The following is a 57,671-nucleotide window of genomic DNA, read 5'->3' as shown; positions in this document are numbered from 1 at the left end:
ACCCTCCGCGATCTCCCCGATGGACTTCAATGTCCGCTGATCGGCATACTCGGCCTCATCGAAATAGCGCTTGAACACCGACCGCATCAGCTCGATGACCTCGATATGTTGCATCAGCACGACGTGCAGCGATCGATCACCACTGAAGGCAATCCTCTCGAACTTCTCGCCGAGCTGCCTGGCCGAATCCAAGGTACCGAATGCCTCTACGTCGACCAAGTTTTGCGTTTTCACCACCATATCCTTCAAGTGTCTGATGTAGGCAGCGCACACCTCGTCACACCGGAACGCCACGCCTTCGGGAATCTCGAGCTGCCCGGACTCTGCCTGCATCGACAGTGACTGCCACTGCTGCATCGTTGATGCAAGCTCGTTCGTTTTTAAACCCATCGGTTGCCTTCACCTACCTTCAGACGGCAAGGACGGCCGGATTGAACGCGCCAACCGTTCGACCTCGACACACGGATCGTCAAGAGGTGGTGTCATCACCAACCCGTCGAGATTCAGGTACACGACGCCACCCGGGTGGCCGAAAGCGACACCGCAGTTGACCTCGTCGTACTTGATGGCCCGCTGGAAGCGCATGCCGTCGAGTCCCTCGATGGGCTCGAAATTCTCGAACGGTCCCCGTTCACGCAGGTAGTCGAGACTTTCAGTAGACGAGAAGATACCGACGCGATACCACGGCGTCGGCAGTGGATTCGTCCAAAAACAAGTCATCCAGTCTTCCGAAATCGGTAGATCCCCTACCAAGTTCGGGGACTTCGTCTCGACCGCCAAGCCCGCATCTTCGATGGCAGCGTCTGGGATGGTGCACGGATCCCACGCACCATTGGCCGGCGCGGTTGCCGTCGCCGATGTCGTCGACGGGCCCGCAAGGGGAATGTCTTCGGTCGCCCCTCCGCATCCGGTTGCCACCAGCATCAGTCCGACCGCACTCCCGATCAGCAATCGCATCTTGCTCACAGCACTCCGTCCCTGGAACCCGTCCTTGATGTTGGACGCAGCTACCGGCGCATCGGTTCCATTGGATCGGACGCAGGTGAGCTGGTGCTTCGTTGACCTCAGGCGAGCAGCGTAAATGTGTTCCCCACACATCCAGCATGTACGCAGTCGACGCACTCTCATCGCACCAGGTCGTTCCTCGCCCGGAAAAGAATCGAGGAGACGAATCAGATCATCGCGACGAGCCGGATCTGCCGCGGCATCGCGTGGCGTCCAACCGTCGAGAGCGGGGATGGAGTTGCCGTCCATCGCGACCATCGCAAACGTGTCCAGAAGACGACCTGCGGTTCGGCTCGTTCCGTCGTCGGTCCCACATTTTTCCTATGCTGTGCTCGTGCCCTCCGACCGAACAGACAGCAACCTCGCTCGCGTGATTCCACTGTTCGGTCGCCGGGGATCCCGTACCACCGACACGGAATTCGCCGACGACATCGAGCCGACAGTCGAGTCCCCGGTCGAAGGACTAACGCCCCACGATATCGAGCTCACACCACCGACCGCCGAGGACGAATTTGCAGCGCTGACCGCATCGAAGCCGATAGCGCAGCTTCGTTCGCTCCTCGACTGGCTCGGTACGTCACGACCGATCACCGGCACGGGTGTTCCCCGGCCCGGGTCGGTCAGCGAGCTGGCGGAGGCCGTCGGGGTGGATCTGGACGCGCGAGCGCGGAATTCACGATCCATGCGCGACATCCGCGACTTGATGACATTGTGGGATGCGGCGACGGCGGCCGGATTGATCGAGTTGACATCCACTACGGCGATACGCGGCCCCTGGGCCGACGAGTTCGCCCACTCACTTCCCGGCTCGCTGGCCGCCCACCGGACGGCTCTCTCGCACGTCGTCCGCCGGTACTTCCACAGCGAGGACCCGCGCCGCCAGTCGCAAGCCCCCGATGTCGTTGCCGGACAGATAGTTCTCGCCGCGATGACGGGCACTCCACGGAAGCGGCTCCCGGAGGTCGGTTCGGCCCACTCCGGGGATCTGTACGAACACATCATTGCGTTGATGCTCCGCGGCCTACTGGACCAATTCATCGCCGACGGGTGGCTAATCTGCGACGGGATATACGAGGTGCCGGCACCCTTGCGACCGACCGTCCTGGACGCCATGAAGTCACTTCGATACTACGAAACGGATGGCCTCAACCGATGATCATCACCGGATTGTTCTTCGCCGAGTATGCGCGAGCCTCAAACGACATGCTCGACATCCTCGGCGGCGTCTGGGATACCTGCACGGTTCCCCGCCAGTCCCGCATGCTCGAATGCCGACTGGTCGCACTGCTGCAGACGGGACCCGATGACATCGGTAAGGACTTTCCCGCGACTCTCGAAGTGCTCGACGCACACGGCGAACACATCGTGAATCAGCGTGGCCTGCAGATCCCCGGTGCCGGCTTCACCGGCGAGAATCGATTCTGGTTCCTGCCGATGCAGATGGTGTTCCGCGACGAAGGTCGGCACAACTTCATCCTCAGCGCCGGTGGGGCCACAGCGAGCGTCGGGCTTCGCATTGCCTTCGGCTGACGTCAGGTGCTGATCGACTCCCGCGCAGCAGCTCTGGCGACCACTCGACGAGCGGTTCGGGCCACAGCTTCGTCGATCAGGAATCCCTTGCTGTCGACGGCCACGCCCGAGGTTGCACGTTCCAAGTCGGCCAACAGTTCTTTGGCCTCGCGGACTTCCGTCTCCGACGGCACGAACACCGTTCGCACCGGCGCGAGTTGAGCCGGATGAATACATGCGCGGCCGACAAAACCTAGACCGGCCAGAGTGCGCGTATCGGCCTCGAACGCGTCGGCATCTCGGAAGTTCCGTGACACTGCCGCAGGCGGTGGATCGATACCCGCCGCCACGCTGGCTGCCACCACCTGCGCCCGAGCGAACGACAGCGCTTCCGCAGAGCCGTCGACGCCCAGATCGGCGGCGAGATCCACCTCACCGATCTGAAGAAACTTGACCCGAGGCGCACGGGCGATCTCGAGAGCAGCGAACACCCCTGCGGCCGTCTCGATGAGGGGCGAGACCACCGCGCTGCTGCCACCCAGAAGGATGCCAGCCTGCTCGATCTCGCCGGCAGACGAGACCTTCGGCAGCCAGATACCGGTCAGGTTCGGATGCAGCACCGCACGAATATCGTCCTCCTGCAACGGCCCTGGGTTCACGCGCACCCAGATCTGCACGTCACCCGGATCGCAGGACGCGACCCACTCGGCCACCGTTGCACGGGCATGATCCTTGTTGGCCGCAGTGACGGCGTCTTCGAGATCCAACACCACCGCGTCAGTGCCCGATGCCAGTGCTTTGTCGAAGCGCTCCGGCACGTCCCCTGGAACGTAGAGGTACGTCAGAGCGGACCTCATCCAATGACTCCCGTACCCGCGACGAGGGATTTGGCGATGACGGTACGCATGATGTCGTTGGTGCCCTCGCCGATGGCCATCAGCGGGGCGTCGCGGTAGAGGCGCTCGACGACGAATTCTGTTGAGTAGCCGTAGCCACCGTGGATACGCATGGCTTCGAGGCTGGCGGTGATGGCGGCCTCGGAGGCGAAGTACTTCGCCATGCCCGCTTCCATGTCGACGCGCTTGCCCGAATCTGCCTGCGATGCAGCCCAGTACGTCATCAGCCGTGCTGCCTGCAGCTGGGTCGCGATGTCGGCGATCTTGAGCTGAATCGCCTGGAACTCGGCGATGGGCTGACCGAAGGCGGTGCGCTGCTTCGCGTATTCGAGCGCAGCGTCGTACGCAGCCTGTGCGATGCCGACACTGCGTCCGGCGATATTGAGACGGCCGATCTCGAGCCCCGACAGCGCCTGCTGCAGACCACGGCCCTCGACACCACCGAGCAGTGCGTCGACGGGAACGCGCACATCGGTGAACGTGATCTCACACGACTCGGTGCCCTTGTAGCCGAGCTTGCCCATGTCGCGCTGGACCTCGAACCCGTCGGTCGTGGTGTCGATCAACAGCAGCGACATGCCCTTGTGTGCCGGCGTCGTCGTGCTATCGGTCTTGACCAGTACCGGTAGCACATTCGCGTGTCGGGCGTTGGTGATCCATGTCTTCGCACCGTTGACGACGTAGTGGTCGCCGTCGCGATTGGCGGTGGTCTTGATGCCCTGCAGGTCGGTTCCGGCACCGGGCTCGGTCAGGCCGACTCCCGTACGCCATTCACCGGACGCGAGCTTGGGCAGCAGTGTCTTCTTCTGCTCCTCGGTGCCGTGCTTGCCGATCATCCAGCACGAGAGGTTGTGGCTGCCGAGAATTCCGGCAACGCCCATCCATCCGCGGGCGAGCTCCTCGTACACCAGGGTGAACGAGACCTTGTCGAGGTCGAGTCCGCCGTACTCCTCCGGCGTCGTGATCCCGAACAGGCCCATGGCCTTCATGTGTTCGACGATCTCGGTGGGGTACCGGCCCGTCTTCTCCCACTCGTTCGCGACCGGGATGATTTCCTTGTCGACGAAGGTGCGCAGTGCTTTCCGGAAGGCCATCTGCTGTTCGTCGTACGTGAAGTCCATGATGAAGTCCTGTCGATTGGGGTGTCGTCGATCGAAGTGTCAGGGTGCCGGCGCGATGGCTGCGGCGAGATCGAGAATGGGGGCCAGGTCGGGTTCGTCGACCAGTCCGAGGATGCGGTCGGCGAGCTCGGCGGCACGAGAATCGTTGCCGCAGTTGGCGACAAACTTCTCCAGCAGACGGTCGTCGCTCAACGGGAACCCGGCCGAGCCTTGGCTGCCGCCGACGGAGGCGTCGAGTACTCGTCCGTCGGTGAGCGTGAGAACCGCCCTGCCCGACGCGGCCGCCGCGGGAACCTCCGACGGGAGGTTGGTCACACGCACTTTGCGGGCGGTGACGAGAACATCCTCCCTCGCGATGGATTCGTCGGTGTAGGTCGAGACGGTGATCGCTCCGTCGTGCAGTAGTGCGGCGACGCTCCAGGGCAGATCGAACTTGCCGTCGTAGGTGCTGCGCGGTGACGCAACCCCGGTGTTCGGGCCACACACGAACGGGCTCGAATCGGGGTGAACGAACACCTCGATGTCGGCCACGTCGCTCGCCTGGACCGCACTGTCCCCGAGCGCCTTCGACACTGCGTCGAGCGTGACGTGCATCAGCTGGCAACTGGGGTACGGCTTGATGCCGATTCGGGTGGCTTCCCACCGCATGCCGAGTCCTTCTGTCAATGCCGCGAAGTTCGTCGGCCGATCGGTCAGCGCCGCGTAGATGCCGCGTCGACCTTCGAGAACCGAGGACGGTCCGGTGGCACCGGCGGCCGCGAGCCGGGCAGCCAGCACACCGTTCATGCTGGCCGATCCGGGATGCAGTGCCTTGGTGTCCGCGTCCGTGTCGAGGAACTCGAGCAGTCCCGAACTAGACGATCCGGCGATACCCAGAGCGTTGACCATCGTCTCGGTGTCGAACTTCGAGAGGTGTCCGGTGACGAGTGCGGCTGTCAACGGTCCTACCGCTGCGGTTGCGTGTACACCCCGGGCATGGAACCCATGGGGACTCACTTCGCCGAGACGGCAGGCGGTTTCGAGGCCCAGAGCGGCGGCGGTCAGCACATCGGCACCCGAGGCCGACACCTGCTGCCCGACGGCGAATGCCGCAGGCAACGACACCGCTGTCGCGTGGACCAGCGCACCGGCATGCGTGTCGTCGAAGTCCAGAGAGTGGAGCATCACCCCGGTCGCGAAGGCGGCGGCCGGCGCGGACAGGCCTCGGGTGCCGGTGAGCGGCCGCGCTTCGGGTGGCCCACCCAATGTGTCGGCCACCGTCCAGCCCGGTCGGCCGTAGCCGAGGCGTTGGGCCGCAACGGTATTGCCGACGCCATCGAGTAGGTGACGCGCGGCCGCGTGCCGGACGTCCTCGGACAGATCGGCGACGGTGACACTCGATGCCCACTGCGCCAAGATCGTCGAGGTCACGCCCGCACCTCGTCCTTCGCCGTGCCGAAGGCGCCCTCCGCCTTCAGTTTCGCGACGCGTTCGTCGTCGTAGCCCAGTTGGTCGCGCACGATGTCGTCGAAGTGCTCGTTGCGCTGCGGCGCACGGCGGTACTGCTTGGCCTCAGAACCGAAGTTCACCGGGGACGCGACTTGACGCACCGTGTTGTAGACCGGATGCTCGGTCTCGACCACCAGATTGCGGGCGATCGTGTGCGGCTCGGTCAGGGCGTGCTCGACGTCGTTGATCGGGCCGGTCGGGACCCCGGCAGGGCCGAGCTTCGAGAGCCAGTGCTCGACCGTGTTGGTGGCGAACACCTCTTCCAGGATCGGCAACAGTACGTCCTGGTGCTTGCCGCGCAGCGAGAAGTTGCTGAACCGTGGATCGGCACCGAGGTCCGGTCGGTCGATGGCGACGACGAGCCGGTCCCAGAACTTCTCCTTCGCGCAGCCGACGATGAGCCAGCCGTCCGTTGCCTCGAACGCCTGGAACGGAACCAGGGACGGGTGAGCGGAGTTCTTCGTGCGGATCGGCTCGAAGCCTGCGTTGAGATGCCACGTCGCGGGATACGTGAGCAGAGACATCGCCGTGTCGTACAGCGAGACGTCGCAGTCACCGCCGATGCCGTCGCGTCGCGCAGCGTGCAATCCCGACAACAACGAAATGGCGGCGACGAAGCCACCGGAGTAATCGACCAGCGACAGACCGGATTTCGTAGGCGGACCGTCGGGATCGCCGGTGACGCTCATCCAGCCGGCGAGGCCTTGCAGGATGTAGTCGTAGCCGGGCTCTTTCGAGCGCGGGCCGGTCATACCGAACCCGGTGAGGCTGCAGCATACGATCGCGGGATTGAGGTGCTTGAGCTGGCCGTAGGTGATGCCGATCTTCTCCGGCACGTCGCCGCGGAGGTTGGAGTAGACGGCGTCGCTGGTGCGGACGAGGTCCTCGAACACCGCTCGCCCACTGGGCGTCGAAAGATCCAGCGAGAGAGAGCGTTTGTTGCGGTTGAAGCTCTCGAAGAACAGCGAGTCCTCGCCCTCGTTGTAGGGCGGGACGTAGCGTCCGACGTCGCCGCCGACACTGGGGTCCTCGATCTTGATGACATCCGCGCCGAGGTCGGCCAGATGCAGGCTGCCGAACGGGCCCGCTCCGTACTGCTCGAGCGAGATGATGCGGACGTCTTCGAGTGGCCTCATGCGTCGGAATCCTTAATCTGGGGAAGTTCGAGCGGGCCGTTCTGCGCTTCGGGGAAGTAGTTCTGCCCGATGCCACTGTCTCGGGTGGCGACCATGACCGACCGCTTCCACGAAATGACCTCAACGCCATCCTGATTGAGGCCGCGGGTGATCATCGAGACGATGCCGGCGTAGGGGCGCGACTCTGACTTACGCAGTCCGGTGCAGATGCTTTCCGCGTACAGGGTGTCGCCCGCGTACACCGGATGGGACATCTTGATGTCGGTGAAGGCCAGGTTCGAGATTGCGTTCTGACTCATGTCGATCACCGAAAGTCCCAGTACCACAGAGACTGTGAAGCCGGAGTTGACGATGACCTTCCCATCGGTGATGGGGTTCTGCGACGCCAGGTGCGCATTGAAGTGGTTCTGGTTGGTGTTGAGCGACAGCAGCGTGATCCACGTGTTGTCGGTCTCCGAGATCGTCCGCCCGAAGGGATGTTGGTAGACGTCCCCCACGGCGTAGTCGTCGAAGAAGCGCCCCAGAACGGCCGGATGGATTGCCACCGTGTCTCCTCGTGTCGGTTTGGCGAGTGCCTTACCTAGACCATAAACATCAGATGTTTACGGCGTCAAGGGTTCAGCGAAACCGATAATCGACGGACTTCAGGCAGACCGACTCGGTAAAGAGCAGATGTTTACGGGTTGCGGAGGCGATCCATCTGACGGTAGGAGTCCCCGAGGTGGTCGAGGTGCTTGCGCATCAGGTCCATCGCAGCCATCGAATCACCGGCGGCCACCACGTCGCGCAGACCCCGGTGGTCACTGTCGACGCATTGCCAAAAGCCCTCGGGTGCGTGATCACGCCCGAATCGTCCGGACAGAACACGGAACACGGGCGCGGTGATGAGCTCGAGCAAAGGGTTGTGCGCGGCGCGGAGCAAGACCAGATGAAATTCCTGGTTCTTGGCGAAGGTTTCGGGCCCCTGCACTTCGTTGGGGTCGAAGATCGACGCGTTGAGCTGTTCGAGATGCTCGTCGGTGCGGCGGAACGCAGCGATGCCGGCGGCCGGCACCTCCATCAGGTTGCGGACTTCCATCAGCTGGTCGACAGTGACGGTCTCCGCGGCAGCCATCAGTGCGACACCGGTTTCCAGATGCTCGCTGATGTGCCCGACGCTGGGGACGGCGACGAAGCTTCCCCCGGTGACGCCACGTGTCGTCTCGATCAGGTTCTGGCTGGCCAGGGATCGGAGAGCTTCACGAATGGTGCTACGCCCGACGCCGAATTCTGCGGTCAGCTCCGCTTCGCCAGGGAGGCGCTCACCAGGCTGCAGTTCGCCGGACAGGATGCGGGTGCGCAGATGTCCCGCAAGGACCGCATATGCGGGGACGCTCTTGACTGTGCCCTTGAGCGATGCCGATTCGGCCACTTCTCCCCCTGTATCTCGACGACGGCTGACGATCGGCTCGAGCCTAGCGTGGCCGAACTTTCGACATGCACCGATCGCATGCATGGTGCCCATTGCGTCAATGCCACCGTCATACATCTGATGTTTTCGACCAAAACTGTCCGAATCTGCGCATCGAGACGCACATACACGCCCCTTGACGGTCTATATATCTTATGTTTAGGTAGATCGCAGCTGTTACTTAGGTCTCACCACACCTGAGGTTGTGGCAGCCGACATTCCAGACCTCGGCAATGCGCGGACTACTTCGATCCGTGCGACGCCGATCATCCAGCGAGGACGCAGATGCATTTACGCCGAGCCACGTCCATCATGGCAGTTCTGACACTGTCCGCCGCATTGGTGGCCTGCGGATCAGATCCCGGTCCCGACGCGGACCCCGCCAACCCGGTCACGATCGACGTCACCGTCTCGGCAGCAGCCGAAATCTACAGCATCCCTTGGCTTGTCGCTCAGCAGCAGGGACTGTTCGAGAAGCACGGTGTGATCGTGGAGAACATCGTTCCGGGCAAGGGCGGCAGCGCGACCATGCGCACACTGCTCGACGGCAACATCCCCATCGGTGAAGTCAGCTACCCGTCGATCGTGCAGGCGGACGCGGCCGGCTCCGAGCTGCGCATCGTCGGCGGTGGGACGCAGGGGCCGTACCCGATGAACTTCTACGCGCTCGCCTCGAACCCGAACATCAATTCCATCGAGGACGTCCGCCGGTGGGCCTACACCCGGCCCAACTCGGCGTCCGACGCCCTGACCCGCCTCATTCCCTCTCTCGCGGGCGTCGACGCCGGCCAGATCGAGCGGGTTGCCTCCGGCGGAATCGGCGAGGGCTTCGCACTTCTCGAAGCCGGCAACGTCGATATCGCCCTCGTCCCCTCGATCGTCGCCGAACAGCGACCCGAGGACTTCAAGCTGATCGTCAGTAGTCCCGACTACATGTCACGGTTCCTGCAGTCGACGATCACCACGACGAAGGACTACGCCGCGAGCAACCCCGGGGTCGTGCGCGCCATCAACGCCGGCTACACCGAGGCGGTCGCGTCGATCGAGGCCGATCCTGTTGCCGCTGCCCAGATCTACGCGAACTACACGGGATTCGACGTCGAGTCGGCCACCGCAGTGGTCGAACGCGCGTCCTCGGTCGGCACGTGGGGCGGCGGCTTCGATACAGCGTCCGTCGAATCCGCCCAGGACGGCGTGGAAGCGTCGGGGAGCGATCGCGTACCCAATTTCTGCACTCTGTTCGACCCGGAGTTCCTCGCCGAAGGAGTCGAGAACGATGTTCCCGGCGACTGCGACTCCTGACAGCATTTCCCACCACCAGAAGGTAGCGACGTGACCCAAGCAGCGACTCGACCCCGCCCCGACACCACCTCCGCCATCGCCGTCGCATCGTCGGTGTCGCGACGCTTCGGTGATGTGACTGCCCTGCACGAGATCGACTTGTCCATCGGCCGAGGCGAATTCGTCTCAGTCGTCGGCCCCAGTGGCTGCGGCAAGTCCACTCTGCTCGAGGTGTTCGCCGGTCTACAGGATCACGACGGCGGCACCGTGCACGTCGACGGCCAACCGCTGACCGGCCCTCGGTCCAAGACGGCAGTGATCTTCCAGGAATCGGCGACGCTGCCCTGGCGGACCGTCCGCGACAACGTCGCGTTCGCTCTCGAAGTCCGGGGTGTCGGGAAGAAAGAACGTCGGTCCCGCGCCGACGAGTTGCTGAACACCGTGGGGCTGAGCAAGTTCGGCGACCACTACCCCACCCAGTTGTCCGGCGGTATGCGCCAGCGTGTGGCCATCGCGCGCTGCCTGTCCATGGAACCCGACCTCATTCTCGCGGACGAACCGTTCGGTGCACTCGACGAGCAGACGCGGTTGGTCATGTCTTACGAGCTACTCAAGATCGTCGAAAAGCTCACGTGTGGAGTCCTGTTCATCACCCACAGCATCCAGGAAGCGGTACTGCTGTCCGATCGGGTGCTGGTGATGAGTGCGCGGCCCGGTCGATTCATCGACGAGGTGGACATCGACCTCCCGCATCCACGGTCCGAAGACGTACTGGCCAGTCCCGAGGCTATCGCTCTGCACGAACGTATTTGGTCGCGGCTGCGGGACGAGGCCAAGAAGACGATGAGCATCGAACCATGAGTGCCCCCACGCGCGAGAGCACACGCGCCTCCGTGGTCCCCGGATACATCCGGCCGGCCCCCTCCAGACAACTCGGTCTCCCCGCATGGGGATGGACCGTGCTCATCCTCGTCGCGGCACTGGTGGCCATCGACATCTCCGCACGGTTCTTCGCCTCACCGCTGGACATCGTTCCGGTGACCGACATGATCTCGACGTCGCTGAGTCTGCTGACCGATCCTGACTTCCTGATCGACGAGCTGGGACGGACGCTCGGGATCATCGTTCTGGCGTTTGTGCTCAGTTCCGTACTCGGCGTCGCCGCCGCCTACGTTCTGTGGCGGTACGAATTGTGGGACAGGGCGTTTCAGCCTTATCTGAACGTCTACTACGCCGTCCCGACGTTTGCGCTCTACCCCATCATGGTGGTGCTGTTCGGTGCCGGTGTGGCTCCGATCGCCATTCTGTCCACCATCTTCGCCTTCGGTGTGGTGGCGTTGAACGCACGTACCGGCTTCAATGCGGTGTCGCCGATCGTCACCAAGCTCGGCAAGACACTGATGCTCACACGGTGGCAGTACTTCCGATCGGTTCTGCTTCCGTATGCGTTGCCGAGCATCGTGACCGGACTCAAGCTGGGGCTCTCGTACGCCGTCATCTCCGTGTTGGCCAGTGAGTTCATCCTGTCGACGCAGGGGCTCGGACACTTCATCTCCATTGCCTACGACGGGTTCGACATCGCCGACATGTATGCCGGGATCCTCATCGTGGCGCTGATCGCTCTGCTCTCGACCTCGCTGATCTCGCTCGCGCTCAACCGATTCGATTGGAGGCGCCGCTGATGAGCAGCACCTTGGACAGAGTAGCCACCGCCCCCACCGCTCCCCCGAAAGCCGTCTCGTCCGCGGGCCGAACCAACGCTCGACGGTTCCTCCCTCCGGTGGTCGTGGCGGTCCTCGCAGTCTTGATCTGGTGGATCGCGGCCGTTCTGGTCGACAGTCTCATCTTCCCGACGCCTGCCGAGGCCATGGCTTCGCTCGTCGAGGACCTGGGCAAGGCAGACTTCCGCGCCAATGTCGGCGACTCGCTGCGCATCCTCGTGCTCGCGTTTCTGGCCAGCACGGTCGTGGGTTCCCTGCTGGGTCTGACGCTGGGACTGAGTCCGTTCTGGACCCGAACCATCGCCCCAATCGTTTACTCGATCAACAGCATCCCGAAGATCGTCCTGTACCCGATCTTCCTGTCGTTCCTGGGCATCGGCGCACTGAGCCGGTTCGGATTCTCTTTCTACGCCGCCTTCATCCCGATGTTCCTCGTCGCCGTCGAGGCCACGGCATCGGTCCAGAGAATCCACCTCAAGATGGCAGCGTCACTGCAGGTGAGCTGGCCCAGGTTGATACGTCAGATCGTCATCCCCGCGGTCTTGCCCGCACTGGCGACGGGTATGCGCATGACCTTCGGTTTGGCGTTCCTGGGACTGCTTCTCGCCGAGATGTTCTCGTCGTCCAGTGGCATCGGCTACGAACTCCTCCGCAACGTCAGCCTGGTGCGGATGGAGAACATCATGGGCACGGTTGTCTTGATTCTCGTGATGGCACTGCCACCCACCATCGCCCTGCAGTGGTTGGAAACCCGCATCACCTCAAAGTACGGCGGTCGGTGATCCGATCAAGTCCAGGTAGGTTCGTCATCCGCGTGGCAGGCCGGCCGGCTATGGCTTCCAGACTGTCCTTGCCGGTCCCGCTCCCTTCAGTCCCAGACTGTGAGCCCGCCGCCGGCCACACTGACCGCCTTGAAGCCTTGGGGTGCCGCAACGGTCCATGCTTCGAAATCGGGGTCGAAAGGAACTACCAGACTTGTGTGGTCGGCAAACTCGATCCGCAGGTCGCCGTCGTCGGAGGCGTGCGCGCGTACGACCTGTCTGCCCTCGAGACGCCTGACAGCGGTGTTTTCGGAGAGCGATGCGTCGGGCGCACCTTGGAACCCGTCGGACTCAGGCTCATCGAGCCGAAAAGTCGATTCGATACGTAGTTCGTAGTCATGATTCGTACGCAGCGCGAGGGAGAACCCGAACTCCAGAGACGCGATCACTTGACCTACCAGAGGAATGTCCACGTGCTACCACCCTCTCGGGACTGAAAATGAGCCGTCCGGCTCGATGGGAAAATGAGTTTCAGGGTTGGGCCCCGGTTTACCGTCCAGGTTGACGGGCTGACCGTGTTCGTTGTAGCAGCGAACATACCCGTTCGGGTACCGCGCGGTCGGATCCATGATCCGCATTGAATCGGAATTTCCGGAGGATCCCGGCTTCTGCCACATCTCGCCCTTTCCATTCCTCACGGGGGAACGTACCCACCCGGTAGGAACATGCGGCGGCGGTCCCACCGGAGCAGGCTTCGTCCGCCTTCCCAGATCCTTGATACGTCCTAGAGTTGCACGCAGCCGCTTGAGGTCCTTAGCGAATTCAAGCCTGGTACGCAGACCTTTGGCTGATTTCCAGAGGACGATGGCCTCTCGGACGATCTTGCCGTATTTCATCATGGCTCTGGTCGACGCACCGGCACCAGCAATAGCCCCGGCCCCAAAGGTGATGAACGAGGCCGCGACTGCCACGGCTACGGTTACCGCAAGTTCTCTAGCAAGCTCAGTGAGGATCGACTCGAGATCCTCACGCAGTTCTACTAACGACGCCTTGTATTCGGCGCACGCGTCGCGCAGTTCAGCTGCTGCCGCGATCAAGTCGGATGCCGCTGTGCCCAACTCACGCAAGTCGTCATCGATGAATTCGACGTCGGGGCCAGTTGTATCGGCGAACAACGCTGCCGCGGCAACGAGATCATCTGGCAGATTAGTCGATCCGCTGCCCGTAGCGAGGACGTTCCACGCCCCCAAGGCGAGCTCCAGTTTGGCTGTGTCACCGTCTGGAATCGGTATTCCTATCTCCCCGACCAGCCCGAGACCGTCATCGAGCAGCCCTTCACCGGTTCCCCCTGCCGCCGGCGCTGGTGTGAGAACGGCCGTTTCGATGTAGTTCGGTAGCTCAGGCATAGTCGGCAGGCCACTTGACTGGCTGGCTGCCCACTCCGCGACGGCGTAGTTGTAGCCCGCCTGGGTCAACACGTCGCCGTAGTTTTCGAGCGCTTCCACCAAATCGTTCGCACCGAAATAGAAGTCGTTGACATGCTCGTCGTATCTTCCGGCCCAGGTGGCACCTTCGGGATAGGCGCCTGCCATCGAGCCACACCGATCCAACACACTCCCCGCGGAGCGCACTGCGTCGCACAGGCCCGATGCCACCCTGAAACACACGTTGGCGGCAGCGTAGTAGGTGTTGGGATCCACATGAATTTTATTCGGAGCCACAGAAGCTCATTCCCGCGCAAGCATTTTCAAGTTGGTTGCTACGGCATCCGAATACTGGTGGTGCGCGTTTCTGAGGCGCGCCTGAACATCGGAAATTGCGTCGGTCAACTCACTCACTGCGGTATGCCAAGCATGGTGTCGTTCGGTGTAGGCGTCAGCTGACTCACCGGTCCAACACGACCTCACACTCGCTGCCTGCGCGGACAGCTCAGCCACGTTTCGATCAACAGACTCGATCAGCCCGTCGAGCCGCAAGACCAAAATTTCAAGATCGCCCAGCTGGACGGCGAACTCAGCTTCGGGTTCAGTCAAGGTCGAGAACCGATACGCGCAGTTCGATCACATCATCTGCATCGACATACTCCCGAGCTGCTTGCTCGAGATCGACTGCGATCGATGCGAGCTCCTGTGTCACAACCCGGGCACGACTACACAGCTCCTCCCAATGAGCATCGAACGCACTACCGGAAGCACCGACCCAACCATCGGCCACACGTTCGACATCAGGTTGTACCGAACTGAGTGCGCGAGCAAGCTCATCGGCAACACGGTAAGTCGACCGACACAAACCACGTAATTCCCCCAACACCACCGACAACGGTTCAGATCCCATCAAAACCTCCCCCAGCAAACGTCCAGAATCTGTTGACCTATCGAGCCGCTGCCTGTTAGACGCAGCAGCGCCGTGCGCGGTTCCACTCGGATGGCAGTCGAGAGTCTGCAGCGAGTGGCCACGCACCTGTCCGTCGCCGACCGCTCCTACTCCCCTCGCGCTCGTCTCCGGTCCGCTGGAGTGAAAGCCGACACCGAACACGCATCGACACCAGCCGATCGCTTCCGGTGCTGATAGTCCGCCACCGAATCGAAGGCTGCAGTCACACCAACGGACGTCGAGACGTACGTCATCGACTTGTCCCGCTGAAAACCAAGATCGGCACCCACCTCGACGGCATCGATGTTCGATCCCAGAAACACGAAGTCCCAGTTGAAGACGGCTTCCTGCCGCTGAATAAGCTCCCGCACAGCAGACTTCGTCCACTCCCGGCTCGCGTTCTCGTGACCGTCCGTCATCACGAGCACCGTCACCGAACCTGGACGCTCGTCCTCCGGCATCGCGGCCAGACCTGCGCCGACCTCGCTGACGAACCGGCCGATCGCGTCGTACAACGCGGTGCTGCCCCGCGGCTCGAGCACGAGCGGAGCGACGTCCTCGATGTGCGCGTTGTCGTAGACCAGCTCGTACCGGTCGTCGAACTGCGCGAGCGTGACCACGGTCCGACCGGCGGCCTCACGCTCCTTGGCGACGAACGAGTCGAACCCGCCGCGGGTGTCGTCAGCGATGGAATGCATCGAGCCGGACCGGTCGAGCAGAGCAGCAACAAGAGAGAGTTTCGGGTTGGTCATTGTTTCCTTCCGTAGGACGCAGCCTGAGCCGCGTCGGATGAATTAGATTGAGAGAGAACGGAGAGCGATCGGTGGCGGCTACCGCAGCGCGACCGTCGTGCCGCCCGAGAACGCCGAATCGTGCAGCTCGATTTCCGCAGGCACGGTTCCCACGGGGACGTCGAACACGACGGTTGTATCCAGCGCATTGCCTGGGTTGATCTGCTCGTAGCCGATGCCCTCGTCGAGGTAGGCAGTCGCGAGGCTGTCGACCGAGTACTGCTTGCCGTCGGCGTCGAGCAACTTCTGCGAGGAAGCGTCCAAGCTCTGCGCACGATCGCCGATGTTGCGCACGGTCATCGTCACCTGAACGAACTCGCCCTGTGCGGTCTGCGTCAGGTATTCCGAACCGACCGTCGCGACGGGTGGTGCGACCGCGGTGACGACGAACTCGAACTTTCCGTCGCGCACTGGGACGCCGATGCCCGGCTGAGTCGGCTCGGCCGGGGCCGCAGGAGCCGCTTCTTCCGACGACGGGGAACCGGCCGGCGCGGGAGCTGTCGGGCTCTCCGACGAGCCACCACCGATGAGCCGAATGAGGACACCCAGCACGACGATAGCCAGGATGACGGTCAGGATCTTGTGTCGGGCAAACCAACTCTTCTTCTGCTCGGGAGCGGGCGGGGCGTACTGCTGCTGGGGGTTCGGGTTGTGGTTGGGCATGTCGAAATTCCTCTCGTTCGGCGATGCATCAACCACACCGCAGTCGGCCCTGTCCGCGCCTCGGCTGACCGGTCGGTATGCCTCCTCCTTTCGGTCGCATCCGATGGGCCATGCGGGCCGTTCGGACGATTCGCCGTGTCGGTGCTCGGCCGTACGCTTCTCCTCGTGAGCACCCATCGGACAGGCACCCTGCGCCGCAAAGCCTGGACGACGGCGGCGGTGGCCTTCAGCCTGTTCTGCTCGATGATGACCGCCGGGTTGGCGGGTGCGTCCGGGACGCCGGGGTGGAACCTGGGCCTCGGCGTCGCGCTCAACCTGATCGCAGGCGTCGCCTTGATCTGGCGACACGAACGGCCATGGGTCGTTCTGGGACTGGCGTTGGCCGGGCCGCTGTTCTTCGCCACCGATGCGACGGCAGCGTTGATTGCTCTGTTTGCTGTCGGTGCGTTCGCGCGAACCAAGCCGCTCGTGATTGCCGCAGTCGCTGTGTACGTCGCGTGCGGGGTGTCGTTGACGTACGACGCCCATCGCAGTCGGTACTACTCCGTCCTGACCATCGGTTCGACGAAGGCCGAGGATGGGTCCATACCGGTGGAATGGGACGTCCCGGCGTGGATTCCGTGGGTCGTCGCGGCAGTGCTCGTCGGGTTGGTCGTGGGCGGAGCAATACTGCGCCGCACGCGATCCGACCTGACGGAGGCTGTGGTCGCGCGAGACAAAGTGACGGTGGAGTCCAACGCGCTCCGTGAGGAGATGCTGCTCAATGCGGAACGTGCCCGCATCGCCCGCGACATGCACGACACCCTCGCGGCCAGCCTCAGTCGCATCTCGCTGTTCGCAGGCGGAATGCAGGTCAACAGCGCCGATGGGCCCGAGAAGGTAGCCCAAACTGCGTCGCTGATTCGGCAGACCGCCCACGATGCACTCGATGAACTCAAGCGCATCATCGGCGTACTGCGCGGATCGGCGGATGCCTCGAGCGGTGGCCGGCAGAGCGTCGAGGGCATCTCCGACCTGGTGCACTCGGCGCTGGACGCGGGCTTGCACACGTCACTGATGCTCGACGTGACGCCAGGTGAAATTGGCGCTGCGAGCAGTCATGTGGCGTATCGGGTAGTGCAGGAATCGCTCACCAACGCGCAGAAGCACGCTGGCGGTTCGACGATTCGGGTGGCGGTGCACGGGTCCGATCAGGCGGGTGTTCGTGTGGACGTGCGCAATCAGCTGATGGGGCAACCGGCGTTCGAGCATGGGTCGGGCACGGGGTTGGCCGGTCTGGCCGAACAGGTCCGCGGAGTGGGCGGTACATTCGCGGCCGGTGCGCAGCCGGGCGAATTCGTGGTGGCGTGCTGGTTGCCGTGGTACTCCTGACGGGCAGTGTCTGAGTCGCGTTCTAAGCTCAGCGAACCATGACAGCGCCAGCCGCAATCACCGTTCTGATCGTCGACGACGACCCCTTTGTTCGACGTGGTGTGTCGGACATCTTCGCGAAGACCCCGGACATTTCGGTGGTGGCCGACGTGGAGGACGGCGATCAGGTGCCTGCTGCAGTGGCGGCGTACCGGCCGCACGTGGTGCTGATGGATCTTCAGATGCGCCGGGTCTGCGGACTGGACTCCACCCGAGAGTTGATGACGCTGGCCCACCCACCGAAGGTCATTGCGATGACGGCGATGGATGTGGACAATCTGGTGGTACTGGCCATCGAGGCAGGGGCGCACAGCTTCCTGAGCAAAAGCGAGGCACCCGAGACGTTCCATCAGTCGGTTCGAGCAGTGGCATCCGGCAACACGTTGTTCAGTGAGGATTCGCTCCGGAAAATTGTGGCGACGTCGGTGTTGCCTGCGGCATCGACATCGGCGTCGATGGACGTGCTGAGCCCGCGGGAACGAGATGTGCTGCGCATCTTGGCTACTGGCTCGACCAATGCGGATATTTCGTCGGAGCTGTACCTCAGCGAGACGACGGTGAAGACCCATATCTCCGGGATATTTGTGAAACTCGGTGTGCGCAATCGAGTCGAGGCGGCATTGGCTGCCTTCCGGGCGGGGATGGTCACGTGAGTGAGCCGAGCCACGGTCGCTGACCGCAATCGAATTCGCTTCGCACAATTTCTGCTTCAGACGTACGAATTGCCGCGAGGGAGCCGTGAATGCATTTCTACCGTCAGAGAGCCACAGTGCTACTTCCGGATCCGGGGTCCGGTGAGGTCAAAAATCCACCCCAGAATCCACAGCACCGGGATGGCTACCGCCACCGCGATGACAACGAGAAACACCGTTCCGACAGTCTCCAGGTGCGTGAGAGCCCACCCCAACGCTATGAGCCCGAGCAACACCCCGACCGCATAGACGCCGATACGGTCGAGCGTGCGACCCGCGATCACCGGGGCACGGCCGAGGCGCCGCAACTCGCCCTTCGAGGTGAGTGTGTAGAGGCGAATATTGTTCTCACGCGCGAACCGTCGCGCCTCGGTGCTGTACCCGCCGTGCGCAGTGTGGAGTCTGACCTTGTTCTTCATCCGATCGAGTAGATAGACGTCACGATGTATGGCGTGCAGTGTGTCGACCTCGACGGGTCTCGAAGAGACTGTTCCTCGTCCGATCACTCTCTTACCGTCGATGTGAAAGGTCTGATCCGCAGTGCCTTTGCGAGTGCTGGCGTCGGCGAATCCCAACTTCTGTGCACTGCGTCGGACGGGCTCTCGGACATCGCGGCGGGTTAGCGGCACATTCATGACGGGAAGCACTTCCTGGACGACGATCATTGCTTGATCTCGAGATCGTAGCGAAGCCGACCGACGCGCGAACGCAGCGCGGAGATGTTCGCAGGGTCAGTCGTACGTGACGAGTTCGCAATGTTCCTTCTCGAACTCGCGCGCTCGCAGCCGGCGCTTGACGGTCGGTGCACTGGTGCGGTGCGTCAGATCCCACCAACCGTCCGGCTGCAGCGTCCAGGTGTATCGGTGCCCGTTCCAAGTGGTCTGTACCTCAATGGTCACCCGGTCCATGGTGTACCAACCGCGTCGGCTCGTCGAGGTTGTCGTGCTCCCCTGCTGGCTGGTGGCTCTTCTACTGGGTTTCTCGCCACCGGTGCAGCGAGAACCAAGGTCGGCCCTTTTGATGCTCGGTACCTACCGCGGACGATTGTCAAAGCGTGCAGCTCAGCTAAATTAGCTGGCTGTCGAGCAATGCTCGCTCGTCCAGAATCTCGGCCCGAATCGGGTGGTTAGCGTCGACGCGCATAGTCGCGGCAAACACATTCCCCACACCGTCAGGATGGGACTCCAAGTCCAGTCGACTCGACAAGCATCTGCGACAAACCTGTCGGTGCCCTCGTGTACCCATGGAGTTGCAGCCAGTCCGGTAGTCCGGACTCCGCTCTCGCCGACTTTCTCGGCAACACCTTCGCTCCACATAGAGGAGAACTATGGAACAAACACGCCTCGGGCCCAACGACATACCCGTTGGAGATCCCGGATTCGTGGTTGTTGTCGAGGTCGACCATCCATTTTCGGACCTCACGCCCCAACGGCGTACCGAACTGCTTCGCAGCGTCGACATGCAGTCAGCACAATTGGAGGAGTCCGCGTTCGGGAATGCCCGGGTTGTCTTCCACACCGCCCACTGTGGATGGTGGGACGCAGGACGCCTCGCCCTCCGAACAGAAGAAAACGTCCGCCTGACGTGGCCTACCGTCGGGATCGAAATCTGCCGCGCCGACGTGTGGTCCGACGAACCGTTCTTCGATCACGAGCCCCACGGTCTCGGCGAATTACCCGAGTGGTGCCATCGGAGCGATCCACGACGCCATTCGACGGTGATCGTCGAGGTCGAACCCGAAGGCAAAATACCTCCCCGCCTCCGAGACTCCGATCTGGTGACTGTCATGTACACGCCGCGGGACGCACGGACGAGTCGCTCCTGCGCCGGCCGACCACAGATGATCGTCGAGCAGCATTTCCATGCTGCCAGCGCCGCAATGTCGACGGCCAAACCTGCGATTACGATCAGCATGCATCGATCGATCACCCGCATTCGATCCGTGCGATCCGACATCTATCGCGCCGAGGTTTCACATCGGGTACCAACCGGCAGCCGCGGTCTAGTAGCGATACCGCAGATTCCGGACTGGCACTACAACATCGACGACGAGGGCTACCTATATGTCGTGGTGACCGACCTTCGAGTCCGGCTGCAGGGGTGGAGTGTCGAAAGTGTGGATGCCGACGAGACCGTTACGCGAAGTGACTTCACCTTCGGTGCTATCTGGGCCGATCAAAGTGGACGCGCGAACAGCACCGACGACGGCTGGGCGAAGGCTGCATGGGAAGCGCCGGTCGAACCCGGTTCACTTGTCCGTGCGTTCATCGTCGGTGGCCGACGGTTGGAGGTCGATCAATGGGACTCGTTGGCCGCGTGGATGATCGAGTCGCTTTACGACAAGCCGGTCGGATTCATCGTCGAGGTGGGCCCCAGCGACTACGTTGCCGACTCCACCCATGACGCCCCGGTAGTGTGCTCGCAGGTGGTGGTCCTGAGCGACGGCGTGATGATGCTCCGACGATCACGGACCGAACTTGGCCACCTACTTCTTGCAGACTATTCGTCCGCAGACCTGCCTCTCGACGAGTGGCAGAACGACGGCCACTTCGTGGACTGCACCGACGGATATCTGTTCACAAAGGACATTCGTCTGGTCGCGCGGTCGTGCATCGCGTGGATCCGAGTCAATGCCGGCGTGAACACGACAGGCAACATCGGTTGTTCCTACCGATTCGCCGACGAGCTCCCCCGATCCTCGTGACGCATCACCGAGTAGCTACTTTCACCCCAACCGACAGGAGATAAAAATGATAGATCTTGAATCGATCTACCGCGCAACCAAGCTGAAGGACATGGACTCGGCCGCTTTGGTGTTCGCCATCCTGCACGAGATCGACGCTGTCTATGTCGACCGAACACAGCTTTGCAATGCCATGGAGTTGGCGACGGCCGCTCACCTGTCTCAGAAGCGGATCGGACGCACCGCCTACCCAGTAGACCCCTACATCGTGCATCCCCTCAGGAACGTCTTGCGCCTGATCCGGCTCGGTTGCGCCGATACCGATGTTCTCAGCGCGACAGCTCTGCACGACACGGTCGAGGACCAACCGCGGGAGATCGTGTCGATTCTGGATGAGTCACGGCTATCGGACGGACCGAATCAACAGGCGGCGCTGGATCTCATCACCGAGCACTTCAACACAGAGACCTCCAGACTGGTTGCTGCAGTATCTAATCCGCGAACCGATGCCGTGCGATCCAAGACCGAGAAGAACGCGGCCTACGCCGCGCACGTTGCCGACGTCATCAAGGACCCCAACGTCTTTCTGGTCAAGTTCGCCGACTTCGTCGACAACGCTGGAAGCGTGCAGTACCTCGACGACGAGGCCAAGCGAACGAAACTCGCAGCTAAGTACGCGCCGGTGGTCGAGGTTTTCGTCTCGGCGTTCAACGGCAAGCGAGGACTCCTCGGCCTGACTCAAAGCGGTAACGATGCCGTCGATGCGCGACTGAAAGCACTGTCCGCATCTCTGACGGCGCGCGGGTATTGAATTCGGGAGCTTCCCTTTGCGCACATCAACCAACGAGCTACTTCTTCAAACCAGGGAGGATGCACAGCAATGGACGAGAACAGCCCTAAGGAGCAAACAACAATGGGTCGATTGGCCGAGGAGACGGAAGTGGTCGACGAAATATGCGGCGCGGCCTCACCGAGGATCGAGCCGAAGCGATAATTCGGGCCAACGGAAACTTCGAGGGACGCGACTCCGTCATTCGGGAACAGGCTGAGGCCGCAGCGCAGCAGGATCGCAACACCCCTAGCGCCTCCGGCTGAGGACGTCAACGATCACCGCACACTTATACGTCAGACCGTCCGACTGTGAATCTGATCGCTTACGGCAGCGCGAGCGGAGCCCCACCGTCGGCGCGGCGACGCTCCTCATTTGAGGACCACCACAAGCACCCGAGCCACCGCCACCGCCACCGCCACTATGGTGCTTCGCGCGGTTCCGGAGACCTCGGAAGTAAGCAGCGCCTCCGTGTGTACAGCGGGTGCGCGTACTCGTGAGTTGAGCGAGCGGTGTTCACTGATCCTGAACCAGTTCATCCACCAGTTTTGAACTGTTCGGCAACACTGTCGGCAGTTTGTGCTTCGCTGTCCACAATCGTCACGACCTCGAAGGTGCTTTTTCTACATGAACAACGTCACGTCAAGCGACTCCCTCGATGATGCTCTTGCGAAAGCACTGGCACTTGGCCGGCAAGAGCTTGTCGAGCTCGCATCGACCACCGATGGTGCCATGAGTTCATACGATGCGGTTGGCACCAAATTAGCCAGGGAAGGCGAGCGCGACGGTCTGACGGCCGAGTTCGACCGTATGCGTACTCGGTTCGCCGATGGACTGTCTGAGCATCTGCTGGCGCAGTCCAAGGTCTTGTCAACCTTCAATATCGCGTTCTTCGGCCGAACCGGATCCGGAAAGAGCACGCTGTTGTCCGCATTCGGCGAACTGGACGGTTCAGCGGTGTCGCCTTTCGGTGAATCCGATTGGACCACGGAGGTAAAGTCCGTTCCGTGGCGCGGCTGCCAGCTCTACGACACGCCTGGAATCAACGGCTGGGGCGGTCGCAAGAGCCGCCACGAGTTGGAGGCAGTCGCCAGAAAAGCTGTAGAAACCGCCGACGTAGTCCTGGTGTGCTTCGATACCCAGAGTCAGCAAGCCAGCGAGTTCGCGAAAGTCGCCGACTGGGTGACGCACTACGGCAAACCCGTAGTGGCCGTTCTCAACGTCCGCAACCCACGTTGGCGTCATTCGGCCAGAGTTTCCAGCCAGACCGCGAGGCGAAACATGTCCGAGCCGGTGGCTCAACATGCCGAGAATGTCCGCGTGGAGTTGTCGAACATTGGCTTGAGAAATGTGCCCGTGGTGGCAATCTCCAGCAGACGAGCATTGTTCGCCAGAGCTTCTACTCCCTATCAGGGGCCCGCCACTCAGAACTTTTTGGATGACCGAGACAGGTACGGGACTGACTACCTCGCCCGCTCCTCAAATTTCGCGGCGTTGGAAGGCGTCCTATCCGCGGGCATCACTGCAGGCGGTTCGGAGTTGCGGCTCGAGTCTTTACGAGAAGGCATACGCGCACGGCTCACCGATGAAGCCGACTCGCTCACCGCATTCAGCACCCGCCTCATGGGACGGGCCGCCGAACTCGACGGACTCATTCGGCGAAATCTGGAAGTGCTCGGCTACCTCGAGCCCGAGCAGCGCAGTCTTCACTTGTATGACGACGTTTGGCACAGCGACCTGCTAACACTTGCTGAAAGTTCTCGCGGTGGCCTATACACGGCTCCAGTTGACGGCACTTTTGTGCGTCACGTTCGCAACCTCGTCAAACCACACCTGGCCGAAGCCCGGAGCAAAGCATTGCTGCGGTACAAAACGCTGGAACATAGAGCTTTCACCGAGGGCACTGTGATCGACAAAGAAACGTTTGCTGCCGAGGTGTTCGACACAGACGAAATCGAGCAAGCGCTACAGCGGGTTTCCGTCGACGCTGCGCAATTCTTGGACCGCGAATTGTCCTTGGCCGGACTGGATTTCAGCCTGCGAAGCCGAGAGAATTACACGCAGGCGGACTTCAAAGGAGATGCGGGCGATACCGCCGGCCTGCTTGCGAACATGCTTCGAGGTGCAGGACTCCTGGGAAGCGTTGGGGGCATTGCCGTCCCCTTCCTCCTCGCAGGACCAGCCGGCTGGGTTGCTGGCGTAGGCGTCGGCGTGGCGGCCGCAGTCTTCAGCTGGGCCGGGAGCAAGAAGAGTCGTGATGCTGAGCGCGAAGAGACCGAGGCTCGCGCGAAGGCCGCTCGTGAAAGTCGAGGTGCAATAAACGCATCGTTCGACGAGATCGAACGGCAAGTCGCTTCAGTGGCCGCGGAGGCTGCTTGGACAGCAGCTGCACCACTGCTGCGTTCTGCATTGATCGAGCTCGTCATCTTGAACAATTTGGACACCGACATCGGCATCTTGGCCTCGAACTTGCTCACCCAATCATCAGCTATCCCAGTCTCGCCTCCCCGTCACATGCTCGATGCGGCGTTCAAGAGGATGCAGGACGATTGCGGACGTGGCGACAAGGTTCGGGTTGGGTATTATCTGCTCGGCGAGGACTGGTTCGATCACGACGAAACCCCAGAAAGTTCTCGCGACCCGATCGAACTCAGGGCAGTGAGCAAGCTGCAACACGACTCGGACATCGATGCACTGCACCGCGCCATGGTGGCGTCGTTCACCCACCCTGATCAGGCGTCCGTGGCGGCTTGGCTTTCTCAGGCAGCCACTGCCGCTGACGTCGACGAGGCCTTCACCGCGATAACCGACGCGACCAGAGCAACGACCCGTCCGGCGATTGTCGTGGCCGGCGATTACAGCGCAGGTAAGTCCTCGTTCATCAAACGAGTCTTGGCTGAGTTCGATCGCGACGTACCCGGTTCACTACATATTCGGGCGGATGCAACTACCGACGCAGTTCACAGGTACTCATTGGGACCGGTGGACATCGTCGACACTCCAGGATTTCAGAGTCGACACGCCAGCCACGATGAGCTAGCTCTGACAGATTCGCTTAGCGCCGCCCTGGTAATTGTCGTGCTGCATGTGAATCTACTCATTGGCGACACCACAGCTTTGCGAACGATCGCCGACGGAACCTCCACCGTCTCAGGAAAAAAGCCACGAATACTGTTCGTCGTGAACCGATGTGATGAATTGGGCGTCGACCCGTTGGACTCACCCGAGGAGTATTTCCATCGGCGTGCTCGCAAGCTGGAAGAACTCGCAGCGTCGCTCAACTCCAGCGGTATCGAGGTGTCATCTAAGCTCATTCACGGGGTCGCAGCAGATCCCTTCGGGGGTGTAGGCGCGGAAACGCACGTTACTTCAGCACACTATGACGCCAATAGAACCTGGGACGGCATTCCTGCACTTGTCGACACTCTGCGCAGGTGGATCGACGACGACTTGGTACATGCGACTGCCCTCGCAGCGTTCGATGACGGGGTGTCAGCCCTACTGCGTCTGCGTGAAGAAACCCGAGCCGCCATCGCACACTTCAGAGCAGAGGCGAACAAGCATAACTCGTTGATTGCAGCAATAGACATCTGTCTGGAAGACGCGAACTACCTCAGTCGCTCACTAGAGCTTGAGTTGGACGATGTGCTCGAGCCGCAAGTCACTCAGGCTGTCGCCCGCGTGCGGACGGTCCCAGTTGGCGACGAAAAAGCTCTGGGTATCGCGGTCGGGTCTTGGATCAACGAGGATACGCGGTACGAGATAACGCAACTTATGGAAACAGCCACCGAGAAAGTCAACGATTGGTCCGCGGCGCACGCATCGGCGATTGCCAGAGAAGAAGCGGCAACAGGGTTCGGCGACGACATCGCCATGTCCGCCGTCGCATCCGAGAAGACTGGCGGTGATCCTCTCGGCCAGGCCGCCTGGATCGCCGGCAAATTCGCAGGCTTCGGTGCGCAAGCAGGAAAAGCTCTCGGTCATCGCGATGCGGCGTTGAAAATTGGTCACCTTTTCGGTTATAAGTTCAAACCCTGGGGCGCGATCAAAGCCGGCAAAGCGGTGGGCCGGGTGGGTGTCGTTTTCGGGGTCGTGGCGGCCGCAGCAGACGCAGCTGCATGGGCAAATGACGTGCATAAAGGGCGAAGTTGGGACGACAAGCAAGACGCCGCGGTCCTGCAGATCGAGTCGAACAAGAAAGATATAATTGAGCAGCTAATAGCCGAGGACGAGGGTCCATGGGCATACCTAGCCGAGCGCATTGAGCAAGTTGGTGTCTTGCGCACTCAATACGGCGACCACCAAGGCACAGTAAGATTTGAGGTTTCGGGATTGCAGCAGCGACTGAGTACTACTCAAATTTTGATCGCTGCCGCAGACAAACTACGAAGGGGCACAACGAATGATTAGTCGAATAGATATCGAAGCAGCCAAATCATGGCTGGACGGCTTATCTAGCGGTGTAGTCGGCGAAGGGTTAGCCCACCGCTGGGACCAGTTCGCCGCCACTGACAGACCTGTGGTGACCATCTACGGTTCTTATGACACGGGAAAAAGCTCGCTTCTGCGCCGGTTGCTTATCGAGCTAGGAGAGGTGGTTCCGCCTTGGCTCACAATTAGTGCACGCCACGAGACTTTCGAAGTCAATGAGATCAGCGCCGCCGGATGCGTTCTGCGGGACACGCCCGGATTCGTCACTGGCGGTAAGGATGCCCGCGCTGAAATGAACACCGTGCTTGCCTCCGAAGCGATCGCGTTGACCGACGTCGCTATCGTTGCGCTACCACCACAGCTAGCGACTGCTGAGCATTCGATTTTGCGTGAGCTGGCTCAACAAAATTGGGCGGGCAACTCGCTGTGGTTCGTGATTTCGCGATTCGACGAAGCTGGAGTGGATCCAGACGACGATCCGGAAGGTTACCGGTCGCTCGGCGAGCACAAGACCGTCGAATTGAGAAAAGCACTCAGTCTGGGCGAGGAGGTCCCGGTGTACGTGATCAGTCAAGACTTTGCGCAAATGGCGGGTGCAGATCGAAATCCCGATCCAAGCATCTGGAACGAGACACGGGACTGGGATGGTGTCTCTTCATTGGTAGCTGCAGTGAAAGATCTAGCAAATTCTCAGACACAAAGTATCAGAGAGTCTGCAGCGCAGCGTTTTTGGGGTAATGCTGCACAACGAGCACTGGAACAGCTGAGCAGAGAGCTTCAAAGCCATCTCGAAAACACCGCGGTGAGCGATGCAAGTGAGCAACAGCGCGCATCGTGGCTGGCTCAGGTAGACAGTCTGACTCGCGCTTACGAGGCTGATCTACGTGGGAGGATGGCGGCAGTCATTGGCGATGCGTTGGATAGTCCTGATCCTGCCAAAAGATTTGCCCAGGCGGCGAAAGTCTCTGTCGGCGCATGGCATGCCTCTTGTGAGCGCGATGTGAATAAGCTGCTGCGAACCGTCAGCGAGAGCATGGTCACGAACCGAGCACGTCCGGACTGGGAACGGTTCGATGAGATGGTTGCTTCGCTGCGACGGAAACCAAGCAGCCCTGCCGATTCACTTGTCTTCTCTCCAGTCGTTGGCCAGGTGGGTGCCGCAGTCCTCGATGCGATGCGTGAGTACGAAAAAACGCGAAAGCTGAAGCTTTCACCGGCCGAGAAGGCAGCCCTCGCTGCTGCTGCGGAGACCAACAGGATCGCGGCAGCATCCGCAGGACTGAAGATAGTGGTCGAAGTAGCAAAAATTGGAGAGCAATTCGTGAACCAACAGCGCGCGGCGGCGGCAGCGGTACAACAGCACGCGCTATTGAAAACCGAATTGGCCGCCGCTGGCGAGCAAGCGGCTTCAGTAGCGCTCGGATCGCTCGACGCCATTGCAGACGACGCGCGCGCTCAGATTCGGAATACTACAGCGGATCAGGTCGATCTCCGAGTCAGCTTGCACCACCTGGTCGAGAATCTCCGCTCGAACATCGAGACCGGTACGCGCCTCTTGGGTGGCTGACTAAACGCGACGGGCGCGGACTACCGGGGCCCGGCGTCGGACTGATCCACCTTGCGTTGCATTTGCCCTCACCTACAAATGCTGAGGTTGCACTCAGGAACGCATCAGTGATCGATTTCTGCGGCTCAGGTTCATCGATAGTCCGGCCCCCTCCGTATTTCGCTGCCAGGCTCAGCACGCGGCGGAGCGTAGTTGTACCGATAGCGCATCGGTTTCGTCAGCCACCCCCGAACAAACTCCTCGTCTAATGGCCCAACTGGAAAGGTCGACACAAGCTGGGCTCGATCACCCGTCACCACTCCGTAGACCACCGCAGTCGCTCGGGTCATCGGGTTCGACACATACACCGTGCGCATCCGACTCCGACGGTCGATCACTTCGTCCACGGTGAAGACCGTTCGGCTTCCACCGGGGTTTGTCAAAATCGGCATCGCCTTGGACGCAACACGTTCCATCAACGGCACGTTCGAATAGGTCGGATGAAAGAAGTGCGGATCAAGCTCGAACGCCTCCGCCAAGTCGGTAGTGAGCCATCGCTGACTCTTCAGCCCGTAAGGAGTGACGACAGTAGACAGCAAGTAGCCGTAGGTATGCATCAGACCGGCGTGCCCGACCGGAAATTCGTACGACCCGGGTGCACCTTCATGAAGCCACGAGAACACCTCAGGGCCGAAGACTGCACCCTGCACGTTGTCATCGATCACGGTCGTCGAGGTCCACAAGGCCATCTGAGCAGGATCCGATTTCGATCCCTCGACTTGATCGGCGAACCATTGCGCGGGCGGCTCGAGCGACTCACGGATAGCCAGCTCGATCTGCGACAACTCCGACGATATGTCGTTCAAGCCTGACTCCAATCTCGGCATCGGTCCCGGCGAAGGACAACCACCCCAAGACCAGGCCAGTGTCGCATCCACCGTTGGTTGATGGCGAGTTTCGGGCCGGTCAGGCACTGATGTGGAGGTATCGACTCAAGTGCTCAACGTGCTCGATCCGTGCCGCGACACGACCCGATCTGCAACGAATCGAGGACCATTGAAACATTGTTCTTAATTCCTGACACCATTGATCTGGCACCCACGTCTTCCCGGCTCTGGCGGTATTCGCAGAACTAGTATTAGCATCGTGAAAAACACAACGCCTGGCGGAGGATCGACGGGCCATTCCAGCTCGGATGACAGCGCGAACCTCACCGGCCATGTGTTTGTCGTCAAGGGCCGACTCGAAGCAGTAGCGTCCGACGTCCTCGTGGTACCGGCCGACTCTCGCTTCCAGCCGGAACGCACGTGGTGGCCCGCGCTCGGGGTCGCGGATACCGCCCCAGCAGCCCACGGCTCGGGTCGTGCACGCCGGTTTCCCCATCCACAGGGTCGACCGACGTGGATTCTCAACGTTGCCCACGACGGAGGCCAGTCAGTTGCGTGGCTCATCGCCGGTCTGAGCGAGGCACTTGAGAAGATTGAAGCCGACCCACCCAAACTCGGAGACGGTCGAGTGAGGCCGCTGATCGCGATGCCCATCCTTGGCGTTGGGTTAGGCGGTTACGAGGGTGTCCGAGGCGGGGTAATTCAGACCCTCCTCTCGCGCACGAGCGAATTCGTCAACGCATCGAATTTCGACGTCGTGTTTGTCGTGGGGAACGCTGCGGACTACGCCGCATTGCAATCGATCAGGCGACAGCAAGAACGCGTAGCCGCCCACCCCGCCAGCGAGGAGCTGGCTACCAAAATTCGAAGCGGCGACGTCGCACTGCTTCTCGGTGCCGGCGTCAGTGTCTCGGCCGGCTTGCCAACGTGGGATCAGTTACTGACGACGATCAAACACGACACGCAGTCTTCGTTGGATGACAAGGACTTCGCCGCAATGAACGTCCTGGACAGAGCGCAGTTGCTCTCGAAGACCACCGGTGATAGGAGTCTGGGGGAAAGGGCAGCGGCAGCCACTGGTGCGAGTTCGACCTACACACCCACCCTCGCGCACTGCCTCTTGGCATCCCTGAACGTGAGCCATGCCGTGACGACGAACTACGACACGTTGTACGAGGACGCATACGAGTCCGCGCATGGAAAGGACTCGATCTCGGTCCTTCCGCGCGAGGACGCAGTGGCCGGACGTGCCTGGCTACTGAAGATGCACGGCGATGTCGCCGACCCCGACAGCATCATCCTGAGCCGGCGCGACTTTGTCCGATATGACTCTCAACGTCGACCTCTCGCCTCGATCGTTCAGTCTTTGATGGCCACAGGGCATCTCGTTGTCATCGGCGCCTCCATGACCGACGACAACGTCCTCCGCCTGGCTCACGAGGTACTCGCGATGAACGCAACCAACAGCCACCAACGCCCTCTGGGGACGGTCGTAACGCTGCAGCCCGATGCGTTGAGAGCGGCCCTCTGGGAAGGCGATTTCGATTATGTGACGGCTTCGAACTCCTTGAAAGTGCAAGTCGCCGCACGAGACCTTGAGATCTTGCTCGACGGTGTTGCGATGTATGCCAGTGACCAATCTCCGTACTTGCTCGATTCTCGGTACGCTGAGCTGCTCGACGTCGACGAGAACCGTGTAGCGGATGAGCTTCGAGAAGTGGCGAGCCGGATACGTTCGTTCAGGTCTACCAACTGGCGTCACCGGTGGGAGCCCTTTCAGAAGGCATTGACGGCGATGGGCGAGGCCGAACCTCCTCGCCTCCAACGTGACCGCTTCAGTCTCTCGTTCCACGATCTGGTCGCCGCCTACTTTTCCGCGGCAGAGCACAAGAACCATGTTGCAGTCCTTCGCGACTACCACAACCTGCGACGCGACATCCTTGCTGATCTATTCGGATGTCCGCTCCCCGACCACGAGCCGAGAGCACCCCGGCGCAGTCCGCAGGGTGATCGCGAATCCGTACTCAGACATGCCCATCAGTGCCTTGAGCAAGCGTCGGCATTGTCGAGCCCGTTCGGGTTCTACATGGAAGGCGCGCCGGGCCCACTCGAATCCAGGCTTCGGTCATCGCACATGCGATCACACAGCTCTGCGGCCGCCGAGTTGAAGATGCAGTATCAGGCGATTTTCGATAGCGCGCTCCGCATCCTCTACCCAGGCGCAGACGGCAAAACGTTCCCGGTATCGATTTTGGCGACGCGCGGGTTGGGCCACGAGCCAACGGATCCCTGGGACTTCAATTGATGTAGAACGTCCCAGTGTGGACTAGGCCTGCGTGCGGAGATACGTTAGGACGCTCTCCCAGTCCGGGTGATCATCGCCACCAAATACTATGAGCTTTCCGTCGAATTCTGCTGCCCCATTGTTGGGCCGGTCGTCGACGAGGAAATCACCTCGGTTGAGATTTTTGTGGTGAGACAAAATCAGTCTCTTGTATGCGGGCGAATCTTTTTCGACACCGAGATGAAGCTGAACCCACAGCACCTTGTCCTGCCAGGCCTGAGGATTCATCCAGGGCGCAGTCGACAAGATGTACGTGTCGAACAAGGTGCTGAGTTCGATGTAGGCATCCACGGCACCTTCCATCGGATCCATTATTGAAAAAATGTGCGGCACTTCGTCGAGACGGCCGTAAAAGTCTTTGAGGTGCCGCTTTTGCAAACGACTGATTCCTGTCTTGAAATCCACAAGGGTGTTATCAAGATCGATGTAAAGGATTTTCTTCTCGGCCACGATTACCTCTTTCAATTTACGGGATGATCCAGCTAAGACAGGTCAATTTATTCGTCTCGCTACGCACCATGGGCCCATCTCTAGATACTTCCGGTCGGACGATCACCCATCGACCAACTCAACGTCTCAACCTCTCGGGAAAGACTTAGATGCCAACGAGGCGCGCCGACCGCCATGGATCATGCTCATCGCAGTAGACAGCGATATTTGTTGGATTCATTGCGCCGGCGGGATATCTGGGCGCAACGACTAATTCAGAATCTTCGACGGTGCGACTGCAGCCGATCGAAGCTTCGCATATCCCCCGAGTCGCTACTACGCGCAACACCCAGAATGACTGTGGCTCGCGCACCCAGCCAATCCCTGACACGTTTACGACTCGGTCGGTTGCAGCTCCCACATCGTAGATACTCGTCCGCGCACTCTTGACGCGGTTACACCAACCACACGCCAGACGCAAATTGCTCAGTCCGCTCGTACCACCAAGTGCCACAGGCTCTACGTGGTCAATCTCGATTACGTGGTCACGCTGTGTCCGCCGGGGGCGGGTAAAGTCCACTAACGCGGGTAGCACGAGTGAACGGTTTGCACCCCCGGAATCCTCTTTTAGAAATTTATCGCGTGCAAACCCGGTAAAGAGATAACCGCACAGGTAGCACCGCGGACTTGGTTCAGCTGCAAACCATAGCGCTGCTTTCTCTCCCCGCGACAGTACACCGCGCTCTTGAGCCTCTTTCCGTATACAAATTCTTCTCCACGCAACGTCGGCTACGACCTGTGCCGCGACCGAAATTTCCGATGGCTGACCAGACGGATAACGCTCTGACAGACGCGTCCTTACTTCAGCGTATACGTGGCCATAGCTTACCCGCCTCTTGTTGATGAAGATTTCGGAGTTCGCGATGCCGTCTACATACCACATTATCCACGTGCGATTAATATCTGATTCCAACAACCAAGCCTTATCGCCTAGGCTTTCCCGAGGGAAACGCCCCTGGGTAACTTTCCTAATTTCGTCAGCTTGCCAGGAAGCCGCTGAGTTTGACCGAAATATCGACACATAGTCTGTCAACTCAAGAGGGTCCATTGAGAACCTCAATCGTATCGAGTTTCGCGGCTATCACATTACCATCCAGGGCATTAACTGATTATGGATTAACAACGCGAAACTCATGGCTTGTAGTTTTCACTCCTTGGCAAACGTACCGGATCTTTCCGGTATTCGAACCAAGTTGTCGCCCATTTTTCACGGACCGCCTTTTGGTCCTTTTTCAGACTTCCCATGCCCCAGTCGCGCGCGAAGTACTGACCATCCACGTCCCTGAGCCAGGCCTCCACTGTCGAATCAACATCATCAAGACTGCTCAGTGTGCGGTCCTTCTCATCAAGGAACTGGAAGTAGTCCGCTGCTAGTATCGTTAAACTAATTTTATTGTAGAGATTGCTACTTGTAGCCCCCCAAGCATTGTTCGCTAGCAAATCATCATCTCCAAAACGAAGACGCATCAAACTGAAAAATCGAACGAATACTTCGCGCCATGGCCCATCTGTGGCTTGCCAAATCTCAAACTGCTCCGCTGCGTCAGACCCCTCCGAAACATATTTAGAATCCGACAGAAGGCGCCGCCGCCACTTCGCCGCATAGTCGTTTTTCTGGTGAAAAAGTCGGCCGCCCTTCAGCTCTCTAAAGATTGACGTGAGACCCTTCAGAACAGTCCACGGAAGCAACCTGTTGGAGTCTTCGACGCCTGTTTGAACTAATCCTTTGAACGGACTCTCGTCTGCTCGCGTAAGGTAGGCCACCGCCTGAGAGTCTTCCAGCCCGATGCCCGCCTTGCGTAGCCGATCTGCAACAGGTTGCAACTCGGCGCGTGAAAGCGAAGTAGACACTATTGTCCCAAGCAGCGCCTTCCCTATTGGTGTCGCTTTCTGGTTGACCACTACAAATTGAAAGACATGTTCACTGGGAGACGGGTCCATCAGCAAAGAGACAGGGAGTATCCGCGAGCGTGCCGACATAATTTTGGCATGCGCGGCGTCTGGGTCCATACCTTCATTAATTGACGCAACTAGCTCGTTCTTACCATCATCCGACGCCATGGAAATTTCCGCAGCGCGAACAGCGCCGCTAAGACGGTGCTGCCCATCCACGAGCACAACTGGTTCCAAATAACCAATCATGGATTCTTTGGAAAAGCCAAACAGGCGATCAGGGCCAGGGCCTGAAATGCGCTCCAAGACACTCTTTCGCGCAACCAGCTCCTGATAAAAATCAACTAACTGCGTCTCCTCGGTGAGCAGCACCTCTGCGACATCGTCCGCGCTCTCTGCATTCGGGCTTAATTCACTACCCTCTGCCTCTGCCTCAGCCTCTGCGGAATTCTCCCCATCAAGTTCAGCGCTTTCAACCGTGTGAACTTTGGCAGCACGCACACTTAGGGTCTCGACATAACTTGCATCGATAACATGTTCCTTCAATTCCGGAACACGTTGCTCCAACTTTCGTATCACTCTAGATATGAGCTCAAGCAGAGACAGCGTTCGTAGATCCTCGCAAACAATCTCTAGTGTGCCGAAGCTTGATCCTTCATCGGCAGGATAAAACGTCACCAAACCTTCGTCCTGAAGCGCACACAGCAGCGGATTTTGAACTACGTTGCGTTGCTCGGTGAAGAATCCTGCCAGTTCCCTCACCCTGGCCGGGGTTTCTTGCCGTTGAAATCCCACCGATTCGCTGTCTTCGAGCTTCCCTCGCTGCGGTACACCCGCCCACTCCTCAATCTCAGGTGCACGCGCGCCAAACAACAGTAGTTGTCGACTGGTGGGCGTTTGCTGCATACGAAGGGCCGGATACCGGTATGTGCGTGTGGTCACAAACGCATACTACAAGGCTGTTCCGACAGCGTAGAGCCGATCGGCTCGGGCGAGCCAACGCTGGCTGCAGTACTTATAGACCCGCTGGTCAAACGTTCGGCGTGCAAGCGAAGTGGGCTCTGAATCTCGCACTGTCCGATCTTCGCTAGACCCTGTCCAACGTAACCTGTTCATCAGCGGGTGTCGGCAGGGGCTACACCCGCATTCGGGCCAACCGGTCCGTGACCTGGTCCCATTGATCAAAGTTCGATAAATGGGACCACGAAAACCTAAGGGCACCTGCGATGCGCTCCTCACTCAGTCCCATCGCAACCAAGACGTGGCTGGGTTCGTAGTTTTGCGAAGTGCACGCAGATCCATTCGAAATCGCGACTAGGTCCTTAAGCGCTACGATGGCAGCCTCGGAGTCCACCCTAGGTACCGAAAAGTTCAACACGTGAGGCATGCTTCTTTCAGCGTCTCCGTTTACTTCGATACCCAGAGGCTCTAACGACGACAACAATTCGCGTCGAATCGCTAAGACATGTTCATTGCGTTTGCCGAAGGCAACTGCTGCGCCGGCAATGGCAGTCCCGAGGCCTGCAATCAAAGCAACCGGAAGGGTGCCGGGACGTAATCCCCGTTCCTGACCACCGCCCACTATCAGAGACTTCAGCGGAGTCCGCCTGTATCCCCGGCGTCTCGCGATAAGCGCGCCTATCCCCTTCGGAGCGAAAATCTTATGACCGGAAATGCTGATGAGGTCAATTCTTTTGTGGTCAAACATATTGTGCAATTTCCCATAGGCCTGAGCACCGTCGACATGGAAGTATGCGTCCATTTGCTTAAGACCTTCCGCGATCTCGACGATTGGCTGCTTTACTCCCGTTTCATTGTTAGCAGCCATAATCGACACCAGAAGGGTATCCGATCGCACTTGATCTATCACTGCGTTATGGTCTACCCACCCGCCGGGCGTCGGTGCGATGGTACTGACCTCGAACCCCCGACGTTCAAGCTCTCGAATCGGTTCCAGTACCGCCTTATGCTCGATTTGCGAGGTGACGATATGCATTCGGCCCGAAGCACGTCCCGCCTCCTCTAAACCCAGGATTGCAAGATTATTGCTCTCGGTGGCACCGCTGGTGAAGATGACCTCGTCTGGGCTTGCGCCTGCTGGTGCCGCGACCTGCTCACGCGCCCGATTGACGCGTTCCTTAGCCCGTTGACCGTAGGTATGCGTGCGGCTGCCGGCGTTGCCGAAGTCTTCCTGGAGGTAGTGGATTACTTCTGCGAGCACCGCAGGATCGATGGGTGTCGTCGCATTGCAGTCCAAGTACACCGGAGCAGCTAAGCCTGCGTCGATCGACCGAACAGAGTTGTCGGTACCCGGAGCTATCGTCATGCCGGTGACTGTACGCGAAAATATTGCTTGGTGTTCGTTAAACTAGGCGTGTTGTTCGGATGTATAGTTCCGTACATCAGCGGCCAACGTTTGGAGAGACATGGTCAAGCAGTCAAGCTCGGTAGCTCGAAGCCCAGGCTTCGAGTACGTCTTCCCTGCCATCCGGGGTGTTCAAGCCGGGCGGGGCTACTTCGTGACGATGTGCCCCTTGAGACTAATACCGCGTCTGTTCTTGTTCGACGACGAGGAGCTCGTCCCAGAGATGCGTGCGCAGCGCACGCTCAACAAGGCGCGGGTACCGGAGATCGCTCGCTACGTGGTCGAGAACCCGGACAGCTACGTCTTCTCAGCTCTGACAGCGTCGGTCGACGCCGACGTCACGTTCGAGCCCTTCGGCGGCGGTGGACCGAACGACCGCATCGGCACGCTTACCATCCCTATGTCAGCGAAGTTCGTGATCAACGATGGCCAGCATCGCCGAGCGGCGATCCAGGAGGCTCTGAGTCAGAACCCAGACCTTGGTGACGAGACCATCGCTATCGTGATGTTCCTGGATCTCGGGCTCAAGCGTTGTCAGCAGATGTTTGCAGACCTGAACAGGTACGCCATCCGGCCCGCAAAATCGATCAGTGTGTTGTATGACCACCGAGATGACCTGTCCGCCATCACGCGCGTCGTTGTCTTCCAGTCCGACTTCTACAACGATCTGACAGAGACCGAGTCGAGCAACTTGGCAACCCGTTCGCGGAAGCTGTTCACACTGTCGGCTATGTACAGCGCAAACCGCGCACTTCTAGACGGTCTCGATGACACCAGTTTCGATCAAAAAGTCGAGATGGCTCAGGTCTTTTGGGACACCGTCTCGAAGTACATCCCCGAGTGGACTCAAGTTCGCCAACGCGAAGTCAGCGCCGGCGAAATCCGCAGGGACTTCATACACAGCCACGGCATCGTATTGCACTCACTCGGCAAGGTCGGCAACACCATCCTGCGGGACACACCTGACAAGAAGAAGTGGCCAAAGATCCTGAAGCAACTCGGAGACATCGATTGGCATCGATCGAACTCGTCCGTATGGGAGGGCCGGGCAATGTCCGGTGGTCGCGTCTCGAAGAGCGCCGGCAACGTCTTGCTGACAACAGCGCTCATCAGAAGAACCTTAGGAATTCCGTTGCCAGCCGACGAGCAGCGCGCCGAAACCGCATTTAATGGAGGAGACAAGTGACCATCAACCTACCGATCCGACCGCGATCTGCGTTCGACGACCTAGGGCTGTCGGGCACGATCGACGAGTTGGTTGAGCAAACTCAAACTCTCTACCTCGAAGACGGTATCCCCTGGGTCATCGGTTATTCAGGTGGTAAAGACTCAACCGCTGTACTGCAGCTGGTTTGGATGGCCATCGCTGGCTTAGAGCCTGAGAAGCGGACCAAGCAAATTCATGTCATCAGCACCGATACATTGGTCGAGAACCCCATCGTTGCGGCGTGGGTCACGCACTCGCTGGAGACGATCAAAGCCGCTGCCACTCAACAGGGTCTGCCGATCGAACCTCACCGTTTAACGCCTGCTGTCGCGGACACATTCTGGGTCAACTTGGCGGGTCGCGGATACCCCGCCCCACGTCCGAAGTTCCGTTGGTGCACAGAGCGACTGAAAATCAAGCCCTCCAACAGTTTTATCATCAACATGGTGAAGTCCCACGGAGAAGCAATACTGGTCCTGGGCACGCGTAAAGCTGAGAGCTCGGGTCGGTCTCATCGAATGTCCGAACTCGAATCACGTCGGGTACGAGATCTACTCAGTCCCAACGACTCTCTTCCCAACTGCCTGGTCTACTCGCCTGTTGAGAATTGGTCCAACGACGATGTATGGACTTTCCTCATGCAAACCAAGAACCCATGGGGATACTCGAACAAAGAGCTTCTCACCATGTATCAGGGTGCCTCGTCCGATGGCGAGTGCCCGCTGGTCGTCGACTCCTCAACCCCCAGCTGCGGTGATAGCCGGTTCGGTTGCTGGACATGCACACTGGTCGATAAAGACAAGTCGATGTCAGCGATGATTCAGAATGACGAAGAGAAGGAGTGGATGCTTCCACTCTTGGAGCTTCGTAACGAACTTGATGTAGCCGATGACAGACATCTCCGCGATTTTCGCCGTATGAACGGGAGCGTCCAGCTCTTCCACGACCGGACCATCCCGGGCCCGTACACGCAAGAGTCACGCGAACGATGGGTACGTAAGCTACTCGAAGCTCAGACTTGGATTCGCGCAAACGGGCCGAAGATTGTCGAAAACCTTGAGTTGGTGACACTTCCGGAGCTTGAGGAAATCCGTCGGCTGTGGGTAGTCGAGAAGCATGAGTTCGAGGACAACCTGCCCGTCATCTATCGCGAAGTGACTGGCGAGGATTTCCCTGGACGGCCACTCGACGAGCATCTCCCCCTCGGTCCAGAGACTGTCGCCATCCTCCAGGAAGTCGTGGGCGACGACAGACTACATTTCGAGCTCGTACGCGAGCTGCTCGACATCGAGCAGCGACACCGTTCACAAGCCCGCCGTGCCGGTCTCTTCGACTCTCTGACGAAGGCGATGCGCAGAGGTTTCTACGATGACGAAGACGACGCCCTTAACCGTGCCAACAAGCGTCGAGACGCAATCGAACGTGAGAGCGACTCCGACACACCCAGCGATCTCGACATCGCAGCGGGGTACGTCCGCGCAGTTCCGACAGGGGCAACAGAGTGATACTCGATCAGCTGGTCTTGCAAAACGTCGGCACCTTCGCGGCGAGACACAAGATCGAACTCACGCCGAAGTCATCGACCAAGCCAATTATTTTGGTAGGGGGATTAAATGGTGCTGGCAAGACGACCATTTTGGAGGCAATTCACCTTGCGTTCTACGGAACGCTGGCCCAATCGACAGGGCGTCGAACCGGAAGCTACGAAAACTACCTCCGTAGCCTGGTGCACCGCGGTGCCGCTCACGGCTCGACTTCAGCGGTAGAGCTCGAATTTCGAGCCAACCAGCAAGGAATCGAGCACAGATACCGCGTGATGCGTTCGTGGGAGGGATCGAAAGACCCCGTACGCGAACGCCTCGAAGTGGAAGTGGACGGGGTTGCGGACAAGGCCCTGACCTCGACGTGGGGCGAACACGTCGAAACCTTCCTGCCACGCGGTATCGCGGGTCTGTTCTTCTTCGACGGTGAGCAAATCGAGGCCCTGGCCGACATGCAAAAATCGCGCGAAGTACTCGGATCGGCGTTGTCCACTTTGTTGGGACTCGATCTGGTCGAGCGACTCGCTACCGATCTGGCCGTTTTGAGACGCCGGCACCGAATGAATCAGATACCTGAAGCCCTCAAGGCCAAAGTGGCAGAGAAAAAGGACGCGGCGTCGAACTCTCGACAGGTAGAAGAGACCACTGTCGAGTCGCTGGCATCCGCCAGGGTCGAGTTAGAGCGCGCGGAGAAGCTTCACTTTGAGCTCACCGAGCGATATCGGTCGACCGGAGGTGAACTGCTCGACAAACGTGTCGCCACCGAAAGTTCCGCGGAGCTGCACCGAGAATCTCTCGACCAGATCGAGGCTGAACTGCGAGAGGAAGCCGCCGATGTCGCTCCTTTACTTCAGATCAGCGACCTACTCAAGGGGCTGGAACGGCAAAGCCTGGCGGAAGTCAATGCTTCAAATCAGCGAATAGTCGCAGACGCTCTCGTTTTGCGGGATCAGGCGATCGTCGACATGCTCTCGACTGCCAGCGTCGACACCTCTGCCTTGGACACCATCGCCCTGTACATGTCAGAAGATCGCACACGTCGAGAAGCCGAAGGAACGGTCCCTCAAGTCACCGGCCTTCAGAGCCCATCGAGTATCGCGTTCTTGAGAGAATCAGCGCTGCCGGCGGCCCGCAGAAGGCTGGCATCGCTTCTTGAGCGTCGACGCGCGACACGTGCCGAGCTGGATCAGCTCGAACGCGTTCTGGTCGCCATGCCTGATCCTGAGTCCCTTCAGGAACTGAAGGGTGACTTGAACGACGCTTCCTCTGACCTTGTGCGTAAGCAAGCGACTCTTCAAATGGTCCAGGAAGCACTCACATCAACCAGAGCAGACAGAGTCAAAGCTGATGCAGCGTACGAGAGTGAACTAGACCGTCTCGCACACGCCGAGCTATCCACGGATGACGACACTCGGATCGTCACTCACGTAGACAAGGTCAAGGAAACCCTCGAGTCTCTTCGTGGTGCCGCCACGCGCCGATACCTGGGAAGGATTGGGGAGCTAGTCCTCGAAGCGCTGCAACGACTACTTCGCAAAGAGTCCCTCGTGGCTTCCGTGAACATCGACCCCGATACCTACACAGTCGAACTTGAGGGGAGAGACGGGAACGTACTTCCCGCCAACCAGATGTCTGCTGGCGAACGTCAGCTACTCGCGGTCTCGCTGCTCTGGGGCTTGGCGCGGGCGTCCGGACAACCACTACCTGTTGTCGTCGACACGCCGCTGGGCAGGCTGGACGGATCCCATCGGGGCCACTTGGTCGACCGGTACTTCCCGTATGCAAGCCATCAAGTCATCCTCTTGTCGACGGACACTGAGATCGACGAAATTACCTATGCGCGAATCAAAAAATTCGTGGGCCGCGCGTACAGACTCGATTTTGACCAGGCAACGAACTCCACGTCCGTGCTGCCCGGCTACTTCTGGGAGTAACTAAAGTGCCACTCGAACATGTTCGCTTGTCCCAAACCGCCCGCGACCAACTAGTAACACTCAAACGGCGTACCAAGATCGAGCATTGGAACGTTCTCTGCAGGTGGGCTCTATGCCGCTCCCTAGCCGAGCCGGCGGTGCCCCCCGCCATCCGACTCGTTACCGACAGCAGCGTTGAAATGACATGGAAGGTGTTCGCAGGTTCTCATGGAGACACGCTGTGGGCGCTAATGAGATACAGATGCCATCAAGATGGACTGCCGCTCGACGAGGACACTGTTGCCAACTATTTCCGATTGCATCTTCACCGGGGAATCGGATACTTGATTGGTGACACCCGTTCTTCGGACATCGGGGGGCTGGTCAAGCTTGCGCTGACAGAGTAGGTCATTGGTATGCATCTGGAGAACGTTGCTAGGCACAGGACCGCCATGGCGCGAACAGCCCTGTCCAGGCCTGTAGAAACCGCCCTTGCGGACCACATCCTCACCGCAGGTATGTCGTTCTTCGACTACGGGTGCGGGCGGGGGGACGATCTTCGCGGCTTGACTGCTTTGGGTTACCAGGCATCCGGCTGGGACCCTGGCCATCGTCCTGAGGCAGTCAGATCTTATGCAGACGTGGTCAACTTAGGGTTCGTAGTCAACGTGATCGAAAACCCCGCTGAGCGGCTAGACACAGTCAGGTCCGCCTGGGGGCTTGCGCGGCGAGTTCTGATCGTCTCCGGGCGACTCGTCTGGGAGGCACGACATCTAATAGGCCGTCGCTTTGCCGACGGGATAATTACACAGTCTGGAACATTTCAAAAATTCTACGAACAAAACGAATTGTCGAACTGGATTGAACAGGCGCTGGGCGAGAAGCCCGTCGCCGCGGCTCCCGGTATTTTCTACGTTTTCAGGGACGAAGTAGATGAACAACAATTCCTATCCAACCGAGTGCACACGTACCGTCCACGCGTGCAGATTGACCCTCACGTCACATACGAGCAGAACAGCGAGCTGCTTAAACCCTTGTTCGAATTCATGTCTCGGCATGGCCGCTACCCGAAGAATGGCGAACTTGAACTCGATCATGAGCAGAACATAAAAAAGCAATTTCAGACGCTCGGCCGCGCAATGAATTTGATATACAAGGTCACGGAAGATGGATACTGGGATCGGGTTCGATCGCAGTGCAAAAGCGAGCTCGTTGTCTACGCCGCCCTCTCGCGATTCGGCCGTAGACCCAAATTCAGCAGCCTAGGAAAAACTTTGCAGCGCGACATAAAAACTCATTTCAATACCTATCGAGAAGTCACCACCCTCGGCGATCGCCTCCTCGCCTCCTCGGGCAACACGACGTTGATACTGATGTCAGCTCGCAGCTCAAGGGTCGGGAAACAAACACCCTCAGCACTCTATATTCATCGTAACGCCATAGCGGAGCTACCTCCACTGCTTCAGGTCTACGAGGGGTGCGCGCGGGTCCTGTCTGGGAATATCCCGCGGGCCAATATGATCAAGCTTTCGGTCCTCAAACCACAGATATCTTTCCTGACCTATCCCGATTTTGAAGCCAACGCACATCCGACACTCGCGAGTGCAGTGACTGTCAACCTGCGGGATCTCTCTGTGGATTGGAGGGACTACACCCGATCAACCAATCCCCCACTCCTTCATCGAAAGGAAGAATTTGTGAGTGCCGACGACCCGAGACGCGCGCTCTACCAGAAATTGACCGCCTCCGAGGTGCGGGCAGGACTGTACGAGCGCCCCGAGCAGATCGGCACGCTCGATGGATGGCGACGAACATTGGAACTGAAGTCGAAGATTGTCCGAGGACACCGCTTGTTCAGTCAATAGATGCACATCTCTCGACGCCCCACCCACCACCTACGTTCCCGCGAGAAGGTCTTCTATGCTTGCCGGCCCAGCAATTTCTTCGCCCGACAAAGCCTCGTTCACCAATGAGCTCACCACTAAATCGACCGGGTGACTTCGCGTGTTCATCAGTTCCTGAATGTATTCCAGTCCACCGTGTACATACCGCTCAAATATCTCAACACGCTCTTGTAGGCGCGAGTTATCCAAGATCTCTGCATCGTCGACGCCCTCGCCTGCCATCCGTGAACGAATCGCAAGCATGGACACCAAGGCATCACTAAACGCAGGTACGGTCAGGGTCTCATATCGAATCGGGTCCCCAGCAGCCTCGCCGACCGGAGCGGATCGATCGGCCTTGAACCCAACACTAGCGGCAAATAGCAAGACATCACGCATGGTCGGAAAAAACGCTTCATGACGCATTTCTTGAATCAGCGCTTCGTACTGACGAGGCCGACGAACTCGTACATCAAAACTTGTTGTCATGATCCAATCTCCTCAAAAGTCGAAAAATTCGCTGAAGCTCCAGAGCGGATATAGCTATGATTCGAACCATCGATCTCGAGGTCCTCCGAGACGTCACGAGTCGAACTGGAGTTCATTACAACCACCCCTAGGTTACTCACGTGCGAGCGGAGCTCCTTGATCACGTCACCGAGCCCCTGGCTCTTACTCACCAACACCACCAGCTGAGGTGCCATGCGCGCCAGAGCCCGAGCGACCTCCTTCTGGTAGTTGCGATCCAGGGAACCGAATGCGGCATCCATCACGATCGGGTAGCTCCCGGAACCTTCAGACGAATCTCCCTCAGCTCTACCCTCGGTGGGAATCTGACGGGCTAGCTTCGACACAGCAGCGACAAACGAAACGCTCAGAATCTGATTCTCACCGGTCGACTTCGGAACCTCCATCTCCACGCCATCGACATCTTGGTACAACGTCAGCTCGAAGTCTGAACTCAGTCGGGGCGTGTATGGCTTAACAGATATTCCGCGAAATATGTCTTGAAGCTCTAGCTCCAATCGACGGCGCATCTCCGTCGATCGAATCTCTCGAATCTCTTCAAGCGCTTTCTGGACGCCCTGAACGAGATTTACCCGATCGCGGGCCTTACTCGCATGCTCATCCTTGAGCTCAGCTTGCGACAGCTGACTTTTGAGTGATTCCAGACCCGAGGAGAGATCCTGCATTCGGCTTCGTTCGACGGAACTGCCGCTGACACAACGTTCGATTCGGCGATCGAGATCGAGTCGCTTTGCCGACAGAGCTTTGACGTCCTCCAGTTCCGAGTCCGCAAGCTGGCCAGCTAGCTCCGAAACCCTCGCCTCGAGCCGACTCACGTTTTCTTCAGCGTCGTCTACCCGAATCGTCGCCTCTGCCATTGCAGATCGCAAAGCGTCGCGAGCAGCCTTCATTTCCGGCAACTTGCCATTGAGTTCTTGCCAAGCTGTCTCGACGGCTTGCAGGCCAGCCCGTTGCCGCCACTCCTCGACGCTAGAGCGGGAGGGGGATCCGATCTCGAGCGGCGCGCCGCAAATGCACTTGTCGTGCTTGAGAAGCTCGTCTACGAATTCGCGCTTCAAAGGAGCCGGCAGAGCTCCTTTGCGATACAGCGAAGAAGCAACTAGGGAGGTTGTTTCCACAATTTCGCCAGTGAACGCCAGAAATCCCCGGGTGGCGATCAATTGCCCAAGAGCTTCGCGTGCGGCCTCACGCTCCAACCTGAACCGTTCGAGTTCACCCTCTGCATTATTCCGTTCACGTTGCACGTGCGCTACGCTTTCGTGCTTGCTCAATACTTCGATGACGCTGTCACGTTCTGCCCTGTAGCTCTCGACTTCTTGATCAGCCGCTATAACCGCCGCCTCGTGTCGATCCAGCTGATCTTCCGCTTCGTCAATCTTCTGCTGAAGTTCGCTAGCGACCTCACCACCACGGTCTCTTACAGCCGCAGAGAGCTTTCGTGACACTTTGGGCAGGTGCTCGATTGCGCGTTCGACGTGTTTGATATTCAGCAAGGCCTTGATATCCTGCTGTATCTCAGCGTACGAACCTTTTTGCACCAGCTTCTCGATTCGTTCTCCGTTAAAGAAGAAAAATCTACTGATGCCTTCGGGAAGAATTGACGATACCATCTCCTGCGGGGCTCTCACCTCGCTTGACATTCCGGAGGCATCGATAATCGAGAGCGTTAGCTCCGGGTTCGACGATCCTGGCTGATCGTCTGATTCCTTAACCAAATCGGCGTGGCGCACCAAACGGTAGGCCCGTCCTCCGTGGTCGAAGCCGAGTTCAACCGCTACGGTCACGGCGGAGCCACTAGGCGCTGCTCTCCACACGGTGTCTGTTGCGAGCCTCTGCTGTACCTCAACGTCCTCGGACATCGACCCATATAAGGCCCATGTGAACGCATTTAGAAGCGTCGTCTTTCCTGAGCCATTGGCGCCGAAAAAGAGGCTGACCGGCTTCTCTACCGTCGAACTGAGATTGAGCCTCTGCAAACCTTTGAACTGCCGAAAGTTCTTCAGTTCGATATATTGCAACTTCATGGAATTATCTCCTTCACTGCAAGCAGTATCTCATCGGTAGGCTGCGCGGCGCGTAAATGCAACTTGGATCGCTCTATTTCCAGAACACGCTTTGCGAGCTTTCTCTCCACTGAACTTAACTCCTGCAGCACTTCCTGCTCGGTGCGATTCGACATGTTGCAATCACCCTTCCTGTGAGATAGATCGACATCAAAGATCCATCAACCGATACTGCATCTTGATCGGGCGGAGAACTTCAAGAGTTTCGTGATAGTTCTCCGATATTTTGGCGAACTCATTTACACGTGCCAATTCACGGACCATCAAATTACGTTCGACCGTGAAATCTATCGGCGTTCCCGCAGGCGGGGTCGCGATGTAATCGTAGATTGTTGCTCGCGTCTTTCCTTCCGCGCGCCTTAAAAGCCTTCCCCGTCTCTGTATGAATTGCCGAGGGTTAGTACTGCTAGCCAGCAGATATCCAATTTTGGCGTCAGGAATGTCGACGCCCTCGTCCAGACACCTCATCGCCACCAGTACCCGCAAATCGTCACCACCGCTGAATCGCTCGATGAGTTCCGCACGCAACCGACGGGGCGTTTCCGACGTGTAGGTGTGCGCATGTAGACCCATCTCGCCTCCCACCATAGACATAACCTCGCTGATCTGCCGCTGTCCGGTGCCCTCGTCGTCGTCCATATCTCGAGGCGACGAACCCTCAGCACAGTAAATCAGCTGAAACCACTCATTCCGCATGTCGTCCACATCTTGGTGCAAAGCCTCGATTTTCCCTAGAGCGTGCCCTAGAACGGCTGACCTCTTTCGCAGTAGTGCGCCGAGCGGCGAACTAGTGTCAACCGAATCCGTCGACTGACCGGCCCGCAACATTCTTCCGATTTTCGTCGTAATTTCGGCATAAAAACTGTATTCTTCCGGCCTCAATTCGACCAGCCGCGGATGGTAGACGTACGGACAGAGAGCTTTCAGCTCATATATTGCCTTCTCAATGCCGAGCTCGTAAGCGACTGGACCAAAGTAATCGAGAAGACCTTCGGTACCTTCGTCGTCGAACCACCGCTCAGGCGTGGCAGACAACGCAAGTCTGTAGGCTGCGTTCTCCGGCAATAGCTTCCGATATGTAGCCGATCCAAGGTTGTGCGCTTCGTCGGCCACGAGCATGAGCGGAATATCGATTCTCGACAAAATCGATTGGAATTTAGCGCCGGAGAACGAAGCGTTCGTGGCGACCAATACGACAACTTGCCGACGCCCAAGGCGAGCAGAGGCGAGCCGTCGTTCTACCACCGGCAGCCAGGTATTGCTACTTTCGTAGACCCCTACGGCATCGACCCCAAACAGCTGAACGTCGTCGATCCACTGATCGACAAGCGCCTGCAGCGGGGCCACAATCAGCAGCACTAGCGGACGCTCTTTTTGATTTTCGACATTTGCAACCTGCGCGGCGGCGAAGAGAGCAGTCTTGGTCTTACCAGTGCCGGTGGCCATCTTCAACGTTCCTCGCCCCCTCTGACGAAGCCAGGCGACCATTGCATCCTTCTGATACTGCCGAGGTTGAAGACTGGCAGGCGGGCGTAAAGTTCCGGCAGAACCATCGGGGTCAGTCACCTCCGCGGTAGTCCCGGCAATAAGTGCGCTCACGCCCCTCTCCCTCGCAATTTCAACCAGGCGTTCTTTCGCTACAGCCGGGAAGTCCACGACTGTCAGATTCTCGGTCTCGTTGTTCCACAAACCGTCGAAATCAGCTTCTAGTCGAAGCGCACGCGTTCCGTCTCCGGGAATCCACCCGCGATAAACTTCCACCGACTCGAAGTTGTTGACCAATCCGCCAATTGTCTCGTTGGAGCTTCCCGTGAATGCGACAAGATCGCCAAAACGGTCACGCACTATGCCAATCTTTTCGTGGTACAGACCGATTGGAAACTGGCCGTCTACGAACGCGAGTTTGAGATCAAGGCGCTTCTGGGCAATCAGCGTCCCAATCACACTCAAACCGTCTAGTAGATCCGAACTGAGCTCATTGGTCATTTCGCGCTGAAGACTTCGCTCGATCACCAACCGCCGATCGTACCCGCGAGTAATATCTTCGACGTCGTCCGGACTGAGATGCGGGGATGCAATTATCCGTATACGACCCCCGCCGCCGACTATTGAGTCGATTCCTGACGCAAGTAGTTGCAGACTGGCAGAAGTGAAGTAACCCACTGCGCGGCTGTACGAAACCGCGTTGCATAGAAGGGGTATGTAGAAGTCCGCCACTACCCGCTTACTGTCGCTCCTGTAGCGAGATTCGATTTCAATCGAGCGGAAACCGTCACTGTTCTTGCCGCGGTCCATTCAAAAAGCCCCGGTACGATTACAGCTACGCGAAGCTGTAGCACTGGAAAATCTTGACGGCACAGTGCCGCACTTTATACCACTTATCGATGCCGAATTAGAGTTGATCATTGCACGTAGTACCTCTTCCTGTGCCGCAGCGGCCCGCGTTTGCGCCGTGTGGCTCACAGCAAGTCCAATATGTCGTCAACCGACGGTGGTATACCTTCGGACCTGCGTGTCGTTGATGGCTCCAGTTCCAAGCAATCTCGCGACTTTAGGAGTAATTCTGCTACATCGCTATCACCGCGGTCTGTATACGCGCCGATGATACTGCTGACGGGAACGTCAGGAGCCAAGCCGATCGCGGACGCCACAGCAGTTCGTACGCTTATTCCGTTCCGGTCCTCGGGTGAACCAATCAGCGCCAGCACATCGGAGAGTGGGTCTCCAGTTAGTTTTTTTATAGGTTCGACATTGAATGACGCGTCATCGTTGATAACCAGGAAAGCGTCAGTCCCCTCGGCCACATGAGGTTCGAGCAGAAATCGGCGAATAGTACCAAATGTCGGTTGTATACCCATCCAGGAGACGGCTTGGGGCCCCAGCCGGGACGAAAGCTGAACTGTCTCGCCATGGGCGATATCGAGAATGCCCGCTATCGCCCTAGGGGCGACCGAACCACTTCCTCTGTGGTGTTCTTTAGTGATGACCACGCGATAGGCCCACCCGTTGTCGCGCCGCATCAGACGGCGCGTCTCGTGCGGACGCTTCCTGACCTCTGGATCCCCCTCGGCAAGTCTCACTACGCCCGCCCGTTGCTCGAACGGTGCAGAGGATGCATATGCGGAGACACTGGAAGCGCTTACGCTGAATTTTCCAGAAATCTCATGGATGAGGTCCGCCAACTTGACCTGGCCGTTGTTCTTCGATATTTGCTCTATTATCAGCGAACGGATATTTGTGTATTTCTGCAATCCCCACTCTCGCAGAGCCCAAAGATCGCGATCAACACGATTAAACCTGCTGTCGAGCGCAAGGGCGTTACGAAGCGACGAGGCGCTTCGTGGGTGGATGAACCGATCCACCAGCTCTTGCGCGCTCAGCGCTTCCCTATGCAGTGACAGAATTGCTGCCGCGTAGTCGTTAACCGAGCTGGTCCGAGTTAACACATATTCATCTTCAACGACGTACCCGCAATACGTTAGCCAGGCGCGAGTCGTGACGTCACCTGACTCCCCGTCACAGCCAAGACCCGCTCCGGCAGCCTGGAGGCCAGCTACCCCGTAGTCGTCAACGATGGTCACAAGGTGGCTGCCTGTTGCTTCACGGACCGACGCAACGTCCGGCACTGCGCACCATCCATCCCTGACCTCAACTGCCCTGCTGAGACGCTCAAGAACCCGCCAAGCAGGCACGTTAATTCCGGGTACGGACTCGCCAAGTGCAGGCAAGAGTTGCACGATGTCGTCCATTGAGCGGACCAGACCGATCAAACCTACCCATGCATTTACAGAATCCTTCAAGAGCTCGTTTTCGGACAGCACGTCACCCAGAATGGAGCGGGCCTTCACCTCGATCTGTCGCATACGTTCCCTCGTCACCGCGAACCTACGCCCCAACGAATCAAGCGTCTCGGCTTCATCAGCAAAAACACGGCTGCAAAGCACTGCAATGGACCTGTCGTCCATTTGCGCAAGCTCGTCGCTTATTATTGATGCAAGTGTGCGAGAAGTCTGCGACGAGGCTATATCGGACACACGAATAGATTGAATACGCCTGTAAGCATCGATGATCCACTCAGGGGCCCAACTCGGCATCGCACCATTGCGTAGCGGTTCCAGATCCGAGAGACCAACTGAGTAGAACCAGCGGGAGAGCAGGGTCAGGTCGTTAGTGATAGAGCTAGCCCAACCAGACGGCAGTTGTTCAACTTGCGGCGGAATATGCGCAGTACTTCCGGGGACGACATCCACCTGGCCCGGGACCGCGTGAGCCAACGATGTGTCGGCCAATCTAAATATAATATCGGCTACAGTTGTCAGACCAACATTTCGCCAATCCAGGATTGTAGATAGTTCGAGCCCGCGAACATCATCAGTAGTCACCACGCCGTTACGGGCGAACACGTTTGCTGCGCGCGGCGTCAAACCGATGCTAGCCACGTCAAGTCCGCTAGGGAGAGCCGGGAACAATGCCCCAACAGTCCAGCTCCATTGCTTTTTCATCGCGAGCGAACTGATTTCACGGAGTCGTTCCTCCCGCGCATCCGTCCCCTCTTCTTCCACAGGACGAACCGACCACGCCGTCTCAAGACGGCCGGGGGGCTGGCCTAGCCATGGGAAGACATCAACCCAGCTCTGCGACTCCCCGGCACCGGGTTCCGCGTCGAGAACATCGTTGTCCATCAACCAGGCCCTTCACTCTGTTTTTTCGTACTGACAGGTCTAATCGCCGCAAGGCTGCCGACTGTTTCACCGCGCTCATAATTCTGCAGCCCGAACATGCTGCCACCTGCGCAGTAACTAGAAACCACGGAAGACCAGCTCTCGGTGCAGACGCGTCACCCGGAATCCCTCGCAGATGTAAACTTCGCCGTTGCCTCGATCGCTCTCTGTCGCAAATGCGCTACAGCATCAGCCGTGACACCGCACAGCTTCGACACCTGCACCACCGTTCGAGGTGGCTGGCCAGCTAAACCGAAAAGTTCGACAATCATGTGGGCCTCATCTGCAGGCAACGTCGCGGCATACCGCAGCATCACATCGATCTCACCAGATGTACCGATCGGCTCTGGCGCGTCCGTTGGCACAGCGGTCAAACTTGACGGGGCGGCAGGCGAGACCGTGGCTCTATGCTCTTGGCCTCGGGATTCAGATACTTCAGCAGCGGCAACAGGCTCGTTGGACGTCGGCTGCTTGGAGGGAACGCGCACCGGTACCGGGCTGGGTTCGACGGGTCGCGTCAACCATTCCGTCAGTAGCGCCGGGGCTTGTGCGATCGGAACATCCACTTGCTCGTCGGCAATGTCGAGCAGCTGCTCCAAGAACGCCTCGTGCGCGCCAAGCGAAGGATCTTCCATGGTCCCCGGCACGTACATGATCACGAATGCCGCTGCCCGGTCTCCGGGCTTGAGCCGCAGTATCCGGCCCATACGCTGAATCATCTGCCGACGGGAGCTGCTGCTGGCGATGATGACGCCGACATCGACGGCGGGCACGTCGATTCCCTCGTCCAACACCCTGGGTGCGACTAGGTTTGTCAGGGCTCCGCTGCGGAACTGTTGCAGCACGCGGGTTCTGGCCAGTCGATCGAGGCCGCTCGAATAGGCACTGGACTGCACGCCGTGCTCACGCAGAACGGCCGAGCCGGCCTCGGCCGACGCCTTGGTCTCGGAGAACACGATCGACCGATCCGACTTCGCCAATGCCGGTGCCAACGTCCCGAGCGCCTGAATCTTGCCCTGACAGTCCGCCAGCAACGACCGTCGCTTGCTGAATGCCGATAGGTACCGGCTGGCGAGTCGCCCTTCCGGAAGATCTCGTTGTTCCGCCAGCTTCGTCACGGTCTTCATGAACTCGCCGAAAGGCGATGCGACACAATCGTATTTAGTGATGAGACTCGTGCGCGCATCTCGTGCGATCGCATCGTGTTCCTCGAACTTGGTACGTTCTTCTGGCGTGAACTCGATGGCAACCGTCATCACGCGGACGGGAGCAAGGACGTTGTCTCTCCGCCCACGGGCAAAGTCGCATCCTGCGATAGTCGTTCGAAAGTACGGGAGGATGTGCGTGTCCACACCTTCGTCCTGACGCTCCAGCGTGGCCGTCAAACCGAGGCGATGGTCGAACCTATCGGTGAACACCCTGGCGAACCCATCGGTGCCATAGCGGTGGACTTCGTCCGCGATCATCAAGGCACCGGGACGCGGCTGAGGGGCACCCTTCATGATGGCCGACTGAATGGTGGTGATCAGAACGCTGCTATGCCGAAAGTCATCCCGATGCCCGTTCCCCCGCCTACCGACCGATACCGACGGAAGCTGCTGTTTGACCTCCGAGTGCCACTGCTCGAGGAGGTCGATGGTCGGCACAACGACAAGGACCTGCTGGTTCAGGCTCCGCGCCGATACGATCGCGGCGACACCGACACGCGTTTTACCAGTGCCGGTGACCGCTTCGACGATAGCGCGATTGCCAGCCCCTCGCCAGGCCTCGAATGCTTCCTTTTGCCAAGCCCTCAATTCCGTCATGATGCCGCGTCCTCGGGTCGTACCCATTCGGCAACGCCATTGCGTCGATGTCTACGCACGAGCTTCTTTGTGAGCTCCAAGTCAGCGAGCAGTTGCTGAGCAGCGATCGGGGTCATGCCTGTGATCAACGAGCACCGCCGCAGCGTCAGTGGCGCGTCAGTCCCGCGCCGCAGCTACCGCGATCACGCGCCCCGTCGACAACGAGGCTGCGGGCAGCGATGCCAATGCCGCCTGCACCGCGGCAGGGAGCGTTTCGATACCGACCCCCGTTGTAGCCGCGGCAGCAGGTGCTGTCGAAACGACGGGCTTTTTCGACGGTGCCCGTTTCGGCATGACTGCCGGCGAAGGACGCTTGGTTACCGGCACGCGCTTGACCGGGGCGGACCGCCGCGGGGTCGAGTATCGAGAGTCGACCCGAATCTCGCGCGACCCGTCGAACTTCGGCGGTCGTGTCTCCCCCGGCTCGAGCTCGACGACCTGAACGGCACTCGAACGGACGGGATATTTTTCCTCGATCACCGTAGGCAACGGCGCGACCACGGTATCCACAACCGGAGCAGGAGTCATCGGCTCCTCGTCAGGAGGGGCGTCCTCGTTGGAATTCGCGCTCAGTACAACCGGCTTCCAATTCGCATCCCGGCCAGCGTCGGCAATCTCAACTTCACCTGGAAGAATTCCGACCGCGTCCAGAATTTCGATGATCGGGGCGAGTGCAGTGTCAACGTCGACGACGACCTGGGACGCACGCACTCTTCCGAACGTCCACCCACACCGCTTCAAATCCATTTCTCGGCGAAGGCGCTCGACAACAACGTCTCTCGAACGCTCGCGGTCGTCATCGCACTCGATCGCGACCTTCGATGCGACACCGGTGACCACCAGATCCAGGACGAGTTCGTTGATCTCGATCGCAGAATTGACGTGGTATCCGCGATCGCGCAGGGCGACGAATACCCTTTGCGCCGTCATCGATACGAAATCACTGTGGAGGGCTTCCTCGTCGACAACCTGTGGCATCTCCGGAACCGGGACGGTCGGGGCAGCTTGAACGTAGGAGATCAACGACGTTCGCAGATCCGACGGCGAGAGATCCTCTGCTCGAACAGAATGGAACAACCACAACTGATCGCGCGCGCGGCTTGCAGCGACATTGAAACGCCGCTGCCACATCTCGTTGGTCAACGCATTGCTCGACGATCCCGCGCCGACGACCATAGACACGAACATGACGTCTCGCTCATCTCCCTGAAAATCGGGAGGTGTTCCCACTCGAAGACGCAAACTGTCCCTTTGCTCGGCAGGAACCGCCTCTGTGATCAGTGAGCGAATCAACTCGACCTGCGCACGGCTCTGCAAAACGACGACTCCGAAAGTCATCCCGTCGTAGTCAGGATCGGAGATGCACTCGCACAGTCTTTCAACGAGGCGAAGCGCTTCGACCTCGTTGATCAAGGTCGCGCTCGCCCCCGTGGTTTCTGCGCCGTCGACGTAGGTCGACATGAGCGGTTGCAGGCGCTCCGCTCCGAACTGTCGAACCGGAATCAACGGAGTGTCTCGATAGAACTGCTGCGACGACCATTCAATGATCTCCGGCATGGACCGGAAGTGCTCACGTAGCCGTACACGCTGGTTGTACCGGCTCCGGAGAAGCGAGAACAGGCTTGAGCGAGGGCTGAAATTGTTACGGATGTGCATCGGTAGATCGCCGAGGTGAGAGTCCAGACGCTCGAAGACAGTGTCGTCGGAGACCTGCTGTATTCGATCCGGTGCGCACTGCTTATCGTCGCCCACCACGATCACCCGCGGTGCGAGCCACATCAGGAACAGACTACTGATGTCCGCCTGACTCGCTTCGTCGACAATCACGACGTCGAAGACGTTCTGCTGCGCGGGAATCGAAGACAGAACCTGCCCGATCGGCATGATCCACGCCGGCACAGCACTCTGCGCTTCCTGCATGGCTGCCCGTGCTGAGGCTCGGTAACGCTGTGCGATTTTGGTATTGCCAACACCGATGTTGCTGATGCTCTCCTGGTAGGTGTGGAGCGCCTGCATCTCCCGTGACGTCATGCGCTGCAGACACTCTCGCCATGCTTTTTCGGCCGCCAGTGTCCCCGTGAGCTGCGAAATCTCTCTATCTACTTCGTCGTAGAGATCGTCCAAGTTCGATGCCTCGGGACGGATGAGATGCTGTTCAACGTGCTGGTTCACCCACCTCCACGCCCATGCGTCCTCGAAGCCGTCAGCAACAGCCACCCAGTCGGTAACGCGGTCGCTCGTGATCAGATGACGAAGTGTCGGTGCTGCTGCATCGAGATCCCGCAGCAATATGTCCATCGACAACTGTTGCTGCTGTTCGACGGTCGCGCGTGCGTATCCACGGACCGCGGCGTCGAATGCCTCGCGGTCGGCGGTGCGGAGCGCATCCGAGAGTGCGAGCGCTTCTGTGCTGTTCGCCCCACCGGTAGCAGCTTCGAAGCTATCGGCGACCCTCACGAGCCGCTCCAGCGCGTCGCGTGCATTGGCGCCTGCCAGCGCCTTCTCGATATCCGACAGCAGCCCTTCCACTGCGTCGAGCGTTCGTAGTGCCACCCGGTCTTCGAGCTCATCCGAGATTTTTGCAATCCGCTCGACGAGATCCTGCACCAGCGCCACGTTGCGCACGGCAGCGTCCACCTCGTTGATACGCGCCGCGCGACTCTCTCGGCCCGGAAGGCGAATACCGATGTCCGCCAATAACGATGCGGCCTCGTCTACCGAACGAAGCGCACGAATATGTTCTGCAACAAGGCGGTACGCATGGCCTCCTTGCGCCGGAACGCCATCGACTGTGGCCGTTATGGCCAGTTCGTCGACCGCGGTCTGCTCCTTCGGCGTCCGCAACCACCGAAGGGTGTCGAACCGTCCTTCTGTGTAGAGACGCGCGGCGGCGTCGTACGTCTCCAGAGCAACGAGATCGGCTCTGTCGACGACCACATTCGCTGTACCGACCAATGCGTCGGCGGATTTCGCATCGTCGAGCAGGGTTGACGCCTCTCGTGCCCTCGTCCACAGGTAACCGAGCGAACCGGACAACACACCGTCCAGCACGACACGGAGGTCCCCATCCAGCTGCGTGTAGCGCGCAAGAACCTGACGAGACAATGCTGCCAGTCGGCGCAGTTCCGCCGTCGGGACATCAGCGAGTGCAGATACCGAAGCCCGACTGCTTGCAGTGTCGCACAGTCGAGTGACCACGGTCTTGCTCGGTAGCTCTGTGGACAGGTCCGGAAAAGACTGTTCTCGGCGGTCCGCTGCATGAAGCTCGCTCTCGACGAGCACCTTTGCGAGCTCAGCAAATTGCGCCGAGGCGATGGGCGGCGACTCTGTATAGAGCGGACCCGGCACCCAGGCCAGCTCTGCGGCCGACGCAGCAAGCTGCAAGGCCACTCCCGACAGGGTTCCCTCGTAGTGCGAGCCGAAATTCTGAACCTCGGACTCTTCGGACCTCGTAGACGTCAGCGCTTCTTCCAGGGTGTATTTCTTGTTGATCGCTCGGTAACGCTCCCCGGCGATTCTTTCGATCTTTCGGTCCGCCTGAGTGATCTCGAAGTCCACAAGCCGGCCAGCGATGACCGACACACTGTGGTCGAGTTCTTCCGATCCGCCCTTGGCAAGGTCGGTGATCGACACACACAAATCTTGCAGTTCCGACGGCAACTTGTCCCGTAGCACTCGCAATGCCTGCGACTTCTCACTCGTGACAAGAACTCGCTGACCTTGAGCAAGCAACGCGGACATCAGATTTGCGATGGTGTGGGTCTTTCCCGTTCCGGGCGGCCCTTCGACAACCACACCGGTGTCGAGTGAAAGTTTCTGCATGATGCTGGACTGCGCGCTGTTCGCGGCAAGTGGAAAAAGAACGTCTGGCGTCAGCTCTGAGGTGGGACGCGCCAGCCAGTCCAGCCGGTCTGTGGACTCGATGCTTTCAACGAGCTGTTGGAGTCCCAACGGAACGTCGGCACCGTCGTTCAACGCTGTGATCATGGCGTCGTAGTAGGAGACGAGCGCGAAGCCGGTTCGACGACGAAGCACTAGCGCAGGTGACTCACGGAGCGTCCCGCGACGCGCGGCTGGTGGAACATGATGGTCGGCGACGTACGTGATGCTGGAGATGGCCGAATTCGACCACTCCTTCAGAATGGTGGATGCAGAGCGTGCGACCGGCGAGCCCGCGATGTCGCCGAGTTTCTGTGCAAGGGATGCTGCAGACGCGGTGTGTAGACCTTTCAGCCCGAGCAGCAGTTGTCGGTCTTCGAGCCGAGGGCTACTTCCAGCCGTCAGCTTGACCAGCAGATCCCCGGTGTCCTCGTCCCGAATGACCTCGACCTGTTGAGTCACCAGGTGGGAATCGATAGGCACTCCGGATACTGTGGCCGATAGGAGTCCTGACGCCAAAACGACTTCGACCGTCTCAGGCTGTGTGTGCGACTCTTCTCGCATTCGATCGACCGACAGATACAACTCCGCCAAGGGACGCTTCTTTACGTCGTCGGTCGCCCACGTCTGCCATTCGGTAAGCCACGACCGAAACAGCACGGACTCGGCTGTACCGGCTCCGCGCGCGAGTGTCGGCGGTTCGACGGCACGGTCGACCGGACCCTGCACCGAATCGACGAGCTGTTCGGGTAGTTGCGGGGGCGGTTCGACACTGACTCGCACAACCCTGACGACCACGTCGCCTGCCGTTGCGTTGGCATTGACCTGGACGTCGCGGTCCCGTCGATAGAGCCACTCGAGCCGAGTCGTCGGCCCATAGGCTCGGACCGGTTTGGACTGAGCCGAGACCGTCTCGCGCAAGAACTCGAGCAATCGACGGACTCTTCCGCCGACCTCATCGCTGTGAACGGTCACCGCACTCCTCACTCGAACCTTGTACCGACAATCTAGCGGCAGAATCGGACAAACGTGACGGGCGGTCGGTTGGGTGGTGCCGATCTGCTGCACGAGGTTACGCACACCGGCGACGCTGAACCTGGGTCGGGCACGGCTACTCGGATTTCGACGCGGATCGCCTGGTGGGCTCAGTATGCGATCAGAGAGTTGGCAGGAAGACCGAAGTTCATTCCCCACTCAGTATGCAATCTCCCACAGCACCTGGTCATTCCATTGTTTCAACGGCCCTACGTGTGAAATCACGAAAACCAGTGGGTGCCCTTGTGGGACGAAATTCGCAGGCGCACCGCTAGTCTCCTACCATCGACTTTGCAAGAATAGGCGGGTGACAGTCGTCGCGTGGCTATAGTTATGTTTTTTTATACACCGCAATTTGCCTGCCAGAGCCGTCGTAGACGAGCCAAAAAGCCCATCCGTTTCGCAAAGGATTGATGCTTGGACTGTAGTAAGCCACAACAGCTTTGGCGGCACCACTTGGAGTCGCGAAGTCACGACCTGCCAGTGGACCGTCCAAAATAGCCACCGCGCCGATAGTCGGATACAACCGCGCCTTTGTCTTGATACCCTTGTAAACCGAGTATATTGCCACGGAGTCCTCAGTGACCACCGCTGGCGTCATGGCATCTTGCGTTTGAGACGGGGCCGGACGGAGCAAGTCTAAAAGTTCCTGCAGGTCGTCGCATTCACTTTGGAAACTGCTCACCGCGGACGCATCACTGGGTTGCTCTACTGGTTCGGACGTCGAGCCGCCGGTGCTTTGCGCTGAGTCGCCGCAAGCGATCTCCGAGACAACATCGGGCTCCGAGATCGTGGTTGCAGATGCCTTGTCGGGATTGATCGGCACGGACCGAAGGTGATCGTCAACCCTTGCCTCCGGGTCCGGCTCGAGCAGATGGCCGTAAGATTGCGTCAAATCGTCGATCGGAGGCAGCACACCGAGCGTCGACAGTTGGCGCGTGATTTTCCCGAGCGCACGTTCCTCGATGATGCGAATCCTATTGAGGCTCAGCTTTGTCGTCTTTGCCAGCTCCTCGTGCGTCCGTGGAGCGTCACCGCCGATGCCAAACCTTGCGCGGATTAGCCCTACTTCCGCGGGTTCAAGCTGATTCAGCGCACTAAGTACGTCGTCCAAGCTTCTACTGTCTTGTGCTCTCGAAAGCAACAACCGGAATGACTTCGCTGTGAGGGGTTTAAAACTTTCAATCTGTAATTGTGATGCCTCGACGGGTCTCGACAAGTCGGTACTGCTCACTTGCAGCTGTCTTGTCAGCTTAGTCTCGTTGATTCTCAGCTGTCTTGCTAGCTTAGCCG

46 protein-coding genes and 1 pseudogene (2 of these 47 running past the window's edge) are annotated in these 57,671 nt (G+C 59.4%); 18 read left to right on the top strand and 29 right to left on the bottom strand.

Annotated elements, in window-relative coordinates; genetic code table 11:
* The 3 genes and pseudogenes from AB0362_RS19470 to AB0362_RS19460 all read right to left on the bottom strand — a co-directional run.
* Positions 1-234 carry the 5' portion of a hypothetical protein gene (locus tag AB0362_RS19470; protein ID WP_300520853.1) on the bottom strand. It extends 12 nt beyond the left edge of the window, so 234 of the gene's 246 nt are visible here — the first part of the coding sequence; its start codon is at positions 232-234; its stop codon lies off the left edge, out of view.
* 165 nt (positions 235-399) lie between these two features.
* The gene (locus AB0362_RS19465) at positions 400-924 is read right to left on the bottom strand and encodes a DUF3558 family protein (protein ID WP_317534124.1); all 525 of its coding nucleotides are present in this window, start codon (positions 922-924) and stop codon (positions 400-402) included.
* 225 nt (positions 925-1,149) lie between these two features.
* Positions 1,150-1,239: pseudogene (locus AB0362_RS19460) on the bottom strand (hypothetical protein); the annotation flags it as partial.
* Between the two features lie 100 nt (positions 1,240-1,339).
* Between AB0362_RS19460 and AB0362_RS19455 the strand changes: the two are divergent.
* Together AB0362_RS19455 and AB0362_RS19450 are read left to right on the top strand one after the other, a co-directional pair.
* A complete protein-coding gene (locus tag AB0362_RS19455) occupies positions 1,340-2,161 on the top strand; it encodes a hypothetical protein (RefSeq protein ID WP_317534078.1) in 822 nt (273 codons plus the stop codon).
* Positions 2,158-2,535: a hypothetical protein gene (locus AB0362_RS19450; protein WP_149407822.1), complete on the top strand. Its 378-nt coding sequence runs from the start codon at positions 2,158-2,160 to the stop codon at positions 2,533-2,535. Before AB0362_RS19455 ends, AB0362_RS19450 begins: the two co-directional genes overlap by 4 nt.
* Before the next feature lie 2 nt (positions 2,536-2,537).
* Here AB0362_RS19450 and AB0362_RS19445 read toward each other — a convergent pair whose 3' ends face one another.
* The 6 genes from AB0362_RS19445 to AB0362_RS19420 form a co-directional block, all read right to left on the bottom strand.
* Positions 2,538-3,371: an aldolase/citrate lyase family protein gene (locus tag AB0362_RS19445; protein ID WP_317534077.1), complete on the bottom strand. Its 834-nt coding sequence runs from the start codon at positions 3,369-3,371 to the stop codon at positions 2,538-2,540.
* Positions 3,368-4,531 (bottom strand): acyl-CoA dehydrogenase family protein, encoded by a 1,164-nt coding sequence (locus AB0362_RS19440; RefSeq protein WP_317534076.1) that lies wholly within the window; start codon positions 4,529-4,531, stop codon positions 3,368-3,370. Before AB0362_RS19440 ends, AB0362_RS19445 begins: the two co-directional genes overlap by 4 nt.
* A gap of 39 nt (positions 4,532-4,570) precedes the next feature.
* Positions 4,571-5,941, bottom strand: a complete 1,371-nt coding sequence (locus AB0362_RS19435; protein WP_317534075.1) for an MmgE/PrpD family protein — start codon at positions 5,939-5,941, stop codon at positions 4,571-4,573.
* Positions 5,938-7,155, bottom strand: a complete 1,218-nt coding sequence (locus AB0362_RS19430) for a CoA transferase (RefSeq protein ID WP_317534074.1) — start codon at positions 7,153-7,155, stop codon at positions 5,938-5,940. Before AB0362_RS19430 ends, AB0362_RS19435 begins: the two co-directional genes overlap by 4 nt.
* The gene (locus tag AB0362_RS19425; RefSeq protein ID WP_032379726.1) at positions 7,152-7,700 is read right to left on the bottom strand and encodes a MaoC family dehydratase; all 549 of its coding nucleotides are present in this window, start codon (positions 7,698-7,700) and stop codon (positions 7,152-7,154) included. Before AB0362_RS19425 ends, AB0362_RS19430 begins: the two co-directional genes overlap by 4 nt.
* A gap of 131 nt (positions 7,701-7,831) precedes the next feature.
* Entirely contained in the window at positions 7,832-8,566 is a 735-nt protein-coding gene (locus tag AB0362_RS19420) for a FadR/GntR family transcriptional regulator (RefSeq protein WP_317534073.1), read from the bottom strand.
* A 351-nt stretch (positions 8,567-8,917) separates the two neighbouring features.
* Between AB0362_RS19420 and AB0362_RS19415 the strand changes: the two genes are divergently transcribed.
* From AB0362_RS19415 to AB0362_RS19400, 4 genes are read left to right on the top strand one after another with little or no spacing between them, the layout of a single operon-like run.
* The gene (locus AB0362_RS19415) at positions 8,918-9,907 is read left to right on the top strand and encodes an ABC transporter substrate-binding protein (RefSeq protein WP_317534072.1); all 990 of its coding nucleotides are present in this window, start codon (positions 8,918-8,920) and stop codon (positions 9,905-9,907) included.
* Positions 9,908-9,937: 30 nt separating this feature from the next.
* Entirely contained in the window at positions 9,938-10,747 is an 810-nt protein-coding gene (locus AB0362_RS19410) for an ABC transporter ATP-binding protein (RefSeq protein ID WP_317534071.1), read from the top strand.
* The gene (locus AB0362_RS19405; RefSeq protein ID WP_243595433.1) at positions 10,744-11,568 is read left to right on the top strand and encodes an ABC transporter permease; all 825 of its coding nucleotides are present in this window, start codon (positions 10,744-10,746) and stop codon (positions 11,566-11,568) included. Before AB0362_RS19410 ends, AB0362_RS19405 begins: the two co-directional genes overlap by 4 nt.
* Positions 11,568-12,389 (top strand): ABC transporter permease subunit, encoded by an 822-nt coding sequence (locus AB0362_RS19400; protein WP_317534070.1) that lies wholly within the window; start codon positions 11,568-11,570, stop codon positions 12,387-12,389. The genes AB0362_RS19405 and AB0362_RS19400 overlap by 1 nt, the downstream gene beginning before the upstream one ends.
* Before the next feature lie 86 nt (positions 12,390-12,475).
* Here the strand turns inward: AB0362_RS19400 and AB0362_RS19395 are convergent, their stop codons facing one another.
* From AB0362_RS19395 to AB0362_RS19370, 6 genes are all read right to left on the bottom strand, one after another.
* On the bottom strand, positions 12,476-12,841 hold the full coding sequence (locus tag AB0362_RS19395; RefSeq protein WP_317534069.1) for a DUF6188 family protein: 366 nt from the start codon (positions 12,839-12,841) through the stop codon (positions 12,476-12,478).
* A 3-nt stretch (positions 12,842-12,844) separates the two neighbouring features.
* Positions 12,845-13,960: a hypothetical protein gene (locus AB0362_RS19390; RefSeq protein WP_317534068.1), complete on the bottom strand. Its 1,116-nt coding sequence runs from the start codon at positions 13,958-13,960 to the stop codon at positions 12,845-12,847.
* Between the two features lie 135 nt (positions 13,961-14,095).
* Positions 14,096-14,401, bottom strand: coding sequence for a WXG100 family type VII secretion target (locus AB0362_RS19385; protein WP_317534067.1), 306 nt, complete (start codon positions 14,399-14,401; stop codon positions 14,096-14,098).
* Complete coding sequence (locus tag AB0362_RS19380; protein ID WP_317534066.1) at positions 14,394-14,702, bottom strand: WXG100 family type VII secretion target; 309 nt, start codon at positions 14,700-14,702, stop codon at positions 14,394-14,396. Before AB0362_RS19380 ends, AB0362_RS19385 begins: the two co-directional genes overlap by 8 nt.
* 146 nt (positions 14,703-14,848) lie before the next feature.
* Entirely contained in the window at positions 14,849-15,493 is a 645-nt protein-coding gene (locus AB0362_RS19375) for a vWA domain-containing protein (RefSeq protein ID WP_317534065.1), read from the bottom strand.
* A 78-nt stretch (positions 15,494-15,571) separates the two neighbouring features.
* Complete coding sequence (locus AB0362_RS19370) at positions 15,572-16,195, bottom strand: DUF4352 domain-containing protein (RefSeq protein ID WP_317534064.1); 624 nt, start codon at positions 16,193-16,195, stop codon at positions 15,572-15,574.
* 165 nt (positions 16,196-16,360) lie between these two features.
* Here AB0362_RS19370 and AB0362_RS19365 point away from each other — a divergent pair, with 165 nt between their 5' ends.
* On the top strand, positions 16,361-17,566 hold the full coding sequence (locus AB0362_RS19365; protein WP_317534063.1) for a histidine kinase: 1,206 nt from the start codon (positions 16,361-16,363) through the stop codon (positions 17,564-17,566).
* 38 nt (positions 17,567-17,604) lie between these two features.
* Positions 17,605-18,258, top strand: coding sequence for a response regulator transcription factor (locus tag AB0362_RS19360; protein WP_317534062.1), 654 nt, complete (start codon positions 17,605-17,607; stop codon positions 18,256-18,258).
* Positions 18,259-18,377: 119 nt separating this feature from the next.
* Here AB0362_RS19360 and AB0362_RS19355 read toward each other — a convergent pair whose 3' ends face one another.
* Together AB0362_RS19355 and AB0362_RS19350 are read right to left on the bottom strand one after the other, a co-directional pair.
* A complete protein-coding gene (locus AB0362_RS19355; protein WP_317534061.1) occupies positions 18,378-18,932 on the bottom strand; it encodes a hypothetical protein in 555 nt (184 codons plus the stop codon).
* Positions 18,933-19,028: 96 nt separating this feature from the next.
* Complete coding sequence (locus tag AB0362_RS19350) at positions 19,029-19,196, bottom strand: hypothetical protein (protein WP_317534060.1); 168 nt, start codon at positions 19,194-19,196, stop codon at positions 19,029-19,031.
* Positions 19,197-19,624: 428 nt separating this feature from the next.
* On the opposite strand from AB0362_RS19350, the gene AB0362_RS19345 reads away from it, so the two are divergent.
* The 4 genes from AB0362_RS19345 to AB0362_RS19330 all read left to right on the top strand — a co-directional run bounded on the left by AB0362_RS19345 (position 19,625) and on the right by AB0362_RS19330 (position 27,807).
* On the top strand, positions 19,625-21,001 hold the full coding sequence (locus AB0362_RS19345; protein ID WP_317810832.1) for a hypothetical protein: 1,377 nt from the start codon (positions 19,625-19,627) through the stop codon (positions 20,999-21,001).
* A 46-nt stretch (positions 21,002-21,047) separates the two neighbouring features.
* The gene (locus tag AB0362_RS19340) at positions 21,048-21,791 is read left to right on the top strand and encodes an HD domain-containing protein (protein ID WP_317533644.1); all 744 of its coding nucleotides are present in this window, start codon (positions 21,048-21,050) and stop codon (positions 21,789-21,791) included.
* 645 nt (positions 21,792-22,436) lie between these two features.
* The gene (locus AB0362_RS19335) at positions 22,437-26,219 is read left to right on the top strand and encodes a GTPase (RefSeq protein ID WP_317533645.1); all 3,783 of its coding nucleotides are present in this window, start codon (positions 22,437-22,439) and stop codon (positions 26,217-26,219) included.
* The gene (locus tag AB0362_RS19330) at positions 26,212-27,807 is read left to right on the top strand and encodes a GTPase domain-containing protein (RefSeq protein ID WP_317533646.1); all 1,596 of its coding nucleotides are present in this window, start codon (positions 26,212-26,214) and stop codon (positions 27,805-27,807) included. Before AB0362_RS19335 ends, AB0362_RS19330 begins: the two co-directional genes overlap by 8 nt.
* Positions 27,808-27,938: 131 nt before the next feature.
* On the opposite strand, the gene AB0362_RS19325 is transcribed toward AB0362_RS19330, so the two are convergent.
* Complete coding sequence (locus AB0362_RS19325) at positions 27,939-28,652, bottom strand: hypothetical protein (RefSeq protein WP_317533647.1); 714 nt, start codon at positions 28,650-28,652, stop codon at positions 27,939-27,941.
* A gap of 280 nt (positions 28,653-28,932) precedes the next feature.
* On the opposite strand from AB0362_RS19325, the gene AB0362_RS19320 reads away from it, so the two are divergent.
* Positions 28,933-30,978, top strand: coding sequence for an SIR2 family protein (locus AB0362_RS19320; RefSeq protein ID WP_317533648.1), 2,046 nt, complete (start codon positions 28,933-28,935; stop codon positions 30,976-30,978).
* 21 nt (positions 30,979-30,999) lie between these two features.
* On the opposite strand, the gene AB0362_RS19315 is transcribed toward AB0362_RS19320, so the two are convergent.
* The 4 genes from AB0362_RS19315 to dndA all read right to left on the bottom strand — a co-directional run bounded on the left by AB0362_RS19315 (position 31,000) and on the right by dndA (position 35,725).
* Positions 31,000-31,470, bottom strand: coding sequence for a hypothetical protein (locus AB0362_RS19315; protein WP_317533752.1), 471 nt, complete (start codon positions 31,468-31,470; stop codon positions 31,000-31,002).
* Between the two features lie 142 nt (positions 31,471-31,612).
* Entirely contained in the window at positions 31,613-32,389 is a 777-nt protein-coding gene (locus tag AB0362_RS19310) for an HNH endonuclease signature motif containing protein (protein WP_366236056.1), read from the bottom strand.
* A 248-nt stretch (positions 32,390-32,637) separates the two neighbouring features.
* Positions 32,638-34,341 (bottom strand): hypothetical protein, encoded by a 1,704-nt coding sequence (locus tag AB0362_RS19305; RefSeq protein ID WP_317533649.1) that lies wholly within the window; start codon positions 34,339-34,341, stop codon positions 32,638-32,640.
* A 193-nt stretch (positions 34,342-34,534) separates the two neighbouring features.
* Positions 34,535-35,725, bottom strand: coding sequence for a cysteine desulfurase DndA (dndA, locus tag AB0362_RS19300; RefSeq protein ID WP_317533650.1), 1,191 nt, complete (start codon positions 35,723-35,725; stop codon positions 34,535-34,537).
* Between the two features lie 100 nt (positions 35,726-35,825).
* On the opposite strand from dndA, the gene dndB reads away from it, so the two are divergent.
* The 5 genes from dndB to AB0362_RS19275 are packed head-to-tail and all read left to right on the top strand — an operon-like array spanning position 35,826 to position 42,290.
* Positions 35,826-36,950: a DNA sulfur modification protein DndB gene (gene dndB / locus AB0362_RS19295; protein ID WP_317533651.1), complete on the top strand. Its 1,125-nt coding sequence runs from the start codon at positions 35,826-35,828 to the stop codon at positions 36,948-36,950.
* A complete protein-coding gene (gene dndC, locus AB0362_RS19290) occupies positions 36,947-38,476 on the top strand; it encodes a DNA phosphorothioation system sulfurtransferase DndC (protein WP_317533652.1) in 1,530 nt (509 codons plus the stop codon). The genes dndB and dndC overlap by 4 nt, the downstream gene beginning before the upstream one ends.
* On the top strand, positions 38,473-40,446 hold the full coding sequence (gene dndD, locus AB0362_RS19285; RefSeq protein ID WP_317533653.1) for a DNA sulfur modification protein DndD: 1,974 nt from the start codon (positions 38,473-38,475) through the stop codon (positions 40,444-40,446). Before dndC ends, dndD begins: the two co-directional genes overlap by 4 nt.
* Before the next feature lie 5 nt (positions 40,447-40,451).
* Entirely contained in the window at positions 40,452-40,832 is a 381-nt protein-coding gene (dndE, locus tag AB0362_RS19280) for a DNA sulfur modification protein DndE (RefSeq protein WP_317533654.1), read from the top strand.
* A 9-nt stretch (positions 40,833-40,841) separates the two neighbouring features.
* The gene (locus tag AB0362_RS19275) at positions 40,842-42,290 is read left to right on the top strand and encodes a DNA phosphorothioation-associated putative methyltransferase (RefSeq protein ID WP_317533655.1); all 1,449 of its coding nucleotides are present in this window, start codon (positions 40,842-40,844) and stop codon (positions 42,288-42,290) included.
* Positions 42,291-42,320: 30 nt separating this feature from the next.
* Here the strand turns inward: AB0362_RS19275 and AB0362_RS19270 are convergent, their stop codons facing one another.
* The 7 genes from AB0362_RS19270 to AB0362_RS19240 form a co-directional block, all read right to left on the bottom strand.
* Positions 42,321-42,797, bottom strand: a complete 477-nt coding sequence (locus AB0362_RS19270; RefSeq protein ID WP_317533656.1) for a hypothetical protein — start codon at positions 42,795-42,797, stop codon at positions 42,321-42,323.
* Positions 42,794-44,860, bottom strand: a complete 2,067-nt coding sequence (locus AB0362_RS19265; RefSeq protein ID WP_317533657.1) for an AAA family ATPase — start codon at positions 44,858-44,860, stop codon at positions 42,794-42,796. Before AB0362_RS19265 ends, AB0362_RS19270 begins: the two co-directional genes overlap by 4 nt.
* A gap of 189 nt (positions 44,861-45,049) precedes the next feature.
* Positions 45,050-46,912 carry a DEAD/DEAH box helicase family protein gene (locus tag AB0362_RS19260; protein ID WP_366236055.1) on the bottom strand — a complete coding sequence of 621 codons (1,863 nt, stop codon included), beginning with the start codon at positions 46,910-46,912 and terminating at the stop codon, positions 45,050-45,052.
* Between the two features lie 446 nt (positions 46,913-47,358).
* Positions 47,359-49,581 carry a sigma factor-like helix-turn-helix DNA-binding protein gene (locus AB0362_RS19255; protein ID WP_317810782.1) on the bottom strand — a complete coding sequence of 741 codons (2,223 nt, stop codon included), beginning with the start codon at positions 49,579-49,581 and terminating at the stop codon, positions 47,359-47,361.
* A 155-nt stretch (positions 49,582-49,736) separates the two neighbouring features.
* Positions 49,737-51,425 (bottom strand): DEAD/DEAH box helicase, encoded by a 1,689-nt coding sequence (locus AB0362_RS19250; RefSeq protein ID WP_317533659.1) that lies wholly within the window; start codon positions 51,423-51,425, stop codon positions 49,737-49,739.
* 156 nt (positions 51,426-51,581) lie between these two features.
* Positions 51,582-56,318 carry an AAA domain-containing protein gene (locus tag AB0362_RS19245; protein ID WP_317533660.1) on the bottom strand — a complete coding sequence of 1,579 codons (4,737 nt, stop codon included), beginning with the start codon at positions 56,316-56,318 and terminating at the stop codon, positions 51,582-51,584.
* 391 nt (positions 56,319-56,709) lie between these two features.
* On the bottom strand, positions 56,710-57,671 hold the 3' portion of the coding sequence (locus tag AB0362_RS19240; protein WP_317533661.1) for a sigma factor-like helix-turn-helix DNA-binding protein. Its footprint extends 145 nt past the window's final position; 962 of the gene's 1,107 nt are visible here — the last part of the coding sequence; its start codon lies off the right edge, out of view — the gene reads right to left on this strand; its stop codon occupies positions 56,710-56,712.

It is taken from the genome of Rhodococcus sp. NPDC079359, from assembly GCF_040702585.1.
GTDB lineage: Bacteria > Actinomycetota > Actinomycetes > Mycobacteriales > Mycobacteriaceae > Rhodococcoides.
Note: the sequence above shows the minus strand (reverse complement) of the source record. Positions and strands in the feature narration are given on the sequence as shown.

Bases quoted from the DNA above. Each gene is read 5' to 3' on its own strand.
- AB0362_RS19465 (WP_317534124.1), bottom strand. From the start codon at position 924: ATGCTGGTGGCAACCGGATGCGGAGGGGCGACCGAAGACATTCCCCTT.
- AB0362_RS19450 (WP_149407822.1), top strand. From the start codon at position 2,158: ATGATCATCACCGGATTGTTCTTCGCCGAGTATGCGCGAGCCTCAAAC.
- AB0362_RS19445 (WP_317534077.1), bottom strand. From the start codon at position 3,371: ATGAGGTCCGCTCTGACGTACCTCTACGTTCCAGGGGACGTGCCGGAG.
- AB0362_RS19440 (WP_317534076.1), bottom strand. From the start codon at position 4,531: ATGGACTTCACGTACGACGAACAGCAGATGGCCTTCCGGAAAGCACTG.
- AB0362_RS19430 (WP_317534074.1), bottom strand. From the start codon at position 7,155: ATGAGGCCACTCGAAGACGTCCGCATCATCTCGCTCGAGCAGTACGGA.
- AB0362_RS19415 (WP_317534072.1), top strand. From the start codon at position 8,918: ATGGCAGTTCTGACACTGTCCGCCGCATTGGTGGCCTGCGGATCAGAT.
- AB0362_RS19405 (WP_243595433.1), top strand. From the start codon at position 10,744: ATGAGTGCCCCCACGCGCGAGAGCACACGCGCCTCCGTGGTCCCCGGA.
- AB0362_RS19400 (WP_317534070.1), top strand. From the start codon at position 11,568: ATGAGCAGCACCTTGGACAGAGTAGCCACCGCCCCCACCGCTCCCCCG.
- AB0362_RS19390 (WP_317534068.1), bottom strand. From the start codon at position 13,960: ATGGCAGGCGCCTATCCCGAAGGTGCCACCTGGGCCGGAAGATACGAC.
- AB0362_RS19380 (WP_317534066.1), bottom strand. From the start codon at position 14,702: ATGGGATCTGAACCGTTGTCGGTGGTGTTGGGGGAATTACGTGGTTTG.
- AB0362_RS19375 (WP_317534065.1), bottom strand. From the start codon at position 15,493: ATGACCAACCCGAAACTCTCTCTTGTTGCTGCTCTGCTCGACCGGTCC.
- AB0362_RS19370 (WP_317534064.1), bottom strand. From the start codon at position 16,195: ATGCCCAACCACAACCCGAACCCCCAGCAGCAGTACGCCCCGCCCGCT.
- AB0362_RS19360 (WP_317534062.1), top strand. From the start codon at position 17,605: ATGACAGCGCCAGCCGCAATCACCGTTCTGATCGTCGACGACGACCCC.
- AB0362_RS19355 (WP_317534061.1), bottom strand. From the start codon at position 18,932: ATGAATGTGCCGCTAACCCGCCGCGATGTCCGAGAGCCCGTCCGACGC.
- AB0362_RS19345 (WP_317810832.1), top strand. From the start codon at position 19,625: ATGGAACAAACACGCCTCGGGCCCAACGACATACCCGTTGGAGATCCC.
- AB0362_RS19340 (WP_317533644.1), top strand. From the start codon at position 21,048: ATGATAGATCTTGAATCGATCTACCGCGCAACCAAGCTGAAGGACATG.
- AB0362_RS19335 (WP_317533645.1), top strand. From the start codon at position 22,437: ATGAACAACGTCACGTCAAGCGACTCCCTCGATGATGCTCTTGCGAAA.
- AB0362_RS19330 (WP_317533646.1), top strand. From the start codon at position 26,212: ATGATTAGTCGAATAGATATCGAAGCAGCCAAATCATGGCTGGACGGC.
- AB0362_RS19310 (WP_366236056.1), bottom strand. From the start codon at position 32,389: ATGTGGTATGTAGACGGCATCGCGAACTCCGAAATCTTCATCAACAAG.
- dndA (WP_317533650.1), bottom strand. From the start codon at position 35,725: ATGACGATAGCTCCGGGTACCGACAACTCTGTTCGGTCGATCGACGCA.
- dndB (WP_317533651.1), top strand. From the start codon at position 35,826: ATGGTCAAGCAGTCAAGCTCGGTAGCTCGAAGCCCAGGCTTCGAGTAC.
- AB0362_RS19275 (WP_317533655.1), top strand. From the start codon at position 40,842: ATGCATCTGGAGAACGTTGCTAGGCACAGGACCGCCATGGCGCGAACA.
- AB0362_RS19270 (WP_317533656.1), bottom strand. From the start codon at position 42,797: ATGACAACAAGTTTTGATGTACGAGTTCGTCGGCCTCGTCAGTACGAA.
- AB0362_RS19265 (WP_317533657.1), bottom strand. From the start codon at position 44,860: ATGAAGTTGCAATATATCGAACTGAAGAACTTTCGGCAGTTCAAAGGT.
- AB0362_RS19255 (WP_317810782.1), bottom strand. From the start codon at position 49,581: ATGGACAACGATGTTCTCGACGCGGAACCCGGTGCCGGGGAGTCGCAG.
- AB0362_RS19250 (WP_317533659.1), bottom strand. From the start codon at position 51,425: ATGACGGAATTGAGGGCTTGGCAAAAGGAAGCATTCGAGGCCTGGCGA.